The sequence below is a fragment of the Arenibacter latericius DSM 15913 genome, from assembly GCF_000424985.1.
In the GTDB taxonomy this organism is placed as follows: domain Bacteria; phylum Bacteroidota; class Bacteroidia; order Flavobacteriales; family Flavobacteriaceae; genus Arenibacter; species Arenibacter latericius.
On record NZ_AUKX01000004.1, the window covers coordinates 115,343 to 173,013 of the forward strand.

At 36.7% G+C, this 57,671-nt stretch carries 46 protein-coding genes and 1 riboswitch (1 of these 47 cut by a window edge); of the genes, 23 read left to right on the top strand and 23 right to left on the bottom strand.

The genetic code is table 11. The features are described from left to right. Positions 1 to 240: 240 nt before the first annotated feature. Positions 241 to 669, top strand: a complete 429-nt coding sequence (locus H344_RS0102910) for an FKBP-type peptidyl-prolyl cis-trans isomerase (protein WP_026808914.1) — start codon at positions 241 to 243, stop codon at positions 667 to 669. A 102-nt stretch (positions 670 to 771) separates the two neighbouring features. Here H344_RS0102910 and H344_RS0102915 read toward each other — a convergent pair whose 3' ends face one another. Further along, positions 772 to 3,675 (bottom strand): TonB-dependent receptor, encoded by a 2,904-nt coding sequence (locus H344_RS0102915; RefSeq protein WP_026808915.1) that lies wholly within the window; start codon positions 3,673 to 3,675, stop codon positions 772 to 774. A gap of 432 nt (positions 3,676 to 4,107) precedes the next feature. Between H344_RS0102915 and H344_RS0102920 the strand changes: the two genes are divergently transcribed. From H344_RS0102920 to H344_RS0102930, 3 genes are all read left to right on the top strand, one after another. Continuing rightward, positions 4,108 to 4,560 carry a cold-shock protein gene (locus H344_RS0102920; RefSeq protein WP_026808916.1) on the top strand — a complete coding sequence of 151 codons (453 nt, stop codon included), beginning with the start codon at positions 4,108 to 4,110 and terminating at the stop codon, positions 4,558 to 4,560. Positions 4,561 to 5,004: 444 nt separating this feature from the next. Further along, on the top strand, positions 5,005 to 6,285 hold the full coding sequence (locus H344_RS0102925; RefSeq protein WP_034256072.1) for a serine hydrolase domain-containing protein: 1,281 nt from the start codon (positions 5,005 to 5,007) through the stop codon (positions 6,283 to 6,285). Positions 6,286 to 6,500: 215 nt separating this feature from the next. Then, positions 6,501 to 6,929 carry an FKBP-type peptidyl-prolyl cis-trans isomerase gene (locus H344_RS0102930; RefSeq protein WP_026808918.1) on the top strand — a complete coding sequence of 143 codons (429 nt, stop codon included), beginning with the start codon at positions 6,501 to 6,503 and terminating at the stop codon, positions 6,927 to 6,929. A 101-nt stretch (positions 6,930 to 7,030) separates the two neighbouring features. On the opposite strand, the gene H344_RS0102935 is transcribed toward H344_RS0102930, so the two are convergent. Then, on the bottom strand, positions 7,031 to 9,331 hold the full coding sequence (locus H344_RS0102935) for a type IA DNA topoisomerase (protein WP_026808919.1): 2,301 nt from the start codon (positions 9,329 to 9,331) through the stop codon (positions 7,031 to 7,033). 301 nt (positions 9,332 to 9,632) lie between these two features. Between H344_RS0102935 and H344_RS0102940 the strand changes: the two genes are divergently transcribed. The 4 genes from H344_RS0102940 to H344_RS0102955 all read left to right on the top strand — a co-directional run bounded on the left by H344_RS0102940 (position 9,633) and on the right by H344_RS0102955 (position 12,494). Continuing rightward, positions 9,633 to 10,106 (top strand): DUF6428 family protein, encoded by a 474-nt coding sequence (locus H344_RS0102940; protein WP_026808920.1) that lies wholly within the window; start codon positions 9,633 to 9,635, stop codon positions 10,104 to 10,106. Positions 10,107 to 10,122: 16 nt separating this feature from the next. Further along, positions 10,123 to 10,740 carry a low molecular weight phosphatase family protein gene (locus H344_RS0102945; protein ID WP_026808921.1) on the top strand — a complete coding sequence of 206 codons (618 nt, stop codon included), beginning with the start codon at positions 10,123 to 10,125 and terminating at the stop codon, positions 10,738 to 10,740. 102 nt (positions 10,741 to 10,842) lie between these two features. Next, a complete protein-coding gene (locus H344_RS0102950) occupies positions 10,843 to 11,541 on the top strand; it encodes a 3-keto-disaccharide hydrolase (RefSeq protein WP_026808922.1) in 699 nt (232 codons plus the stop codon). A gap of 245 nt (positions 11,542 to 11,786) precedes the next feature. After that, positions 11,787 to 12,494 carry a protein-L-isoaspartate(D-aspartate) O-methyltransferase gene (locus H344_RS0102955; RefSeq protein ID WP_026808923.1) on the top strand — a complete coding sequence of 236 codons (708 nt, stop codon included), beginning with the start codon at positions 11,787 to 11,789 and terminating at the stop codon, positions 12,492 to 12,494. 54 nt (positions 12,495 to 12,548) lie between these two features. Here H344_RS0102955 and H344_RS0102960 read toward each other — a convergent pair whose 3' ends face one another. Then, the gene (locus H344_RS0102960) at positions 12,549 to 13,136 is read right to left on the bottom strand and encodes a pseudouridine synthase (RefSeq protein WP_026808924.1); all 588 of its coding nucleotides are present in this window, start codon (positions 13,134 to 13,136) and stop codon (positions 12,549 to 12,551) included. Positions 13,137 to 13,358: 222 nt separating this feature from the next. On the opposite strand from H344_RS0102960, the gene H344_RS0102970 reads away from it, so the two are divergent. The 3 genes from H344_RS0102970 (at position 13,359) to H344_RS0102980 (ending at position 17,040) form a co-directional block, all read left to right on the top strand. Next, entirely contained in the window at positions 13,359 to 13,772 is a 414-nt protein-coding gene (locus tag H344_RS0102970) for a Fur family transcriptional regulator (protein ID WP_026808925.1), read from the top strand. A 56-nt stretch (positions 13,773 to 13,828) separates the two neighbouring features. Next, a complete protein-coding gene (locus tag H344_RS0102975; RefSeq protein ID WP_026808926.1) occupies positions 13,829 to 15,820 on the top strand; it encodes a heavy metal translocating P-type ATPase in 1,992 nt (663 codons plus the stop codon). A 167-nt stretch (positions 15,821 to 15,987) separates the two neighbouring features. Then, complete coding sequence (locus tag H344_RS0102980) at positions 15,988 to 17,040, top strand: NAD(P)-dependent alcohol dehydrogenase (RefSeq protein WP_026808927.1); 1,053 nt, start codon at positions 15,988 to 15,990, stop codon at positions 17,038 to 17,040. Positions 17,041 to 17,214: 174 nt separating this feature from the next. Here the strand turns inward: H344_RS0102980 and H344_RS0102985 are convergent, their stop codons facing one another. Further along, on the bottom strand, positions 17,215 to 18,000 hold the full coding sequence (locus H344_RS0102985; protein WP_169514944.1) for a DUF481 domain-containing protein: 786 nt from the start codon (positions 17,998 to 18,000) through the stop codon (positions 17,215 to 17,217). Between the two features lie 345 nt (positions 18,001 to 18,345). Between H344_RS0102985 and H344_RS0102990 the strand changes: the two genes are divergently transcribed. The 5 genes from H344_RS0102990 (at position 18,346) to H344_RS0103010 (ending at position 25,014) form a co-directional block, all read left to right on the top strand. Further along, the gene (locus H344_RS0102990) at positions 18,346 to 20,460 is read left to right on the top strand and encodes a M3 family metallopeptidase (protein WP_026808929.1); all 2,115 of its coding nucleotides are present in this window, start codon (positions 18,346 to 18,348) and stop codon (positions 20,458 to 20,460) included. A 201-nt stretch (positions 20,461 to 20,661) separates the two neighbouring features. Next, positions 20,662 to 21,525, top strand: coding sequence for an aminotransferase class IV (locus H344_RS0102995; protein ID WP_026808930.1), 864 nt, complete (start codon positions 20,662 to 20,664; stop codon positions 21,523 to 21,525). Positions 21,526 to 21,685: 160 nt separating this feature from the next. After that, a complete protein-coding gene (locus H344_RS0103000) occupies positions 21,686 to 22,792 on the top strand; it encodes a nickel-binding protein (protein WP_026808931.1) in 1,107 nt (368 codons plus the stop codon). A 439-nt stretch (positions 22,793 to 23,231) separates the two neighbouring features. Then, positions 23,232 to 24,614, top strand: a complete 1,383-nt coding sequence (locus H344_RS0103005) for an FAD-binding oxidoreductase (RefSeq protein ID WP_026808932.1) — start codon at positions 23,232 to 23,234, stop codon at positions 24,612 to 24,614. A gap of 19 nt (positions 24,615 to 24,633) precedes the next feature. Continuing rightward, on the top strand, positions 24,634 to 25,014 hold the full coding sequence (locus H344_RS0103010) for a cupin domain-containing protein (protein WP_026808933.1): 381 nt from the start codon (positions 24,634 to 24,636) through the stop codon (positions 25,012 to 25,014). Between the two features lie 107 nt (positions 25,015 to 25,121). Here H344_RS0103010 and H344_RS0103015 read toward each other — a convergent pair whose 3' ends face one another. The 5 genes from H344_RS0103015 to H344_RS0103035 all read right to left on the bottom strand — a co-directional run bounded on the left by H344_RS0103015 (position 25,122) and on the right by H344_RS0103035 (position 29,902). Beyond that, complete coding sequence (locus tag H344_RS0103015; protein ID WP_026808934.1) at positions 25,122 to 25,457, bottom strand: cupin domain-containing protein; 336 nt, start codon at positions 25,455 to 25,457, stop codon at positions 25,122 to 25,124. A gap of 387 nt (positions 25,458 to 25,844) precedes the next feature. Then, a complete protein-coding gene (locus H344_RS0103020) occupies positions 25,845 to 26,522 on the bottom strand; it encodes a type 1 glutamine amidotransferase domain-containing protein (protein ID WP_026808935.1) in 678 nt (225 codons plus the stop codon). Positions 26,523 to 26,570: 48 nt separating this feature from the next. Further along, positions 26,571 to 27,569 carry an NADP-dependent oxidoreductase gene (locus H344_RS0103025; RefSeq protein WP_026808936.1) on the bottom strand — a complete coding sequence of 333 codons (999 nt, stop codon included), beginning with the start codon at positions 27,567 to 27,569 and terminating at the stop codon, positions 26,571 to 26,573. A gap of 77 nt (positions 27,570 to 27,646) precedes the next feature. Next, complete coding sequence (locus tag H344_RS0103030) at positions 27,647 to 28,228, bottom strand: TetR/AcrR family transcriptional regulator (protein ID WP_026808937.1); 582 nt, start codon at positions 28,226 to 28,228, stop codon at positions 27,647 to 27,649. A 354-nt stretch (positions 28,229 to 28,582) separates the two neighbouring features. After that, entirely contained in the window at positions 28,583 to 29,902 is a 1,320-nt protein-coding gene (locus H344_RS0103035) for a Na+/H+ antiporter NhaC family protein (protein WP_026808938.1), read from the bottom strand. Between the two features lie 56 nt (positions 29,903 to 29,958). Beyond that, positions 29,959 to 30,057, bottom strand: a riboswitch (SAM-I-IV-variant riboswitch). A 426-nt stretch (positions 30,058 to 30,483) separates the two neighbouring features. Between H344_RS0103035 and H344_RS0103040 the strand changes: the two genes are divergently transcribed. Then, positions 30,484 to 30,678, top strand: a complete 195-nt coding sequence (locus H344_RS0103040; protein ID WP_026808939.1) for a cold-shock protein — start codon at positions 30,484 to 30,486, stop codon at positions 30,676 to 30,678. 78 nt (positions 30,679 to 30,756) lie between these two features. Here the strand turns inward: H344_RS0103040 and recQ are convergent, their stop codons facing one another. Next, a complete protein-coding gene (gene recQ, locus H344_RS0103045; RefSeq protein ID WP_026808940.1) occupies positions 30,757 to 32,880 on the bottom strand; it encodes a DNA helicase RecQ in 2,124 nt (707 codons plus the stop codon). Positions 32,881 to 33,191: 311 nt separating this feature from the next. Here recQ and H344_RS0103050 point away from each other — a divergent pair, with 311 nt between their 5' ends. Further along, entirely contained in the window at positions 33,192 to 34,271 is a 1,080-nt protein-coding gene (locus H344_RS0103050) for a metallophosphoesterase (protein WP_026808941.1), read from the top strand. A gap of 212 nt (positions 34,272 to 34,483) precedes the next feature. After that, on the top strand, positions 34,484 to 35,269 hold the full coding sequence (locus H344_RS0103055; RefSeq protein WP_026808942.1) for a hypothetical protein: 786 nt from the start codon (positions 34,484 to 34,486) through the stop codon (positions 35,267 to 35,269). A gap of 82 nt (positions 35,270 to 35,351) precedes the next feature. On the opposite strand, the gene H344_RS0103060 is transcribed toward H344_RS0103055, so the two are convergent. Further along, positions 35,352 to 36,125, bottom strand: coding sequence for a glucose 1-dehydrogenase (locus H344_RS0103060; protein WP_026808943.1), 774 nt, complete (start codon positions 36,123 to 36,125; stop codon positions 35,352 to 35,354). A 342-nt stretch (positions 36,126 to 36,467) separates the two neighbouring features. Between H344_RS0103060 and H344_RS0103065 the strand changes: the two genes are divergently transcribed. Then, positions 36,468 to 36,806, top strand: coding sequence for a hypothetical protein (locus tag H344_RS0103065; protein WP_026808944.1), 339 nt, complete (start codon positions 36,468 to 36,470; stop codon positions 36,804 to 36,806). Between the two features lie 122 nt (positions 36,807 to 36,928). On the opposite strand, the gene H344_RS19635 is transcribed toward H344_RS0103065, so the two are convergent. The 8 genes from H344_RS19635 to H344_RS0103105 all read right to left on the bottom strand — a co-directional run bounded on the left by H344_RS19635 (position 36,929) and on the right by H344_RS0103105 (position 47,805). After that, positions 36,929 to 37,663 carry a hypothetical protein gene (locus H344_RS19635; RefSeq protein WP_051254059.1) on the bottom strand — a complete coding sequence of 245 codons (735 nt, stop codon included), beginning with the start codon at positions 37,661 to 37,663 and terminating at the stop codon, positions 36,929 to 36,931. A 323-nt stretch (positions 37,664 to 37,986) separates the two neighbouring features. Next, positions 37,987 to 39,555 (bottom strand): galactosyltransferase-related protein, encoded by a 1,569-nt coding sequence (locus H344_RS19640; protein WP_051254061.1) that lies wholly within the window; start codon positions 39,553 to 39,555, stop codon positions 37,987 to 37,989. A gap of 1 nt (position 39,556) precedes the next feature. Further along, a complete protein-coding gene (locus H344_RS0103080; protein WP_026808945.1) occupies positions 39,557 to 40,600 on the bottom strand; it encodes a hypothetical protein in 1,044 nt (347 codons plus the stop codon). A 12-nt stretch (positions 40,601 to 40,612) separates the two neighbouring features. Beyond that, positions 40,613 to 41,914: an HlyD family secretion protein gene (locus tag H344_RS0103085; protein ID WP_026808946.1), complete on the bottom strand. Its 1,302-nt coding sequence runs from the start codon at positions 41,912 to 41,914 to the stop codon at positions 40,613 to 40,615. Between the two features lies 1 nt (position 41,915). Continuing rightward, entirely contained in the window at positions 41,916 to 44,117 is a 2,202-nt protein-coding gene (locus H344_RS0103090; protein ID WP_026808947.1) for a peptidase domain-containing ABC transporter, read from the bottom strand. A gap of 9 nt (positions 44,118 to 44,126) precedes the next feature. Further along, entirely contained in the window at positions 44,127 to 45,686 is a 1,560-nt protein-coding gene (locus H344_RS0103095) for a TlpA family protein disulfide reductase (RefSeq protein WP_026808948.1), read from the bottom strand. Positions 45,687 to 45,876: 190 nt separating this feature from the next. Next, positions 45,877 to 46,107 carry a hypothetical protein gene (locus tag H344_RS0103100; protein WP_026808949.1) on the bottom strand — a complete coding sequence of 77 codons (231 nt, stop codon included), beginning with the start codon at positions 46,105 to 46,107 and terminating at the stop codon, positions 45,877 to 45,879. A 114-nt stretch (positions 46,108 to 46,221) separates the two neighbouring features. Further along, entirely contained in the window at positions 46,222 to 47,805 is a 1,584-nt protein-coding gene (locus H344_RS0103105) for a vitamin K epoxide reductase family protein (protein ID WP_026808950.1), read from the bottom strand. Between the two features lie 644 nt (positions 47,806 to 48,449). Between H344_RS0103105 and H344_RS0103110 the strand changes: the two genes are divergently transcribed. Together H344_RS0103110 and H344_RS0103115 are read left to right on the top strand one after the other, a co-directional pair. Further along, positions 48,450 to 49,016: a tyrosine-type recombinase/integrase gene (locus H344_RS0103110; protein ID WP_084148727.1), complete on the top strand. Its 567-nt coding sequence runs from the start codon at positions 48,450 to 48,452 to the stop codon at positions 49,014 to 49,016. A gap of 3 nt (positions 49,017 to 49,019) precedes the next feature. Continuing rightward, entirely contained in the window at positions 49,020 to 51,959 is a 2,940-nt protein-coding gene (locus H344_RS0103115; RefSeq protein WP_026808952.1) for a Tn3 family transposase, read from the top strand. Here H344_RS0103115 and H344_RS19645 read toward each other — a convergent pair. From H344_RS19645 to H344_RS0103140, 4 genes are all read right to left on the bottom strand, one after another. Next, a complete protein-coding gene (locus H344_RS19645; protein ID WP_169514945.1) occupies positions 51,954 to 52,499 on the bottom strand; it encodes a CHRD domain-containing protein in 546 nt (181 codons plus the stop codon). The genes H344_RS0103115 and H344_RS19645 overlap by 6 nt on opposite strands. Positions 52,500 to 52,638: 139 nt before the next feature. Next, entirely contained in the window at positions 52,639 to 53,952 is a 1,314-nt protein-coding gene (locus tag H344_RS0103125) for a phenylacetate--CoA ligase family protein (protein ID WP_026808953.1), read from the bottom strand. 697 nt (positions 53,953 to 54,649) lie between these two features. Continuing rightward, positions 54,650 to 55,249, bottom strand: coding sequence for a DUF6642 family protein (locus H344_RS0103135; protein ID WP_026808955.1), 600 nt, complete (start codon positions 55,247 to 55,249; stop codon positions 54,650 to 54,652). A gap of 373 nt (positions 55,250 to 55,622) precedes the next feature. Next, positions 55,623 to 56,501 carry a hypothetical protein gene (locus H344_RS0103140; protein WP_026808956.1) on the bottom strand — a complete coding sequence of 293 codons (879 nt, stop codon included), beginning with the start codon at positions 56,499 to 56,501 and terminating at the stop codon, positions 55,623 to 55,625. 328 nt (positions 56,502 to 56,829) lie between these two features. On the opposite strand from H344_RS0103140, the gene H344_RS0103145 reads away from it, so the two are divergent. Beyond that, positions 56,830 to 57,671, top strand: partial view of an NADPH-dependent 2,4-dienoyl-CoA reductase gene (locus H344_RS0103145; RefSeq protein ID WP_026808957.1) — the 5' end (the start) only. 1,186 nt of this gene lie beyond the right edge of the window; the window shows 842 of its 2,028 coding nt (coding positions 1–842); its start codon is at positions 56,830 to 56,832; its stop codon lies beyond the right edge, outside the window.

Below are 57,671 nucleotides of genomic sequence, written 5' to 3' on the forward strand. Positions count from 1 at the left end.
ATTATTCCTTTAATTTTAAAAAAAAATTCAAAAAACCACAATATTTACAAAATTCCCCAAAAAAAGAGGTGTGAATTATGTGTCAATTTTGATGATATTTCAACTATCCCTTAATTATTCCCTTAAATTATTATAGTTTTCTAAAATCTTGGAACTTTTACCCTTAAGTTTTGCCCAAGGCATTTTAGAACCTATAAGTTTGCACTATAATTAATTGAATTATAATTACAATTTTTATTTATGAGTAAAGTAAAAGAGAATGATACGGTAAACGTTCATTACACAGGTAAGTTGAGCGACGGGACAGTTTTTGATAGTTCATTAGAGCGCGAACCTATACGTGTTACCTTGGGTCAGGGAAGTCTTATTCCAGGTTTTGAGAAAGGCCTAATCGATATGGAAGCCAATGAGAAGAAAACCGTTGTCATTCCTAAAGAAGAGGCTTATGGTGAGGTAAGAAAAGATATGTTCCATCCTGTTAAAAAGGAGGAATTACCAGGAGATATGAAGCCAGAGGTTGGTATGGGCTTAGTTGCCACTAGCCCAGATGGTGTAGAAAATCAATTAAGAGTAGCTGAAGTTCATGATGATCATATTATCCTAGATGCTAATCACCCATTAGCAGGTCATGATCTTACTTTTGAACTAGAAGTTGTTAGTATAGGTTAAACTATAAAACGTTTAATTGCGTTTTATCTTTTGGATAAAGTATATTCAAGGAAGAAGGCCACTAAATTAGTGGCCTTCTTATTTGTTATAGATGAATCTAAATTAATTTAAGGTAAAGCTTAATCTAGCAAAAAGGAATCTCCCTCCAATACCAAACTGTTGTGCTCTTCTAGACCAATCAAATCGGCCATCACTTCTATTCCCATACTGTTCTTCAGCTCTATCAGGATAAATATCGAACAGGTTATTGGCACCTAAGGTAATGGTAAGCGATTCTGTAGCCTTATATCCAAGAGAAAGGTCGGTTACTAGTTTACTGCCAAAAACTTGTTGATTAGCAACTGTAGTGGTAGCTTCTGTGACCTCTCCGAAATATACATTTCTAAGGAAAACAACGAATTTATCAGAGGTTAGGCTATTAGATAAATTAATTTTAGTTCTAGGAACTGCTTCTTCCAAGTATACCCTACTATCTTCTGGGAAATAAGTACCTACTAATCCGGCATCGCTCAATATTTTAGAAGCATTAATTTCACCTACCTGTTTGGTTTTGGAAAAAGTACCTGCAAGATCAGATTTTAGCTTCCAATTGGCGCCTAAGTCTGCATCGTGGGTCACGACAACGTCTAAGCCCTTAGATTCGGTATCAATGGCGTTGGCAAAGAAAGATGCTGCCGTAGCATTGGCTTGTCTTAAGAGATTAAATAGCTCTAATTGTGCACCCGAATAGGAGGCGGGAACCCCTCCGGTACCTGTTCCAGCATCAGCAGTAGGTGCAAACTGACCAGTGTAGACCACTCGGTCATCTATAGATACAAAATAACCATCTACGGTTACTGTAATTCTAGCGTCTGGGAATTTGGCAGTAAGACCTAAACTAATACTTTGGGAGGTCTCTTCCTTTAATTGTGGTATCCCTAAAAGTTTAGCTGCTCTACTATCGTTGGCAAAGGTTCCTACTTCCTGTGGATTACCTTCATTATCAAATATAGTAGAAGTGGAATTAAAGTTAATCTGATGCAGGGAAGGGGCCCTAAATCCGGTATTTAAAGCACCACGAATGTTTAAATTATCAGTAGCTTTAAACCTACTAGCCAATTTAAAATTGATAGTGGAGCCAAAATCGCTATAGTTTTCATAACGGGATGCAAAGCTTGCTAAAAAAGCTTCTGAAAAATCGGCTTCTATATCAAAATATCCAGCGACACTGCTTCGCCCTCTAGACAATTCGTTTTGTGGTGCAAATCCTGGAAATACTTGTGATCCTCCGGGTCTAGAGCTACCAAAGAAATCTTTAGAAGGTTGTTGGGAAGCTAGTGTAATCCTTTGTCCTTCTGTCGTATATTGCGTATAAGAAGCTTCTTCCCCAGCCATTATATCATAATTTTCAACTCTATATTCAGCTCCAAAAGCAATGTTTAGGCCAGACATCACATCATCAAAAAACTGAGATATATCTAGATTAGAGGTGTTTTGGGAAAAAGAAAATCCACCTGCATCGAACAAGGTAGGGGAAGCATTTTGCATAGAGGCATTAAAGGTGTTTCCTATGGTGTATAAAAAAGCATTCTTACCATAGGTGTTGCTTAAATCTACATTCCAATCTCCTATCATTCCTTTAATTCCCAATGAGAAAGATTGGTCTTTGATGTGCGAATTTATTTCTGGCAAAAACCCGTTAAGGTAGGCAGGGGTAAAGGTCCTGCTCTGATTAGGTAGTCTATAAAATCCTGCTGAATTACCGGTTCTAGCACTTATACCTGCAAATGAATACAGTTCTGTTCCCAAATCATCTAAAGGCAAAGAGAAATTAGCAAATAAACGACCTCCTCTAAGGGAAGACTGACCTACTCTCATATTAAAATCGCTTCTTTGTAATCCTCTAGCCGAAAGTTCTGCGGCGGTAGCGTCTGCACTTAGAATTGTTCTTAATTCTTCTTTAGTTGTTGCGCCATTACGATTAATTCCAGCCTGGTCTGCATATTGTATTACATCGGCTACATCATCATCCAATAATTTAAATATATCATATCCATCAGCATTTGCCACTCGTTCTACAGTATTGTACAAATTAAAGATTTCACCTTCCCATTCTTTCATTCTGCTGTACTCTTTTCGCACGTCAAAATCACCTGATAGGTTTATAAATCCACCATTATCGCCTAAGGGGATACCATAACTTGCTGCTACGTTAGTTGTTTCTCCATCTACACCTCCTGTTTGATCGTTGGCTTCTTTAGTGAAATGTGCACCAGTGGTAACGGTAGTAGTTAGTTCATTAACATTTTTGTTAAGAATTATATTAATTACCCCTGCAATAGCATCGGAGCCATATTGGGCTGCAGCACCATCTCTTAATACTTCTATACGTTGAATTGCCGAAGCAGGAATTGCATTTAGGTCCGTCCCTACACTTCCACGACCAAAGGTACCGTTTACGTTAATGAGCGAAGAGGTATGTCTCCTTTTACCATTAATAAGGACCAAAACTTGATCTGGGCCTAACCCTCTAAGAGAAGCTGGATCTATATGATCTGTACCATCAGAAATGGTTTGGGTATTGGAGGTAAAGGAAGGGGCCACATAATTCAGTATCTGATTTAAGTTGACCTGCGGAGCTACATTGTTTAACTCCTTCATATCTATTACGTCTACTGGAACTGTACTTTCGGTAGCCGTTCTATTAGGATTTCTAGACCCTACAATGATTACCTCTGATAGTGCTAAACCAGAATTTAGCGTAATATTCATCACTGTCTGATCTACTCTAAGCTGAAGGGTTTCAAATCCAATATAAGAAACCTTTATCATGTCTCCAATATTAGCCTCCAAGGTAAAATTACCATCAAAATCTGAGGTGGTACCAATAGTAGTTCCAACAACAACTATTGATGCCCCAGGTAATGGCGCCCCCTCTTCGTCAGCAACTGTTCCAGTAATCTGGGCATTGGTAAGTGCAATTGCTCCTAATAATAAAACAATTAATGTTAAATAATTCTTTTTCATAATTGGGTTGTTTATTGGTTATTGTTTTAAAAGTTAAGAATTTTTAACCTATCATTTATTAAATAAGAGGAAAAACTATAATCACTTATAAACATAAACCTATTTATTATGAAATAGTTAGCGGTATTTATTGCCCACTTATCACTTAAATAATGCTAGTACTTCTGTGATTGTTTTGCTTTAGTAAGTTACTTGTTTACCGAAATAAGAAAGGAAAGAAGTAATACTATTTGATTTATTTTTTGGAGAAAATAAAAATACTTTTATAGCGCTTCATAAATTGAATTACATAGCGTATCTTTGTTAAAGTACCATGGGTAGTAGAAGCTCTTAAATCTACGTTTTTTGAAAGACTATTCTTGTAAAAATACAATGTTTGGTTTTAGAACATCTCCCCCTCATGGAATATTTTAATAATAACTAAATTTAGGAATGGCAAAATCGCAACAGACGTATAATAAAAGCGAAAAAGAAAAAAAGCGTTTAAAGAAGAGAGAAGAAAAGCAAAAGAAGAAATTAGCCCGAAAAGCTGAGGCAAAAGAAAACCCAGGAATTCAGTTTGCCTACGTTGACCACGATGGTAATTTAACCGACACTCCACCAGATCCATCCGAGAAGGTAGAAATAGATGCTTCTACGATAGAAATAGGTATCCCTAAGAAAGAAGAGGGTGATGTAGAGGAATTTGATCCGGTAAGAAATGGAAAAGTTTCCTTTTTTGATCATTCTAAAGGATTTGGATTTATCATCGATTCTGAAAATAACGAAAAATATTTTACTCACGTTAGCGGCTTAATTGACGAAATAACGGAAAATGATAAGGTCTCTTTTGAACTTGAAAAAGGAATGAAAGGGATGAACGCAGTAAGAGTAAAGAAAATTTAATCTTCAAGTTTTTACTTCATAAAAGAATATTCGGAATAGCATAGGAACTATATTTTTATATAAATAATATGTTATTCCGAAAATCCTTCTTGGATTACCCAAAATATCTAGTAACTATCCTAAGCCAAATATTAACGAAAGGGCTAAGAGTCCACGTAGTTACACAAAGCCCTTTTCATAAAGTTATAGGGGCTTAATTTTTTTTCTACCTAGAAATCACATCTATTTTTGGTTTAATAGCTATTTTGTTGTTTTAACAAACCTTAATACCCTACATTTTCTTCTAGTAATATCTCAATAATTAGTTTAAACCACCAAAACTTATTGGTAATGGTTTAAGAACTCTAGTTTTTTAGTTCTCTATAGTCAATTCTCTCCAAAATAAATTTTATCTTTTATCCCGTTTATTAAAGAGGTCATTTTCATATTAAAAAATTGAACATTATGAGTAAGGTTTTAAGATTAAAGCTAGTACTGCTTTTGCTGTTTTTAATAACAGTTGGGCATGCACAAAAATTAGAATCAACTGCCCCAGAGGAGGTAGGTATGTCTACCCAGAGATTAGATCGACTTTCTAAGGTGATGGAGCAATATGTGAAAGACGGTAAAATGGCCGGAAACGTAACCTTAATTGCGAGAAAAGGCAAGATTGTTTATCACCAAGCTTTTGGAAAAAGCGATATGGAATTAAACAAGGAAATGACTACAGATGCTATTTTTAGAATTGCCTCTCAGACCAAGGCTATTGTTAGTGTGGCTATAATGATACTTCAGGAAGAGGGTAAACTATTAATTGCCGATCCTATTGGTAATTATTTACCAGAATGGAACGAGACTACGGTAGCACAAAAGAAAGAGGATGGAGGATATGAAGTAGTACCAGCCCAAAGAAAAATCACTATCAGAGATTTATTGACACATACCGCAGGAATTGGGTATGGCCATGGCCCAGCAAAAGATGAATGGAAAGCCGCAGGCATTCAGAATTGGTATTTTGCTGATAGGAATGAACCTATTGCAGAAACTATTGCTAGAATGGCTAAACTACCCATGGATGCACAACCTGGAGAGCGATTTGTTTATGGGTATAATACCGATATCTTAGGCGTAATCGTAGAAAAAGTTTCTGGACAGTCTTTAGATCAATTTATAAAAGAACGGATTTTAGAACCTTTGGAAATGAAGGATACCTATTTCTATTTGCCCAAAAATAAATCGGACAGATTAGCTACTTCTTATATGGCTTATAGTGGAAAAGATTTGGAAAGGGCTCCAAACCCTGGATTGGGAGTGGGGCAGGGGCATTACGTTAAAGGGCCACGGAAAAGTTTTTCTGGAGGAGCCGGATTACTCTCTACCTCTTTAGATTATGCTACCTTTTTACAGATGATGCTAAATGGTGGAGCATATAATGGGAATCAAATTTTATCACCAAAAACAGTAGAGTTGATGATTTCAGATCACGTAGTGTCTAGGGATATTACCTACTCTGGAAGGAGTGGTTCCGGATTTGGTCTTGGTTTTTCTGTCACCAAAGACGTAGGTCAACGTGGGGTGCCAGGTTCTGTAGGAACGTATGAATGGGGAGGTGCTTATGGCTCTACTTATTGGGTAGATCCTGTAGAGGAATTAGTTGTTGTGTATTTTAAACAACTTATACCTACTAACGGAGTAGATGATCATGCTAAATTGCGAAATCTTGTGTACCAAGCAATTATAGAGTAGTAAGGTAAAAGCTTTTTTTTATGGCTTTTTAATCTTGAAATTGTAGTTATTAGTCATGAAAATAAACCTCTTAATATATTGACAAAAAGTAGAATACTAATTGTTAAGATTATGTAAATTACAATGGATTTCCCACATAATATTCTTTTAGGGAAACAATATCTCATAGTTTTGCAAAATAAATCAACTGTTTAAAATTAAGAGATTTAAGTTTTATGACTAGAGTAAAAGCAGATGACACGGTGAAAGTTCACTATACCGGAAAATTAAAAAATGGTCAAGTTTTCGATAGCTCTTTGGAAAGAGGCCCATTAGAAATTACATTGGGCAAAGGGATGTTGATTCCAGGGTTCGAAAAAGGGTTGTTGAATATGGAAGTAAAGGAAAAGAAAACTATTAGTGTCCCGAAAGAAGAAGCTTATGGTGATATAATAAACGAATTATTTCACGAAGTAGAATTGAACCAACTTCCTCCAGATATTAAACCGGAAATAGGGATGGGATTAACTGCTAAAAATGAAGATGGCACAGAGCATCATCTACGAATTACAGATGTTAAGGAACATAGCGTGGTATTAGATGCTAATCATATTCTAGCGGGTCAAGATTTGACGTTCGATTTAGAAGTAGTTGAGATATTATAAGTTAGATTTTAAAAGTAATAAAGAAAGACCTTTAGTTTATATTGAAGGTCTTTCTTTTTATAGCCTAATACTATATGAAGACTAGATTACAGAAGATTAATTTATTGCGTTCCTTTTAAAATTTCTAAGACTAACGCTTTGGTAAGAGGTTTACCATTTGCTTTAACCTTAATGTCATCAAAAGAAAATCTAAAATCACATCCATTACGGAAGTCGCTACAGCCGTAGGCAGACTTTCCCTTTACGATTTCTCCTTTATTACATTTAGGGCATATAGGAGTGTCATTAACCGGTGTGGTCTCCTTTTTAATTTTAGGTTCTAATATTAATTTAAACTGTTCGTCAAACCTTACCAAGCCCTCTACCTCATCGCCATCATTGGGTTTAAAACCTTTTAGGTTTACAGTGCACCCTTTCTTAAGCAACCTAATAAATTGGTTTTCGGAAATAGTTTTCCCATGGAAATTGAACGGCAACAAAAAATCACAACCCTTTTTATAGTCGCTGCACCCAAAAGCCGACTTCCCTTTTAAAAGCTTGCCCTCCTTACATTTGGGACAGCTTGAATTTTCAACACTTTTTTTCTTCTTGACCGTCTTTTTATTTTCTAACTTTTGTACGGTAGTTGTATGGGAAATGTTAGCGCGTTTGGTTTCGCTTCTAACTTCGTATACTAATTGGTCTACCATTCGCTTCATATTTTTTATGAAAGTTCCTGCAGTAAACTCGCCTTTCTCTATATCTTTAAGTTGCTTTTCCCACATACCTGTAAGTTCGGCCGACTTTAAAAGTTCGTTTTGAATGGTATCAATTAATTGAATTCCCGTGGGAGTGGGGAGTACTTGCTTTTTGTTTCTTTTTATATATTTACGCCTAAAGAGGGTTTCTATAATATTAGCACGTGTAGACGGTCTACCTATACCATTCTCTTTCATTAACTCCCGCATTTCGTCATCATCTACTTGTTTTCCGGCAGTTTCCATAGCCCTCAATAAGGTAGCCTCTGTAAACTGTTTGGGAGGTTTGGTTTGTTTCTCCAAAAAGGAGGGTTCGTGCGGACCTTTTTCACCTTTAACAAAGGTTGGTAATATTCCGGTTTCCTTTTTTCCCTTAGAATCTGATGTCTCGAAAACAACTCGCCATCCTTTTTTTAGGATTTCTTTTCCTGTGGTTTTAAAGTTAATGGTGGTTACTTTCCCAATAACAGTAGTATTAGAAACTTCGCAATCTTCATAGAAAACTGCTATAAACCGTCTCACAATACTATCATAAACCTGCTTCTGAGCAGGATTCATATTGATTTCTACTCCAGTAGGAATAATAGCATGGTGATCCGTAACCTTTTTATCATTAAATACCTTGGTAGACTTTTTTATTTTCTTGTCTAGTAGGGGAGTGCATAAATCTGAATACTGGCTTAAGTTTCTAAGGATTCCCCCAATTTTTGGATACATATCTGTGGGTAAAAAGGTGGTGTCTACCCTAGGATAGGTAACTGCTTTTTGCTCGTATAATTTCTGAACTATTTTTAATGTTTCATCTGCCGATAATCCAAACTTATTATTGCAGTGTACTTGTAATCCCGTTAGGTCGAATAATTTAGGTGCATATTCCTTTCCCTTCTTTTTGGTGATGGAAACAATCTCAAACTCATGCTCTTTTACCATGGCTGCCACTGCCTCACCTTCTTCCATCTTTAAGAAGCGTCCTTCTTCATAACTGAATACCGTTTCGCGATATAAAGTTTGCAATTCCCAATACGGCTGGGGCTTAAAATTCTCAATTTCTTTAAATCGGTTTACTACCATGGCAAGGGTAGGTGTCTGCACTCTACCAATAGACAGCATTTGCTTATATCCCCCGTGCTTTACAGTGTAAAGTCGTGTAGCATTAATACCTAATAACCAATCTCCAATAGCACGTGAAAAACCGGCGTAGTAAAGATGGTCATAATCTTCGGAGGGTTTTAATTTTGTAAACCCTTCCTTTATTGCTTCTGTAGTTAGAGAGGATATCCATAGTCGCTTTACTTCTCCCTTATAGTTAGCCTGGTTTAGAACCCATCGTTGAATCAGTTCTCCTTCCTGACCAGCATCCCCGCAATTGATAACCAATTCGGCTTTATCAAACAGCCCTTTTACAATTTTGAACTGTTTTTGAATACCCTCGTTCTCTACTACCTTAGTTTTAAACTTTTCTGGCAGCATAGGTAAGTTGTTGAGATCCCAACTCTTCCAATGTGGCTTATAATCATTGGGTTCATATAAGGTACAAAGATGCCCGAATGTATAGGTAACGGCATAGCCATTTCCTTCAAAATAACCATCATGTTTGGTATTGGCACCTAAAACTTGGGCAATTTCTCTAGCAACACTTGGCTTTTCTGCAATACAGACCTTCACTTTTAATTGATTTTTTTAAGTCGTGCAAAGTACTCAATTTTAACCTAACCTCTAGTACTTCATCTTGTAACAACTAGAATTGACCCACATATTTTAGATAAAAATAAATCAACCACTAACATTCCATAGGCTAATAAATCAAAAAGGTTTAGCATGCTTTAAATTCTATATGGGCTATAAGCAGAGTTTTTATTTGAAAAATTTAACAGAAGAAATAACTTATGGCTTTTCCTTTAATCGTAATATTGCAATAGAGTTATATCTATCAAGGGAAAGTTATAAAACTGAAAAATATATAAAGATGAAATTAGAAGAAATAAAAGCACATTTAAAAACCTTGGAAACTATCGCTTTCCAACTACCTAACGGACAATTTGTACCAAGTCATTTTCATGTTACTGAAGTGGGTAAGGTTCATAAACATTTTATAGATTGTGGTGGAAAAGTTAGAATAGAAGAGGTTATTAATTTTCAACTTTGGGAAGCCGATGATTACGATCACCGAATTCATCCAGAAAAATTGATTCATATTATTGAACTTTCTGAAAAAACTTTAAACCTAAAAAATCAAGAAATAGAAGTAGAATACCAAGGGAAAACCATAGGGAAATATGGGTTGGAATTTAATGGTACTCATTTCTTGCTAACTAATAAGCAGACAGATTGTTTAGCAAAGGATAATTGCGGTGTCCCAGAGAGCAAACCTAAGGTGCAGTTAAAAGAGTTAGCAACAAATCAGCAATCTTCTTGTGCTCCAGGTTCAGGCTGCTGTTAATTAAATATAATTCAACATGTTATTCCACAAGATAACGGGATTTGTAGAAAGCTTAAACCCAGACTCCATCTTAGAGGAAAGGAAGTTATTGCTCCAACCTTTAATTAATCATTTGCAATCCTGTATTAGTAATGGGGAAATGATTAATCTAAATTTTATATGTACTCATAATTCTAGGAGAAGTCATCTAGCACAAATTTGGGGGCAAGCAATGGCATATCACTACAACATTAATAATCTATATTGTTATTCTGGGGGTACCGTTGCTACTTCAATTTACCCAATGGTTGTTAAAACCCTTGAAGATGCGGGTTTTGAGTTTACGAAACTAGGGGGTGATGAGAACCCAATATATGCTATAAAATTTGCACCTAATCAGCCACCAGTAATAGGATTCTCTAAAGCCTATAATCATAATTTTAATCCGAATTCTAAATTTACAGCGATAATGACTTGTTCCGAAGCCAATGAAGCGTGTCCTATTATTTCTGGAGCGGAAAATCGGATTCCGCTAACTTATGATGATCCTAAACTATTTGATGACACACCATTACAGGAAACAAAGTATCATGAGCGTAGTACTCAAATTACTACAGAATTATGCTATGTGTTTTCACAACTTAAAAGAGCGTAGTAAATATTGTTTCTGTTAAAACCAAGTAATTTCTATTTGCTTTGATTCGAATAAATCAAATGCTATATTTATAACGTATATCATTTTATTTAGACCTTATTTATGAAAAGTTTACTGCTTGGTTTTACTTTTGTTATTGCAGCATCGGTATGCAGCGCTCAAGAATCTATCTCTCTTTTTAATGGAAAGGATCTTACGGGTTGGCATGTAGATGTGCCACAAATGGACAATAATCCAAATGCAAGAAATCCTTTTATTGTTCGCAATAATCAATTGGTAAGCTTAGGTGAGCCTCAAGGACATTTAATAACGGATGACAACTATTCTAACTTTAGGTTAAAAGTGGAATACCGTTTTCCTGGGAAGCCAGGTAACTGTGGAGTATTAGTGTTTGCTTCAACCCCAAGATCACTTTATGATATGTTTCCAAAATCTATAGAAGTACAAATGATGCATGAGAATGCGGGAGATTTTTGGTGCATTGTTGAAGATATCACTGTAGATAATATGGAAGAGAAAAGAGGACCTAAAGCAGATTGGGGCATTACCGAGGGAAAACTACGTAGAATAAAAAAACTAACCGATGGATCTGAAAATCCTTTAGGGGAGTGGAATTATATGACTATTGAATGTTTAGATAATGAAATTAAAGTTTGGCTAAATGGCGATTTGGTAAACCATGGCTATAATGCTACGGCCAATAGTGGACAAATTGCAATACAAGCCGAAGGAGCAGAGGTGGAATTTAGAAAAGTGATGCTTACCCCCATAAAGGAATTAAGTGATAGTGAACCTCAATAGATGAAAATGAAATTTAAAGTTTAAAAAGGATCGATTAACCTATTAATCGATCCTTTTTAAGTTTTAGATAAATTATCCAATTAATGCCTTGTGGGCCTGCCCGTACCATAAATTTCAGTCGGACTTGCCCCGAGGTAGTTTATTCTATGCGGTATAATCATTTGGAAAATCCCCTTTTTTTAAATTGATAACAATGTTGTATCTTAAAAGGGTAAGTAGCAGCCTCTTTTCTAAATTTAAATGAAATGCGTATCCCTTATCTTTTAATATTAGGTTTTGGTATTTTTATTAATTCTGTTATAGTGGCACAAGAAAGCGAGGAGATAGAACGAATAAACATGGTTAATAGACAACTTATTGCGAGGGGAATAAAAGACCCTTCTACTTTGGAAGCTATGAGAGTGGTTCCTAGACATAAGTTTGTTCCTAATAAAATAGTTAAGCAGGCTTATAACGATCATGCTTTGCCTATCGGCAATGATCAAACCATTTCTCAACCATACATCGTTGCTTTTATGACAGAAAGCTTAAAATTAAGTCCAACAGACAAAGTCTTAGAAATAGGTACAGGATCTGGATATCAAGCAGCGGTTTTGGCAAAAATGGTATCCTCGGTATATACTATTGAAATAATTAAAAATTTGGCATATTCGGCTATAGGCCGTTTGGACTCATTGGGGTATAACAACGTTATGGTGAAATGGGGAGATGGTTATCACGGTTGGCCAGAAGAGGCCCCATTTGATGCTATTATGGTTACCGCTGGAGCCGAAGAAGTTCCAAAACCTCTAATCTCCCAATTAAAAAATGGTGGAAGAATGGTTATCCCTGTTGATGATAAAGATGGGGGGACCTATCTTATAAGATTAACAAAACACGACGAAAAGCTTAAGAAAGAGATTTTAGCTCCAGTAAGATTTGTTCCCTTTACCAGAGACAAAAGGAATCATTAGATTTCCACAATTTTGCAGTCAATAAGCTTTTCGGAGAAAGGACATAACCCTCAGTTATATTTCTATTTCATTTAAGGGCATCACTTCACCAGGAGTCAATTTGTCCAAACTTATATTTCCAATCCTAACCCGTATTAATCGCACAGTAGGGAATCCTACTGCTGCGGTCATCTTCCGTACCTGTCTATATTTACCTTCGGTGATAGTGATACTTATCCAAGAAGTGGGTCTATGTCTACCAATTCTAAGTTTAGAGTCTGGCTCAAATAAGATAGGAGATTCTTCTAAATATTGAAGCTTAGAGGGCTTTGTTGTATATTTTTTTCCATGAATTCCTATTTCAACCCCCTTTTCCAATAAAGCTATGGCTTCCTTAGTAATCTCTCCATCCAATTGTACATAATATTCCTTTTCTACTCCCATTCGATTAATGGTGTCACTGAGTTTACCATCTGTAGTAAGTAGTAAAAGTCCCTCCGATTTTTCATCTAGTCTTCCCACTGGCATAATATCCTGAGGAAAGGGATATAGCTCTCCCAAAAATCGTTTTTTTCTAGCTTCCTTAGTGTCGTTAGAAATGAATTGACTCAGTATTCCAAATGGTTTATAAATTTTATAGTGGGTGTAAGGTTTTAGAGTCATGGAAATAAGTAATAGCGAATTTAAAAAGGGAATATCTTTCCAAATTAGTAGCAAAGGTATAATGGAAAAGAGAAATATACTTCCAAATCTTATAGATAGTTAGTAATAATTTTATAATTTATTAGGCTGTATTTCATTTAGGATTTACTTTGAAAATTATAGTAGATTGGTTATTATTTCACCAAAGTTTGGACCACCTCAGAGATATTTGAATGTAGTAGTATGAAAAATTCAGAAAGACGGTTAAAAGAGTCAGGTATTCGCCCAACAGCCATGCGAATCTTAGTCCACCAATTTATGCAGAATCAAAGTTCCGCTGTGAGTTTAACAGCTGTGGAGGATAATTTTGTAAGATCGGATAGGACTACCTTATACAGAACTCTTAAAACTTTTGAAGAGAAATGTATTGTTCACCAAATAGATGATGGTACGGGAATTCCCAAATACGCACTTTGTAATCACGATGCGGATGAAGGGAAACACTCAGACCTGCACCTACATTTTCACTGTACCCAATGTAATCAAACAACCTGCCTCACCGAACATCGGATTCCAACAATTAACCTTCCAGATGGTTTTGTACCAGAAGACATTAATATGCTTGTAAAAGGCATATGCGATAATTGTAATTTGTAATTGCACTACCATTGCACGCACTTAAATGGTATTTTTGATTGAAACTAATAAAACTAATGGAAACTGTACAATCCCAATCAAAAAACAGTAGTACCGATCATCATGATCATGGAGGAATTTTCGGTGAGAAAACCGAATTATATTTTGCCATTATAAGTGGTTTCTTCTTCTTTTTGGGACTTATACTATCAAAATTAACACCCTTACCAGAATGGACCTCCCATAGCTGTTACATTGCAGCCTACTTTTTTGGTGGTTATTACACCTTATTGGAAGCAATCGTTAAAACTAGAAAAGGGGAGTTTGAGATTGATTTTCTAATGATTGCCGCCGCCATTGGAGCGGCTTATATAGATAGTTGGGCAGAGGGAGCATTATTGTTGTTTCTATTTAGTTTGGGACATGCTCTAGAACACCATGCTTTAAACAAGGCTACAAAATCTATTGAAGCATTGGGAGAGCTTTCTCCTAAGACTGCTTTGGTGAGAAAGGGGTCTACTACTGAAGTTGTTGCTGTAGAGGATTTAAAAATTGACGATATAATAATTGTAAAACCCAACAGTCAAATTTCAGCAGATGGAGTTGTTATTAAAGGGAGTAGTAGTGTAGATCAATCTTCCATTACCGGAGAGAGTATACCTATAGATAAAACGGCGATTGCTCCAAATACCAAACTCCCAAAGTTTGAAGAGATAGATTCCTCAAATGTTGTTTATACAGGTACCCTTAACGGGGATAATATAATAGAGGTTAAGGTATTAAAGTTAAGTAAGGATACCACTATTTCACGATTAGTAAAAATGGTAAGTGAGGTAGAGACCAAGAAATCACCTACTCAACTACAGACCAAAAAGTTTGAAAAATGGTTTGTACCTGCAGTTATCATAATGGTAGTTGCACTGTCTTTTGCGCACTTAGTAATAGAGGAAACAGTTAGGGAGAGTCTGTATAGGGCTATTAGCGTTCTAGTTGCTTCTAGTCCATGTGCCCTAGCAATTTCCACTCCTAGCGCCGTATTGAGTGCTATTGCAAGAGCCGCGAAAAAAGGGGTGCTAATTAAAGGAGGTCGTGCTTTAGAAGATTTGGGAAGCCTTCGGGTAATTGCCTTCGATAAGACTGGCACACTCACCGAGGGAAAGCCTAGGCTAACCAATATCATACCTATAAATGGGTTTGATAAAAATGAGTTTCTAGAAATGGTATTGGATGTAGAAAGTCTAAGTAATCACCCTTTGGCTAGAGCTATCTCAAAAGATATAAATTCGGAATACGGTATAGAAAACAAACATAGATCCTCTGATATTCAGGCTATTCAAGGGAAAGGGATCCGGGCACGCTATAACGGAGGAAATGTTTTCATTGGGAATGTAGAAATGATGAAAGATGCCAAAATTACAGTAGGTTCAGAAATACACCAGCAAATGGACGAATTGCTGCAATATGGAAATACGGTGATGTTGGTAGGCTACAATGAGACCTTAATTGGCTTAATAAGTGTTATGGACGTTCCTCGTAAATTGGCGTCTCAAACCTTAGCACGATTAAAGAAGATAGGAATTAAACAAATGATAATGCTTACTGGAGATCACCAAAGGGTGGGAGATTCTATTGCTAAGCAAATTGGCCTTACCGACGCCAAAGGGAACTTACTTCCCGAAGATAAGGTGAAGGCTATAGAAGAATTACAAAAAAACAATACCAAGGTCGCAATGGTAGGGGATGGAGTTAATGATGCACCAGCTATGGCCATTAGTACCGTAGGAATTGCTATGGGTGCAGCGGGAAGCGATGTAGCACTAGAAACCGCAGATGTGGCTTTAATGTCAGATAAAATACAAAGCCTTCCTTTTGTTATTGGACTGAGCCGTGAATCTAGACGTATTATTAAGCAAAATTTATGGATAAGTATGGGGGTTGTAGCCTTACTTGTACCTGCTACTATATTTGGATTTGCTAATATTGGCGTTGCTGTGGCAATCCATGAAGGCTCTACTCTTGTGGTTGTGTTAAATGCACTTAGGTTACTTCGTTACGATTTAAAGGAGTAGCAAATTCAACAGAGAAATCTAAATGCTTTGCTAAGATTAGATGGTATAAACTTCAAATTATCTTTCTACTATTCTTAGTGGAATTAGTTGTACCTTAAAAGCAACAAATAAGCTACCATTGGATTTACCCCTTTTTTATATTCAATGTTTTTTATAAAAATAAGAAGATGAGAACAATTAAAGCATTTGGCACAACAGCGGCTTCAGAACCACTAAAACCTATGGATATAGTACGGAGAGAGGTAGGTTTAAAGGATATTAAAATAGCAATTACTCATTGTGGTGTTTGCCATAGTGATATCCATACCGCTAGAAACGAATGGAATAACTCCAAATATCCGGTAGTTCCTGGTCATGAAATAATTGGTAAGGTAATAGGAGTAGGAGCTGATGTAACTCAATTTAAAGAGGGCGACTTAGTAGGAGTGGGATGTTTGGTAGATTCCTGTCACCACTGTCCGCCTTGCAATAGGCATTTGGAGCAGTTTTGTGAAAAGGGAGCTACCTTCACCTATAATAGCCATGATAAACATATTAAAGGTCAACAAACCTATGGTGGGTACGCTACAGAAGTGGTAGTAGATGAGCAATTTGTTTTGCGTATTCCGAAAAATATAGACCCTGCAGCAGCGGCTCCTTTATTATGTGCAGGGATAACCACCTGGTCACCTTTACGACATTGGAAGGTGAAAAAAGGCGATAAAGTAGGGGTTGTTGGCTTGGGAGGGCTAGGACATATGGGAGTGAAATTTGCCAATGCACTTGGTGCAAAAGTGGTCATGATTACCACCTCTCCAGAAAAGGCTAAAGATGCTAAATCCTTAGGGGCACATGAGGTTCTTATATCAAAAAATAAAGAGGAAATGGCAGCACATAATAATAGTTTCGATTTTATCCTTAACACCATTCCTGTTGGTCATGAAATGGACCCGTATATTGGCCTTCTTAAAATTGATGCCACAATGGTATTGGTTGGAGCAGTAGAAAACCTAAAGCCCTTTCATGGTGGCGGTATTATTGGAGGAAGAAAACGTATTGCAGGATCTTTAATAGGGGGAATTAAAGAAACTCAAGAGATGCTAGATTTTTGTGGAGAACACAATATTGTTTCTGATATTGAGCTTATTAATATGCAAGATATTAATAATGCCTATGATCGCGTTATTAAATCAGATGTAAAGTATAGGTTTGTAATTGACATGGAATCACTTAAGGATTAGCTTGTTAAGAATTACAAAGTCTCATAGACTATTTGGTTAAATAGTAAACCACCTAGGGCAAGCCCACCAGGCATTAAAAGAAAAAAAACGTATTGATTTCGAGGCCCGCCTGGAAGATTCGGGCAAGACAGCCTCGGAGCAACTTGCCTGACGGCAGTCAGGTTTAAATCTCGATTATCGAGTAAAAGTAAACCCTAGGCTAAGATTAGAGGACCGGTCAATATCGTTAACAGCAGGAAAGCTATTATAAGAGAAATTATAGAGTGCAGATAGGCTTATAACTTCGGTAAGCGGTAATTCTGCTTTCATCTGCAATAGAATCCTGTGATTTCCAATATTATTGTACAAGGGCTGAAAATATATCGTTTCCGTAAGGTGTAAGGAAGTTTTCTTAAAGGAATGCGTGGCAGATAAGTAACTACTATTTCGGTGGTTATAAAAATGTGCTCCCGAGTCTGCGAGCTTTTCTATTTCATACATATAGGCATTTCCTAAGTATACCCTAGTTAATTCGGAAGAGACCAATTTTAATCGGATACCTACGCCAATCAGATTTCTGGAAACTATGGTGAGTTTCGTATTATTTTGATTCTGGATAAACGCCTCAACCCGGAATAATGAGGATAGTTTTTGATTGTATCGGATGTGAAAGAACCAATTATTTTGAAAGTCCTTATCCTTACTTCTAATGAGTTTATAATTACCTATAAAGAAAAAGATTTTTTTGAGGTCCCTAGATTTTAGTTGTGTGGTTACATTAGATCCCAATTGAAATAAATAATCTCCATTGTTATCAGTGTAATCAAACAACAAATCGCTTTTCAATGCAAAACGTATGGAATCACTTTGCATACGTTTAGATTCTATATTTACCAACTGTGCATTTACGTTATTTCCTAGTAAACACACTATCGTAATAAATAACACTTTAAAAAGGTTGGGTTTATATGTTTTGGTCATTTTCATTCTTTATAGATTTCTACGGCTTCCAACTATCATTAGTTAAAGGTAACCTATAGGTATTGTAAGCGACTCAATAGATGTATCCCTGCAAAGCGAATATTAGTCAACTCCGGAGTAAATATAAATAATCTTATATCATAATAAATCTTCATTATTTTATTCTTTCTCAAGTACAATCCTAGAGGTATTTCCTTAGCCAAATTATTCTACTTTTCCCTATTATATAACAAGCTTCAAGAATCCCAAAGCGATTAGTCTAATTGCTAGTGGTGTTGGGAATCTCTATGGTTCATCATTCCATTTTGACTATCTTTGGTCATTATGATTTTAAACGATATATAAATGAAAAAAGTTTCTACATTATTAATGTTAACGGTCTTGTTTACAGCGTGTAACGACTCTAAGAGCAAGGGCGAAGGGGCAACGACAGACAAAGGAGAAAATCCGTTGTTGGTAGAATCCACCTTACCTTATTTTGCTCCTGACTTTACCAAGATTAAAAATAGTCATTTTAAGCCTGCATTAATACAAGGTATTGCAGAACAAAAAGAGGCATTAGCGGAAATTGCAAACAATACTGAAGCAGCTACTTTTGAGAACACCATATTGGCATTAGAAAAAAGTGATGTAACCTTAAATAGAGTTAGAAATATATTCTATGCCTTGACAGGCGCTCATACCAATGATACTTTGCAAGCTATTCAAGAAGAAATGGCTCCAAAATTCTCGGAATTAAGGGATGCTATTTATTTAAACGATAAGTTGTTTCAAAGGGTGAAATCATTGTATGAGTCCAAGGAAAGTTTAGATTTAGATGCAGAGTCTCTAAAATTATTAGAGATGTATTTTGAAGATTTTGAAATAGCGGGAGCAAATCTTCCAGCTGATAAAAAGGAAACTTTAAAAGCTTATAACTCAAGATTAGCCACGTTAACAACTACTTTTAATAAGACTTTGTTAGAGGCTAATAATGGAGGAGCCGTTGTATTTACTGAGAAATCTGACTTAGCCGGACTTTCTGATGCACAGCTAAAGTCGTTAGAAAATAAAGATGGTGAAGGATGGAAAGTTACACTTCAAAATACCACCCAGCAACCCCTTTTGCAAACTATGGAAAACAGGGAGAGCAGGGAAAAATTATTTACTTCTGCTTGGAAAAGGGCAGACGGTTCTGCACACGATACCAAAGATATTATTGTTGAAATAGCTGAACTACGCGCTAAAAAAGGAGCGTTATTAGGATTTGCCAACTATGCCGAATGGAGCTTACAGAATACGATGGCAAGAAAACCTGAGAAAGTTTTTGAATTGTTCAATGGCCTTGTACCTGCAGCTACCGCTAAAGCTAAAGAAGAAGCGGCAGAAATCCAGGAGATGATTAAAGAAAAGGGAGACGACTTCACTTTGGAGGCTTGGGACTGGAACCACTATGCAGAAATGGTAAGAATTGCAAAATATGATTTGGATGAAAATCAGATCAAACCATATTTTGAATTGAAGACCGTTTTAGAAAAAGGAGTTTTTTACGCAGCGGAAAAGCTTTATGGGCTTACTTTTAAAGCTAGAACAGATATACCTACCTACCATGAAGATGTTATGGTATACGAGCTTTTTGAAGAAAATGGAGAAACTTTAGGGCTTTTCTATGGTGATTTCTATTCTCGTCCTAGTAAACGAGGTGGCGCATGGATGAGTAATTTTGTTACCCAATCTAAGTTATACAACAAAAAACCGGTTATCTATAATGTTTGCAATTACCCAAAACCAGCGGAGGGAGAACCTGCACTATTAACTTATGACGAAGTAAGTACGTTGTTTCATGAGTTTGGACACGCCCTTCACGGATTCTTTGCAGATCAGCAATATCCTTCTCTATCAGGTACTTCGGTATCTAGAGATTTTGTGGAATTCCCATCTCAGTTTAATGAGAATTGGGCGCTATACCCAGAGATTTTAAAGAATTATGCACTTCATTACCAAACAGGAGAGCAAATTCCTCAAGCACTTATAGATAAGATTAAAAAATCAGGCACTTTTAACCAAGGTTATAGCTTAACAGAAAACCTAGCGGCATCTAATTTGGATATGCAATGGCATACTATTAGTGCAGATACAGCTATTGAAGATGCTAATGAATTTGAAAGAGAGGCTTTAAATAAGACCAAATTAGATGTGGTAAAGGCGGTTCCACCACGCTATAGATCTACCTATTTTTCCCATATTTTTGGTAGTGGTTATGCTGCAGGTTACTATTCTTACCTATGGACAGAGATGTTGCATCATGACGCCTACAATTGGTTTGAAAATAACGGCGGACTTACCCGTGAAAATGGACAGCGCTTTAGAGAGATGGTACTTTCTAGAGGAAATACCTTACCATTAGAGAAAATGTACAGTGATTGGAGAGGTAGTGATCCAAAAATTGAACCTATGCTAAAAGCAAGAGGAGTAAAATAAACCTAGATTAAAACTTTGTTTTAAGGGGCCCTTTTTAGGGCCTTTTTTTGTATAATCTAAAGCTGAATCGAATTTAGTAAATGACAGTTAGCCTCAAAATTTTAAGCATTCTAAGTGAGAATCTAGAGATGAATTATCCTATATTTATCGGATTAAGTTAAGGTTCCGATAAATTAGATCTGAGAATATAATACGTACCCTATGAAGAATTTGTATCCTAAGAAAATTTACCTAAACGGAAATATTATAGACTCTCAATCTGCTAAAATTTCTGTGTTTGATAGAGGATTTTTATTTGGGGATGGTATCTATGAGGTTATGGTACAAATCAATGGTCGGTTTTTTTACGAGGATGCCCACCTTAGACGATTAGAAGAAAACCTTGAAAAGGTTAAAATTAATTTTGATACCACTAACTTAAAATTCGAAATTGCCAAAATTCTAAAAGCATCGGATTTAGTTGATAAGGACTGTTTATTATATATGCATATAACTAGGGGAGTGGCACCAAGACAACATGCTTTTCCTACTAATATTACTCCGACTTTTATGATGTATGCAATTCCAAAAGTCCTGCCCTATATAAATACAATAAAGGCATCTGTAATAACTTCTGAGGATTATAGGTGGACTAGATGTGATATAAAAATGATTTCCCTACTAGGCAATGTTATGACTAATGAGGATGCAATGCAAGAGGGTTGTTTTGAGAATTTATTAATTAGAAATGGCGTGGTTACTGAAGCCTCCCATTGCAATGTATTCTTTGTAAAAGATAACATCGTATATACGCATCCAGCAGATAGGTTTATTTTAAATGGCATTACCAGACAATTAGTATTGGAACTGTGCTTACACCTTGGTATAGAGGTAAGAGAAGAGGGAGTTTCCGAAAAAGAAATGATAGAGATGGACGAGGCATTCTTAACAGGTACCACTACCCAAATTGCATCTATAAAAAAACTAGATAATCATTTTTATTATCAAGGGGATGCTGTTGGTGAAATCACTAAAAAACTTCAAGACGCGTTTTTAAATTTAAAAAACGAACATTGTGACATATAGTTAGCTCAATTAAAAGTTAATTTAATGATACCAGAACAAATCCCTTCTTAAAAAGGGATTTTTTTGTACAAGAGATTAACAGAGGGGTTAATAGATGAAAAAACAGAATGATTACTATTTAAACCCGTTGAAAATCACTAACTTGTATAAAAACATACCTATGCCAATCTACATGGATCGTCACGATATTCCAGAGTCTATTACCGCGGAACACGTGGCAGAAATGCATAGGGAAGATTTAAAAATTGAACATCTTTTTGGCTGTAAAGGGATGACCTATTGGTGTGATGAAAAAAGACGTACCGCTTTTTGTTTGGTTAAAGCCCCTAATAAACAGGCAATTCAAGATATGCACAATCATGCTCATGGGGATGTTCCACATAGAATAATTGAAGTAGATAGTACCATTGTGGAGTCCTTTTTAGGACGAATAGAAGATCCAAAAAAATCTAATAACATTGAATTAAACATCATAAATGATCCTGCCTATAGAACTATAATGATTGTTAAGTTGAAACAAATTTCCTTTTCCGCAGCTAGTCCAATTCGTTCCCAGTTGGAACTTCTAAATTATAATACTTCTATAATAGTTCATATAGAACGGCGTCTCGGTAGAATTGTAAAGAAAAACTTAGATTATCTATTATTATCCTTTAATTCAGTGTCAAATGCTGTACTGTGCGCCCAAGATATTTATGCACAATTTTATGATACACCTTTTAGTATATCAACAGGTATGCAATTGAGCATAGGTTTACATGCTGGGATTCCTATTACGGAGAAAGAAGGAATTTTTGAAGATACCATTAAATTAGCTGAACGTTTTTGTGATATGATTCGGGGTAAAATAGTTATTTCACATGATGTATGGGAAATATTTGAAAGTGAAAACTTAAATTATAAATTGAATCAGGAATGTATAAAGGCGCTTAATATAGGTGAAGAAAAATTTGTGAATCTTATAATGGATTATACAGAAAGAGAATGGGCAAATGCCGCCTTTAACTCTGATAATTTCAGTAAAAATTTGGGATATAGTAAATCTCAAGTATATAGGAAGATGATGGCACTAAGCGGGAAATCCTCCAATAGTTTTATTAAAGAGTACAGATTAGATAAAGCCCTTCAATTACTAAAAAAGAACAATAGAAATATATCCGAAACGGCTTTTATGACCGGATTTAATAGTCCAGCCTATTTTTCCAAATGCTTTATGGATAACTATGGAATCCTTCCTTCAAAATACGTTCAAACTTACACGCTTTAAACATTTTACTAGTGTCACTCATGCTTACATTTTGTAATTATTTGATCAAAAAGTAGCTGTCCTTCAGCCATGCTTTAATTAATTTTACTTCATAGAAATAGCTATTCTTTACTATTAGTATAGGTTTTAACCTTGTTGAAAAATGAATAATTGAAGATAATTATTCTTTACTACTATCATTTATTTACCACCCCCATTTTTAAGTACCTAGCAATTCACTACGACCAATATTTGTAATGGTTTATAGTACATTTTGGGATTGAGGTCTTTCACTAAAACAAAATAAGACACCTTCTAAAAGGTACTTCGTAGATTAAATTACCCTTATACAAGCTTAGCTTGATTGAGTATAAATGATTTGATATACAGTAGTATACATCTTATTTAAGGGAGGCAAGTTTTATCAAAAAGCGAACAGTTAATCATAAAATCAACAAAAATGGAAACAATGACAAGTTTAGACACCACACTGATAGAAACGTTAAAAAATCAAATTAGAGGTGAAATTATTATGCCTGATAATACCAATTATGACAACAATAGGAAGGTGTTTAATGGTATGATTGACAAACATCCAGGAATGATCGTAAAATGTGTTGATGCCGCAGATGTAATGGCGTGCGTTAACTTTGGTCGCGAAAATGATTTGTTGATTGCTGTTAGGGGAGGAGGACATAATGGAGGTGGATTAGGAGTTTGCGACCATGGCCTAGTAATAGACTTGTCTGCAATAAAGTATATTCGTGTAGATACTTCTAATAATACAGTACGTGTTGGGGGAGGTACTCTTTGGGGAGAAGTAGACCATGCCACCCATGCTTATGGATTGGCAATTCCTTCTGGGATAATATCCTCTACTGGTGTAGGAGGCTTAACCTTAGGTGGAGGTGTGGGGCATCTTTCCAGGAAATTTGGACTTACCATTGATAATTTATTGGAAGCCGATATGATCTTAGCAGATGGAAGTTTTGTAACCGTAAATGAAAATCAACATTCAGATCTATTCTGGGCCATACGTGGAGGTGGGGGTAATTTTGGGATTGTTACTTCCTTTAAATTCCAGGCTCATCCACTAAAAACGGTTATAGGCGGACCTACTTTGTGGCCAATAGAGGAAATAGAGGAAATTATGGCTTGGTACGATGAATTTATTAAGGCGGCTCCCGATGATTTAAATGGGTTTATTGCGACTATGGTTATCCCTGGGCCACCCTTCCCAGAATCACTACACAACAAGCAATTTTGTGGGATTGTATGGTGCTATACTGGAGATCCTAAGAAATTTGAGGACCTCTTTAAAACCGTGCTAGCGAAAAACCCAGTGTTTCAACACGTTGGAGAAATGCCGTATCCTTCTATCCAGACTATGTTTGATGGATTTTTTCCACCTGGATTACAATGGTATTGGAGAGCCGATTTCTTTAATAATTTAGGACCAGAAGTTAGTGCTGGACACTTGGAGTATGGATCTAAAATTCCGACACCACTGTCGCAGATGCATTTGTATCCCATAAGTGGAGCTGCAAGTAGGGTAAAAGCCGACGCTACCGCTTGGGCTTATAGGGATGCTAGTTATGCTGGTGTAATTGTAGGGGTAGATGCAGATCCTAAAAATAAGAACAAGATTACAGATTGGTGTAAGAACTATTGGGAAGCCCTTCATCCATACTCCGCGGGAGGGGCGTATTCTAATTTTATGATGGATGAGGGTCAGGAACGGGTAAAAGCCAGTTATAAACATAACTATAACAGGTTGGTCACCATCAAGCAAAAATATGATCCAAACAACCTGTTTAGTGTCAATCAGAATATAAGACCATAACAGTATAATAATCTAAACCATGAAAATTAAAAAAGAAGATTTGCCTATAACTATGCAGGCACCAAATACAACTATGAGGTCTTTACCAGATTGTGGTGGATTAACAATTGGGTATAATGAACTTCCTGAAGGTACAGATTTCACCCCTTTATTACAGGGATTGAGGAACAATAGTTGTCATTCTCCTCACTGGGGTTATATCTTAGAAGGCAAAATATTAATTATTTACGATAATGGGAAAGAAGAGTTGGTTAGTGCAGGGGAATTGTACTATTGGCCAGCAGGACATACCGCAATAGTAAAGGAAAATCTTAAAATAATTGAGTTTAGCCCTACCAAAGAACTATCCGAGGTACTAGCCCATGTAGGGAAAAAAATGGCAGAATTGGGTGGAGATTAAAAAATCAATAGTAGAGTGCATTTGGTCTAATGCCAATTTTTGATAGGATACTTATAAAAACACTTCACTCCCTATATTTATAGGGAATGAGGTGTTTGGTATAAAATTTAAGCAACACTTTCTACACGTTTAACAGTATCGAGCTTAGATAATGAAAGCCTAATAATACAATCTTCTGTACATAGTAGATCATGTGGTACATTCTCTTTTAAAGCTATAAGGTCTCCTTTTTTAAGTTGTTGTATTTCCCCGTTAACTCCAAAGTCAACACTTCCTTTAAAAAGTGACACTACAATAGGAAAAGGAGCCGTATGTTCCTTCATTAGCTGCCCTTTTCTCATTAAAATTCTTATTTCTTTAGTTGTGCTGGTTTCCATTAGCTTGGTTACAGCTGGTTTATTTTCATTGTAAACTAAATTTTCTGTAATAGAAGCTGTCGTCATAATTTAATGCATTTGTGTTTGTTTCAAACTATATAAAGAATGATTTAAAAGTTTAAATCATCTTAATTGATTTGATCTGCTAATTTATACAAATTAAATAATAAAAGATAAAAAAGTCCTTTATTATTTTGAGATGTAGTTAAGGTGTGAAAATTGAAATATTTAAATTTATTGTAGTCTATAAAATGTCTGTTTTGTTTGCATAAATGATGATTGTTCTGATTTTTGAAGAAAACTAAAAAACGCTTACTCTTATAGAAATAGGAGTAAGCGTTCATCTCACTGTTTACGTTGAAAATTATACCTTCTTTAAGTCAAGTATCTTATACTAATTAAATTATACTCCGCTAGGGATTGAGGATAACAGTGGTCAAGGCAAAATAATTATTATCTTAGGGTTTCCAACAACTTATCTGCAACTAGTTTGGAGGAAGCCGGATTCTGACCTGTAATTAAGTTTCCATCCTGAAGGGCATAGGCTTCCCAATCTGCAATTTTAGAATAAATTCCCCCTTTTTCTTTCAACATATCTTCTACCAAAAAGGGAACTATATCGGTGAGTTGTACAGCAGCTTCTTCTGTATTAGTAAAGCCAGTAACCTTTTTACCTTTTACCAAAGGAGCACCATCACTATTGGTAACTTCTTTTAATGCGGCAGGAGCGTGACAAACAAAGGCTATGGGTTTATCTTGTTTATTAAAGGCCTCTATTAATTTAATAGACGTGTTATCCGTGGCTAAATCCCAAAGAGGCCCATGACCACCAGGATAAAAAACAGCATCGAAGTCCTTAGCATCTAATTCATTCAATTTCTTGGTGTTTTTTATTTTCTCCTGTGCTGTGGTGTCCTTTTTAAAACGCTCTGTATCTTCAGTACTGGCGTCTGGGGTGTCACTACTAGGATCAATAGGAGCAGGGCCACCTTTTGGTGTTGCTATAGTAATAGTAGCCCCTTTATCTAATAAGGTGTAATAGGGGCTAGCAAATTCTTCAATCCAAAAGCCAGTTTTCTTTCCTGTATTTCCTAATTTATCGTGAGATGTTAATACAAATAGTACATTCATTTTATTAAATTTTAAGATTAATTATCAAACAATTGTTCTATATAAAGATTATACTTTAACAATCATTTTTCCTTTGTTTTTACCTTCAAACAGATCTAAAAATGCTTGTGGTGTACTTTCAAACCCTTCAACTATGGTTTCGGTATAGGAAAGTTTTTCTTCTGCTAACCAAGTAGCTAATTGTTGGATTGCTTCGGGGAATTTATCAGAATAGTTAGAAACGATAAACCCTTGCATCAAGGCACTATTTTTAATTAGAAAGGGCTGTACACTTATACTATGTGGAATTTTTGTACTATTATAAACAGAAATGGCACCACAAATGATCATACGTGCAAATCTGTTGATATTAAATAGTACTGCATCTGAAATAGGGCCTCCTACATTATCGAAATAAATATCAATACCATTAGGACAGGCTTTTTTAAGGGCAGCACCCATATCTTCCGTACTGTTATAGTTTATAGCATGATCAAAGTTGAAGTCGGACTTTAGCATTTCAACCTTCTCATCGGAACCTGCTATTCCTACCACATTAAGGCCTAGAATCTTGCCAATCTGACCCACAACACTTCCTACAGCGCCTGCTGCACCAGAGACCACTAAGGTTTCGCCAGTTTTGGGTTTTCCTATTTCAGTAAGCCCCAAATATGCTGTAAGTCCAGTCATCCCTAATATTCCTAAATAGGCACTAAGAGGAGCTTTATTTGAGTCTATTTTTAACAGGCCTTCCCCGTTTGAAAGTTGTTTGGTTTTCCAATCTAACATACCTGTAACAAAATCACCTTCTTTAAATTGATCGTTTTCAGAAGCAATTACCTTAGCAACAATTCCAGATGATATTGGTTCCCCTACTTCAAAAGGGGGAACATAAGATTTAGCATCACTCATTCTTCCTCGTAGATAAGGATCTACTGATATGTAATTTGTTTCTAGAACCAATTCTCCTTTACTTGGATTTAAATCTATGTCTGAGTTAATTAATTCAAAATCTGATAAGGTGGGAGTTCCCACAGGTCTTTGTTTTAATAAAATTTTCTTCATTATCTTTTTATTTTATCTATTAGAAATTAAGCACTGTTTATCGTTAAAAGAAACAGTCTTTTAAACTGTAATTCAGGCTTTTATTTTATTGCAATACTATCCCAGGCCGCTTGAAAGGCTTCTTCTAAATGTTCTTCAGTCAACTTTAAAGCGCCTCTGTTTTGCATAACCATTAAAAATGATAGGGGGTTTATGCTATAAGCGTAGAGTAGGTAAGGAGACATGGGCTTAATAATACCTTCAGCTTGTCCGCGTTCCCATAAATTTAATAAGGGTTGTAAATGTATTAGTCCTTCTTGTCTACTGTTCTCATCAACAATGGGGGTATTATCACATTGTGCTAAGAATAACGCTTCCTCCATTTCCTTCAGCTTAAAATCTGCTATTCTATTCCAAATTAGTTTAAAGCCGTCTGCTACTGGTACATTCGGACTATAATTAGTAAAGACATAATCAGTGAAAGCTTGTTTAACTTCTAAATATACCTTGTTAACTAAATCTTGTTTGTTATCAAAATAAAGATAAATAGTAGCTGGTGAAACATTGGCCATTTTAGCGATTTTAGACATCGGCGTGGCATGGAAACCATTGTTATTTACAAGATTTATAGTGGCTCGAATTAAAGCATCACGCTTTTCTATACTTTTTTGCTGTTTTGCCATAAGTGGAGGACTATGTTAATTAATTATCGCCATTTGGGCGCTTATCGTTTTATCAGTTGCAAATATAAGGATTAAAGAATGAATGTTCATTCAGTTAATAGACTTTAACAAGACTTTAGCTTGGGTAGGCGCTAAAAATTATGGATTACTGTGGTGTATATTAGGGAATTAGCAATAGTTATTTCAGTGAATAGACTTAAAAAATTAGAAGTATAGTTAGTCTTATCTAAGGTATAGCACAGCACAAAGCACAATAATTAAATCATAGAAGTAATAATAAATACAAGAGATTTAATAGGGTAGGAGCTAGCGGGAAAATAGGGATTTAACCGACCTAGATATGGGTGTTCTAAATTAATTTAAATAGGTGGACTTCCTAAAAAAGACAGGTTTTAAACCGATATAAAGTAGTGTCCACGCTAACAAAATATAAAGATACCATGTATTAGAAATGAGGTCTAGATAATCTAACCTGCCTTTAGAAAGACTTAAAATCATAAGCACCTGAGCCCCATATGGTAATAAGCCTTGTGAAATACAAGCGAAAATATCTAAAATAGAGGCAGTTTCTTTATTATCTAGGTGGTAATCGTCATTAATAGTTTTAGCTATAGATCCCACAATAATAATAGAGACAGTATTATTTGCTATAGCTGCATTTACGCTTGCTACCAAAGCTCCAATTCCATATTGTGCTGAAGCTTTACCCTTAATAAAGCCTTTTATCTTATTTAAAATATAATCTATTCCGCCATTTTTTGCCACCAAGGCAGCCAAGCCCCCAGAAAGCAAGGACAATAGGAAGATCTCTGTCATATTGGTAAATCCACTGTAAGCAATTTTAGTAGAGTCTAAAAGGCTGAAATCTCCATATCCAATGCCAACCATTCCGCCAGCTAGGACTCCTAAAAGAAGTACTACAAAGACATTAACTCCTACAACCGATAATCCTATTACCAATAGATACGGTATAATCTTTATGAGGGAATAGTCTTGAGTAATCACTTCTGATGTTTGGGTTTTAACTCCAACACCTTGAAAGATTAGTATAATAATGGTTAATAGTGCTGCCGGCAAAGCAATTTTGATATTCTGTTTAAATTTATCGCTCATTTTACAACCTAGAGATTGGGTTGCAGCAATGGTGGTGTCTGAAATTAAAGATAGGTTATCTCCAAACATAGCGCCTCCTAAAAGGGCCCCAGATAATATAGAAAGAGACATATTTCCTTTATCGGCTACTCCTACCACTATGGGAGCCAAAGCTACAATAGCGCCTACAGAAGTTCCTGTAGACACGGATAAAAAAGAGGCTATCATAAATATTCCGACATAGATATATTGAATTGGAATAAAATCTAGCCCAAAATTCACAATAGCATCCACACTTCCGGTAGCCTCAGTGATGGCGGCAAACGCACCTGCCAATAAATATATAAGGCACATAGTTAGGATTTTCTCATCGCCACACCCTTTTAGAAGGGTTGTAATTTTTGAGTCAATTGATTGTTTAAAAATTATAAAAGCAACCATTATACCAGCTATCACCGCTATAGGAGAGGGTAATGCGTAAAAATCGTTAAGATGTATTCCGACACCTAAGAAGGTAAAAACAAATACGAATAAGGGGATTAAAGCCTTAAATCCTGGAGTTGGTTGTTTTGGGTATGCCATTCCTATAGTTTAATTGAATCTCCAAAAGAAAGATAAAGGTGTAGTCGTAAGGAATATGGGGCAACATTGGTTCCAAATCCATTTGGCTTATCCCTTTAGCACCTTGCTTGTTAATGCAGGTTGCTATCTCTTTAAAGAGATTCTTGATAATTAAGTTGGCAAAAATAAGGCAATACTACCTCTTAAGTTCCTAAATCTATTATATTTTTCCGTTACGGTATTATAAATTGCTTATATCTGCGATCATATGGGTAAAGTTCTACTATAATTATATGGGCTAGGATAGAGGGAATTTAGTTTCACGTATCAATTTAACGAACTAAGTAATATTCTAAACTCGCTCTTTACTAGTTTAAAAGAGTTAATACTGAGGTTTATAACTACAAGTTGGTAATAAACAATAAGTAGCAATGCTATTATTAATGTAAAACAGTGAAGTTTGCAGAGAATATCTTTTAATATTTTAAGAATTCTTGCGAAATATTGAATAATTAAAAAAATAATGAAATATATAGCTGTATTTCAAAATAATGGCCCCACATTTGCAAACATAAAGTATTTAAATTTTAATTATCATTACAATGAACAAAGGAACAGTAAAATTCTTCAATGACACAAAAGGTTTTGGATTCATCACTGAAGAAGGCGTAGAAAAAGATCATTTCGTACACATCTCAGGATTGATCGACGAAATTCGCGAAGGCGATGAAGTTGAATTCGATCTACAAGAAGGTAAGAAAGGATTAAACGCAGTAAACGTAAAAGTAATCGACTAGATATATCTTAATGTTTATAAAAGCCTGTCATTCCTGACAGGCTTTTTTTTGTCTTGGAATTAAAGAACTATTAATTAATTATGCCAAATTCTCTTTTTCTATCACACTTAAAGCTAATCTAATAGTAGCGTACTCCATTTTTTCCTCAAAATATTCAAAATAAGGTTTTAGGGCATCCGGACTTTCAAGCTCCTTTTTAGCCTTTGCTACTTTTTCCACATCAGACTTCTCTACAAATTCAAAAATATCTACCTCTTTCCCATCGACATACAATTTTGCTAAATGAGAAAATATAGTTGTTAGTTTTAACTTTCTGATTTTGGCAATTTCTTCTATACTTTTCCCAGCCTTGTATAATTCAAAGGTGTCATTATATGTATGGGATTTTCGCTTCTTCTTTTTATTTTTCTCTGCCTGGAAGTCTCTAATTTCTTGAAGGAATAGATCTCCATAAACTTCCATTTTACGTTGTCCCACACCATTAATTTGCATAAATTCTTCCTCAGAGCTAGGGCGTTCTGCTTCCATTTCTTTTAAAGTAGCGTCATTAAATACTAAGTAGGCAGGAATATTCTCATCCAAGGAAATTTGGAATCGCAGTTTGCGCAACCTTTCAAACAAGGAGTTTTTACCAATTGGTTTAGATTTTTGAGCTTTTGTAACAGCTATTCTTTCTTCTTTTTCTACAGGTTTACTGAGTTGAACTTTAGTCTTTTCGAATAAAATCGATTTTGAGTAGGGGGTGAGTTTAAGGATATTATTTTGGTGAAAGGCAATTTCAGCAAGACCTTGATTTATAAGTTGAATAATATAATGCTGCCAATCGTTCCAAGCAATATCTTTTCCGATTCCAAAAGTAGAAAGTTGATGATAATTTTTATCTAGTATGGCTGCATTTTGTGCACCACGTAAAACATCTATAATGGTTCCTGTAGGTTCAGATTCTTTTAAACGTGCAATGGTAGATAATATTTTTTGTGCGATAATTGTTCCATCAAAAAATTGAGGTGGATTTTTACATACATCGCAGTTGCCACAATCTTTATATAAAAATTCTCCAAAATAGCTAAGCAATATTTTTCTTCTGCAGGTAGGTGCTTCCGAAAATTGTTTCATTCTTTCTAGCTTAGCTATTTGCACCTCTTCATTGGTGGCACCTTCTGTAAATTTTCGAAGTTGTATTACGTCAGCATAACTATGGAACAATAGGGCATGAGCAGGCAGTCCGTCTCTTCCAGACCTTCCAATTTCTTGATAATAGCCTTCAATATTCTTTGGCATATTATAATGAATCACCCAACGAACATTGGATTTGTCTATTCCCATCCCAAAAGCAACGGTCGCGCAAACGATTTGAGTTTTATCAAAAATAAAATCTTCTTGCACCTTATTTCTACTTTCAAAATCTAATCCAGCGTGATAGGCGCTAGCCTTAATTCCGCTATTCTGAAGTTTTTCAACCAAATTTTCGGTAGACTTTCTGCTCAGGCAATAAATTATTCCCGATTCATTGGGACGCTGCCGAATAAAGCGTAATATCTGTGAGACCCTATCGTGTGCGGCTCGTACCTCTAATGCAATATTCTTTCGGTCGAATGAGGAAAGGAATTGTTGCGCTTCCGGAATATTAAGCTGTTCAACAATATCTTGCCGGGTAGCTTTATCTGCGGTAGCGGTTAAAGCAATAATTGGAGTCTCGGGAAGGGTCTTCTTTAAAAATCCTAACTGTTGGTAGGAAGGTCTAAAATCGTGTCCCCAAGAAGATATGCAATGCGCCTCATCTACGGCAATGGCACTAACGTGGGTTTGGTTTAAAATAGGGGAAAGGCCAGACAAACTTTCAGGAGCTACATAAAGTAATTTTAACTCCTTCTTAGCTACTTTATCTAAAATGTTTTGTTGTTCTTCTGTAGATTGACTACTATTAAAGTATGCCGCAGGGATACCATTGGCTCGCAAACCATCTACCTGATCTTTCATTAGGGCTATTAATGGGGAAATTACCATAGTAACACCTTCAAATAATAAGGAAGGTAATTGAAAACAAATTGATTTACCCCCACCAGTAGGCATAATAACTAAACAATCTCGTTTCTCAAGAACAGTGGAAATAATAGCTTCTTGCTGACTTCTAAAATCGTCAAAGCCAAAGTATTTTTTTAAATGGTTATGTAAAATGTCTTTAGACTGGGTCAGCGGCATCATTCTTAATTTTGAAATAGACAAGAGAACAAAAATATAAATTATAATATCGTAATTCCCTATTTGCAAGAGGTTATTAAAAATTAACTCAATTCGTACGATTCAAAAGTCATGAGGCAATTATACGAGTATCTACGATAGTTTCTTGTCCATGTAGAATAAATTAGGATTACGCTAATTATCTAATAGGAAATCGTCATGGTTAAACGATTAGTTGAAATTATATTTAATCATATAGTAACCAGAAATTATAAGTGACTGATGACTAAAAATTGTAAGTTTATGTTTTAAACAATATAATTAGTCCAAAAATGAAACAGTCACCAGGTTTTTTCTTGCTCTTTATCTTTTGTTCTTTAATTTTCCAATTTAGTAATGCCCAAGAAAACTATTCCCCTCCCCAATTAACCCATCCAGATTCTTGGTCTATCATTCTTCTCCCAGATACTCAGACCTATGTGAAATTTGAAAGAAACCATGGAATACTGGAGACTATGACCTCTTGGATAAGCGAAAATATAGACCCTTTAAATATCAAAATGGTATTGTGTACTGGCGATCTTGTGGAGCAGAACGAATTATTGGTGCCTGATAATAAAAATGGGAATCTTCCCAGTAGGGATCAATGGAGGGCTATTTCACATGCCTTTGAAAAACTAGATGGGAAAGTGCCCTATATTTTAGCGGCTGGAAACCATGACTTTGGATATAAAAGTGTTGAAAATAGAAAAACAAATTACAGCACCTATTTTCCACCACATCGAAACTGGTTAAATGCTAAAGCGCTACGAGCAGCGGGGAAAAATATAGACCATATGCCATCAGTAGAAAATGCTGCTTATGAATTGGTATCCCCACAAAATAAAAAGTTTTTATTTTTAAATTTAGAATTTGCTCCACGAGACACCATTATACAGTGGGCACAGGGAGTACTATCAGAAGAACGATTTAAAGATCATACCGCTGTAGTATTAACACACTCTTATTTAAATGCGAAAAATGAACATATAGAAAAAGAAAACTACCCTATTAAAGATAGTAATTATGGAAAGGCTATCTGGGAAAAATTGGTTGCCCCTTCCAATAATGTGCAATTGGTCTTTTCTGGACATATAGGTGGTTCTAACGATTTTAGAGCACATACTGCGCATAAAATAGACAGGAATGCTGCGGGTAAAAAAATAAATCAGATTACTTTTAATGCCCAAGCAATGGGAGGGGGATGGCACGGTAATGGAGGAGATGGATGGTTGCGAATTATGGAGTTCCTTCCAGATGGGAAAACCGTACTTATAACAACTTTCTCTCCACATTTTGCGCTCTCACCAAGTACTCAAAAAATGTCATACCATAAAGAAGATTTTAATAATTTTAAAATTCAATTGGACTAAAAAAGGGCGTGTGTTAAGCCTGATGTAAAGGCTTTAAACCGGTGATATAAAAGGAGGAATACTTTGCTAAATTCCTCCTTTTATATTTAGAACAACAAGCACTTATATACTTGAATCTTAATTCCGTAGCTCAGTTATTTTTATTTTTTATTTAGTAACTACATAATTCATTCTACTTTTGTGCGTTAAAGAAGTGATAAAAACAATCAACAATGAAGAAATTTGCTATTTTATTTTTAGGTTTTGGAATTCTTTTATTGGGAAGTTGTAGCGAGGATGCTATGAATTCTCAAAATGAAAATAGTCTTTCCTCTCAACAGGTAAAAGCGCAAATGGAAGCCAATGCTGCCACTGAAGGACTAGATATAATGTTGTCTGAATTATTACTTAACGATAAATCGGCCTCAACAAAAAAGATTGGTTCTGAATGCGCTACTTTGATATTTACCGAGCAACGTATTTCAGTAAACTATAATAACTGTACCGTAAATGGTAACAACGTAAATGGTCCTTTAATACTATCAGCAAGTAACGATGGGAACACGGAAGATAGTGAGGGGAGCTTTAATATTAGCTTTAAGACGTTTTCTTATAACAACCATGTTTTAGAAGGGAGTAAAAAAATCTCCTATGACTTCTCTAATGCTAGTACACCATTATTTACCATTGATACAGATATGTCTGTAATAAATAATAATGGAGCAATTACCAGTCATAAAGGTAGCAAGGAATTCAGCTATAATTTAGCGAATATGAATACAGAGAATGAGTTTGTTAGGTGTATTGGGGCTTGGGATATTATACATCATGGAATAACATATCAATATAAGGTTACCACTCCTTTAGCAGGAAAATTAAACTGTGCGTATATTACAAGTGGTGTAGTAGCGCTGGAGGTTAACGGACTAACTGCGTCATTAGATTTTGGTGAGGGTGATTGCGATAAAAATGGAACAGTTGTCTATCCAAATGGTGATAGGGAGGAAATCAGCTGGTAAGCTTTTACTTTTTTCAAAACAAATAGTAAACCCCCGATGTTTTCATCGGGGGTTATTATTTAGAAACAACAGCTTTTAAATTTTAATCTAAAGTTTGCTCTCCGCCACCATTAATAAATAGAACTTGACCACTTGTCCATTTAGAGATGGGAGCAGCAAAATAAAGTACTGCTCCTGCAATATCTTCTGGTTCTCCCAATCTTTTTATTGGTGTCTTTGCTAACATGCGTTTTTCAATTTCTGGAGTTAATACTTTTCTAAGTGCCTGTGTCCGTACTGCACCGGGGCCAATAGCGTTGATCCGAATTTCATCGGGACCATAATCAAAGGCTAGGTTTCGTGTCATGTGATTTATAGCCGCTTTAGAAGAGGCATAGGCACTAATAGCCGGACTTTTATTTATAGAAGCCATGGAAGACATATTGATTATGCTTCCGTAGCCCCCTTTTTTCATATGCGGAGCCGCTAACTGACATAAACGCCACATACTGAAAACATTCATTTCAAATACTTTTTTAAACTGTTCTACTTCAATATCATAAGGGCTTTCTCTCCCAGCGCCGCCGCCGCCCACATTATTAACCAAAATATGGACGCCTCCGAATTGTTCTACTGTTTTATTAACTAGCTTAACTAATTCTTCATCTTTAGTTACATCACAATGAACGGCGATTGAACTACCACCTTTGTCATTAATTGACTTTGAGGTGTTTGTAGCTGCTTCTAAATCGTAGTCGGATACTACGACTTTAGCACCAAAAGCAGCTAGAATTTCACAGCTAGCTTTTCCAATTCCGTTTGCACCACCAGTAACTATAGCGGTTTTTTCTTTTAAATTAAATAATTCTTGTATCATAATATCGCTCTATTTTACAATGTAATCTGCAGTTAAGGTAATAAATTGGCATTATAATGATAAGGGTTCTAAACACTTAATATGGGCAATTAGGAAACACATCAGTAGATTCTATTCTTATTGATTGAGGTAAAATCACATACTTATTAATGTTTAAATATAGAGTAGGGGAGTCCGCTTGGGAGAATTTAACATTGAGTTGTTAATTTTGGATTAAAGGAGTGTTAATGAGGTTTATAAGTTTAATTGTGTAATGATTTTGTTGTATATTATATGTACACTAAAATTATAGCGATATAAGAGTAAGGATAAACAATATAATAACCCTCAAAATCCTGCCCTATGAGAACTGTTAATACATTACCTGGGAATTTGGCCGATAGGCCTACTAATAGAGGATGCATTGAAACACTGAAACGCAATAATAGGAATTTAAAGCAGTTGGAAAGGAAGTTTACATCTTACATCTATGAACCTACGACATATTCATTATTCTCAAAATCTCAAAAAATAAGAGAAGCTTTATCAAATTTAAAGAATAGCAATGCCGAATTAATAACACTTTTAAATCAAGAAGGTGATATTAAATTTGAACTTTTTGAAAAGACCATGTTACAAATACGATCTTTTATGGAAATTCAAAAATTGATTGATGACTATAGTAAATTAGTGCGGCATTAGGTATTTAGAGTAAATTGAGCTTACTGGTTCTATAGAAATGTTATCCATAACTGGTTTTAATAAAGAAGCCTTGAATTTATTAGATTCAAGGCTTCTTTAAATTAGTAGGAGGAAAGGGGTACCTATTCTACATTTGCACCTACATTCCCTTGAGCAATTAAAGTCCCAAGTTGATCTGCACCTAAATGTACATTTATATATCCATCTATAGCCAACAGCGCTTCATAATCCAAAGTTTCACCGGCATCTAGTTTAGCAACATTAGTATGGCTAATTCCTGTAGCACCTATCACATTGGATAAAGAAACTAGAATATCTCCAGGAGCATCGGCAACTGAACCCATATGTATATGAGCTGGATGAATTCCACCAACTGTAGTACCCGCTAGCTCTATAGTCACCAAGGTTTGCTTATTTACTCTTTCGGAAAAAGTGGCTGTTCCAGAAATTTCTGCATTGGCAACGCTTACTAAGTCATAGGATTTTTTATTCCCGGTAAGTTCATTTTGACCAATGTCCCCCTGAGCTACAATAACACTTAGTTCTGACGAAGATAAATGTACATTAATGTACCCATTATATTCCAATAGGTCCTCATAGGTAATGGTGTTACCTTCATTGTCTGCTTCAATATGTGTCCAGCTTTTTCCATTTTCACCATTAACTGAGGAAAGGGAAATTACAACAGCACCGGTTTCTGCAGCCGTATTAGCGTGTATATGTGCTGGGTGTTCGCCATCTTCGGGAGTGCCTTCTAATTCTATCTCTAAAAGAGAAGCTCCACTAACTCGTTTGTGAATTGTAGCAGTACCTTTAATAGTAGGCCCAGTGGAAGGGTAGCTGTCACCAGGGGCCATTTAGGACATCTATTGCTCCTTGGCAAATAGGTCTCCATAGGTACCAAAGAACATGTTTTCGGAGGAATAATTTTCCTTGAAAATTTCAAATGCATTTTGAGTTATACCTGTTTGATAATAACGAATCTAACACCAAGTATTTGATATTTTTAACTAAGCTACGTAAAATCGCACATAAATCGAATATTAAATTTAGTGCAATTTATCGTCTTATTCAATGATTTTTGACTCGATATGTCCTTAACCACCCTTGTAGAATGATAGAAGACGCCCTTAAAAATGATACTTTCATTATCTTATTATTAAACAAAATATATGCAGGGTTATCTAAGGTTCTTCGAATTGATTTGATCCATTTTCAAATCGATGTCCTTAACTTTTTTAAGTACTACTTTTTTATCCTTTAAAAACGCATATGAATGTGCCTGCTTCCGTTCATCCGGATCTTGGGAAGTATATATTTTATACTTATCCTTCCTAATCTCCTGGTCAAAGTTGCCATAGTGCAACAACAATAAGTCTGCGATTCGGACATTTTGGGCATACGGCACAGCAGAAAAATGGATTTCCCTGTTGGAATGGATCTGAAGACTACCCTTGTTTCGGAACATTCGTGCCCGGGTCGCTATGCCGTTATGACGGTTGTCCGGCATATCAACTCTATAGGTGTCAAGATTGTCCCATATATCCACTAATTGGAAACGATAAACATCCACTTCCTTTTGAACGGAATGTACCCTAATATCCCCGAACCTGGAATCGAACCGTTCGTCGGCATCAATATAAAAGAACCATTCGGCCTTAAAGAAATTAGCCAGCCTTAACAGGATATTCCTGTTTTCCAAATCGTCAAAATGCCCACTATATATTTTTTTGGCCTTCACTAAGATTTTATCACTTTCTGCAATTTCATAGGAAAAATCAGTACTACCATCATCTAAAAGAATAATTCCATCACAATAATCGTTCAGATGACGCAGGATTTCTGGAAGATTTCTAGATTCATTCCTGACCTGTATCAAAGCAATAATTTGGTATGCCTGGTTGTAGTTACTCTTGTCGCTGACATGAACCTTTTCAAATTGTAATAGGTAAAGCTCTAGTTGCCTCCTACTTTTATGGGTTTTCCAGTCCCATACGACTTTTTTAAAGTCATATCCCCAATCATCACTATTAAAAATGGTCCTTTTGGGATATAATATATGTTTAAGATGCCTTATAGGCATGGATGAAATTCTTTCTGAACGCTCTTGATGACCGTCACTTTTGTTTTCCCTATGCACTGTCTTGGCATCGGATAACTCTATTTTTCTCAGTCCATGTAGCTCCAATCGTCTACGGATCTGATCGTCCTCCCCTCCCCATTTCTCAAAACTTTCATCATAGCCCCCTATGGCCAACAAATCTTCTTTTTTTGCCATAATGCTGCCATAAGGCATCCAATTGGGATTTTTAAGTTGATGGATATCGTCCTGATAATCGATAAAGGCCACAACGCCAGTAGCATATGAGCCAAGATAGTTATCGATTGCATATCTTAATTGGTACACAACATCGCTGACCAGTTCTACTTCGGGATCCAATACCAATATATGTTCAAACGAGGCTTGACGTATCCCCACGTTCAATACCTTGCAATGGTTACGCCAATCATGTTCTTTCTGGTTCACAACGATTCTAAAATTGATAAAAGGATAGGTCTCCGTAAAGGCTAATAGATCCCTTTTTTCCGTAGGCTCGTCCAAGAGGAGAATGATTTCTATGCCGTTCCTTTCAAAATATGGAGCGTTCTTAGGTAGTACCCGTTTGAAATCCTCCAGTTTCTTATAGAAAGACATCAGGATACTCACCCCAAAAAAGTCAACGATTTCCTTTTTCTTACGATATTTCATATTAGAAAATGATTGCTTTGCGTTGCCAAAGTGTTAGCATGATATCCCAAAATTCATTGGTCTCCATCTCATATTTATCTTGTATTTGCTTACAAGTTGTTTCCCCATTAAGGTCTTCCAAAAATTCCAGTTCGCTCTTGTCCAACGAAAAAAGAAGGTCATTGATTATGGCGCGCTGTATCAGTACAATGTCCCCGTTCTCCACGGTTCTAATGTTAGAGGCTAGTCTGGGTTTTAAAGCCCATCTTATTGAGGTGTTTTTGATTTGACCATATTTATCTTTAAAATTTGATATTGCTTTTTCCAAGGTTCTTTCAGGTTTTTTATTTAAACCATTTACCAAAAACATGACATTCTCTTCCAATAGTCCTTTCAGATCTAAATTTTCCTTTATCTCTAAAAATTCATCCACCAAAACGGCCAATGGTACTGGTTCATACAAATGGCCGCCTGGTCTTCCCTTAAAATTATCCCTTATCAAATATTCTATGTTGTCCGGGGTGACCCAACCCCCCAATCCATAGGGACCTATAACAATAGTAGGAATTCCCTGACGAATAAAACTACGGGTGCAATATCCATAAGTGATGACTTTGCCAGTCGTTATACTAATTCCCTTGGGATTATTATAAAATTTAAAGTCAATATGTTCATTGGCGAAATCCATTACCCAATCACTGATATGGGAGTGGATAAATATGGTCAATTTTATAGAGGAAAGATCATTGAATAGCATTACGATATTTATTACATCTTTTTCTGAACCATAGCCAGGTGGTAGAAAATAGGCGACTTCATCTTCATCTTCATATTTTACGTGTGGCATATCAATCGACATATCGATTGGAGTTATCAGTTCATTAGGGATACCAGAGGTATGCAGTGAAGAATCCTCGATATCACAGATTACCCCATAAAGTTTGTCAAAGGGCAATACAAGGGAAGGTGATATATCTTTTTTCAGATAGATGAAATCACCATATATCGTTTCGATAGTATCGGCGACCATTAAATTCTGTGATAGATTTGTTGGGGCATTATTCATATTTACAAAGATTTATTTATATTTAAAAATATCCCTGAACTTATAAAATATCCTTTCTGCCACACTAAGATCTTCGGTAATGATCTCGGCATTTCCAATGAGTTCCTGGTCAAAGGGCAGATCATTTTTATAGGATGTTTTTGTGCCTTCCGGCAGATGGATATATACAAAGTAGTTGCCCTCCTTGTCTGGGGAGACCGAGATGTTCTTTACCTTGCCGACCAACATTCCATATTGTTGATAGGGAAAATTATCCAGTTTTACCAGTACCTTTTGGCCGATGGTAACCTTGCCCGCATTCTGGGAAGGCAGCACCAATTTCCCTACTAGTGTTTCCCTGTCCACTGGCAATACGGTAAAGACTACTTCCCCCGTATTTACGAACTGGTTTTCCCCCCAAAATTCCTGAAAGCTTACCCGGCCCGTTATGGAAGAGGATAGTACATAAGTATATTCCCAATCGCGCAACTCCTTCTTCAGAACGTTATACGATTGGAAAAGATTGGCCAATAACCGGGCATCCTCCTCTTGTTGGTTGATGCGGGTCCCCCTCAGGGTCTGGTCCGCCGATGAGACGGCCTCCCGCATCTGGGAGATGGTAATGGCCATAGTGCTAGTATTCTTTTCCATGCGCAACAGCTCGGCCTGTTTCGCTTCGTATTCCTGTTGCGAGATGACCCCTTTTTCAAACAGTATCCTGTGGCGCTCAAAATCAATCTGGGCTAATTTTAGCTCCTTTTCTAGCAATCGCTTTTGAACTATCTGATCCTTGATCCTGGTCTTTATCTCTTCCAAGGAGGTGCGGTCGCCTTCCAATCGGTTGGTGTAGGGATCCAGGTCTTTTAGTAGATGAAAGTCCAGATAACTTTTCTCAAAATTGATATATGCCGTCCCAATATCCCCCAGCATCGATTGGGAAACGGCCTCAATGGGAAAGAAAAAGCCATTGGGATCGTAGTGTACCGTATCCAAGATATGCTTTAACCGGTATACGTCATCGATGATGGCCGTGTTCCGGATGACCGCCAAGCGCTGGTCCGGTCCTACAGTATCACCATTTTCTACATAGAGCTTTTCCAATGCCCCGGATTGTCGTGCCACGATCCGTTCCGTGGGCCGCTCCGTGGTCACTAGGACCTTGGCAGTCACAAAATCGGGATATCGTATTATAAAGGTGAGCATCAGGATTAAACAGGTGAACGCAAAGATCAGCGTAATGCCCCATCTAACGATCCAGACGGGAGGGTTGGAAAGAATTTCTTGGACTTCTTCGGAACGAAGTTCCAATTTATCGAATGATCGGTTTTCAGGCATCTTATAATTCCGTTATTTGTTCCAAGGCCAATTGATTCTTGACCAGATTAAAGTAGATGCCTTTTTCGGCAAGAAGTGTACTGTGATTTCCCCGTTCCTTTACCTGGCCTTCATCGATCACCAAAATTTGATCGGCGTTCTTTACGGTACTTAACCGATGGGCGATGACCACTACCGTTCTATTCTTAAAAAAAGTGTTCAGGTTGTCCATGATAATCCGCTCGTTTTTTGAATCCAAGGCCGATGTAGCCTCATCAAAGAACAACAGATCAGGGTTCTTATAAACGGCCCTGGCAATAAAAATCCGCTGCTTTTGCCCTGCACTTATACCAATGCCCTCATTACCGATCTTAGTGTTAAAGCCCAAGGGAAGCGATTGGATAAACTCGTATATATTAGCTATTTTCACCGCTTTTAGCAGTCGCTGCTGATCGATCGTATCCTCCCCTATGGCAATGTTGTATGCTATAGTGTCGTTAAATACGTATCCTTCCTGCATCACTACTCCACATTTGGCGCGCCAGGCTTTATGGCTAAGGGCATCCAGGTTATCATCACCGTACAGGATTTTGCCCGAAATAGGGTCGTAAAACTTCAATAATAGTTTCATTAAGGTGGTCTTACCACTGCCACTGGCACCTACGATGGCCGTTATCCTGTTGGCGGGGATCTGGATATCGATACCTTTAAGAACGAATTCATCGGATCCACGGTACCGGAATTTTAGGTCCCTTACCAAAATATCCTTGTCCATCTTGATACTGGACATCAACAGCTTCACCTTGGTTTCCTCGTTTTCCCGGTCATGGATCTCGCCCAGACGTTCAAGACTGATCTTGGCATCTTGTACCGAACGTATAAAATTGACCAATTGGGTAATGGGCCCATTTAACTGGCCGATAATGTATTGTATGGCCAACATCATCCCTAGGGTCAGCGAACCATCGATAACCAACAGGGCAGAGGTAATGGTGATAAAAATGTTCTTGCCCTCGTTGATTGCCGACGATCCCACACTCTGCATTTGTTCGAGTCGGAGACTTTCTACGGAGACCCTAAAAAGGCGCGCCTGAACAAATTCCCACTTCCACCGTTTTTGTTTCTCGGCGTTGTGCATCTTTATTTCCTGCATCCCGTTGATCAGTTCGATTACCGTACTCTGCTCTTGGCTCAATTGGGAGAACCTTTTATAATCGAGTTCCTTTCTTCTTTTTAGGAAAAAGACGATCCAGGCCACATAGAGTAAACTGCCCACAGCGAATATCCAGAAAATGTTCAGATTATAATACACCAGCACCAAACTGAAAACGATCAGGTTCGCCAGGGAAAACAAAGTACTCAGGGTAGAGCCCGTCAACAGGCTCTCAATACGGCTATGGTCGTTGATGCGCTGCATAATATCGCCCGTCATCCGCGTATCAAAATAGGCAATGGGCAGGTCCATGAGCTTAATAAAAAAGTCGGAAACCAAAGAAATATTGATCCGGGTGCTCAGGTGCAGCAGGATCCAACTTCTAAAAATCTCCACGCTTGTCCGACCCATAAAAAGCATCAATTGGGCCCATAAAATAACATAGATAAAGTTAATGTCCTGGTTTTGTATGCCTACGTCGACGATGCTTTGGGTCAAAAAGGGGACGATCAATTGCAACAGGCTTCCAACTAATAATCCTATGGCCAACTGTACCAAAAGGCTTTTATACTTAAAAAGGTATTGATAAAGAAACTTGAAAGATTTTTTATCGGTATCCTCCCATTTTAATTTTCTGAATCTTGGGGTGGTCTCCAATAGGAGCGCGATACCTTCTTTGGTATCTTCCGTGGCGTTGTTACCGATCCAGCACGGTAGGAATTCTTCTTTGGAATACGAAATTAGCCCGTAGGAGGGGTCGGAGATATGGACCATGTCGCCCTTTATTTTATACACCACCACAAAATGGCTCTTGTTCCAATGGACTATTAAGGGCATGGGAGCTTCTTTCAACTTATTAAGATCGACCTTTAACCCCAACGACTTAAAGCCGATGGCTTCGGCGGCATCGCTTAATTTCATAAGATTACTTCCCGCCCTGGTGGTCTCCGAAAGATCCCTGATCTCGCTCAATGAAATAAGCTTGCCATGGTGTTTGGCTATAATCCTTAGGCAGGTAGGGCCACAGTCCTTGGCATCTGGCTGTTTGTAAAAAGGAAATGTTTTCTTCAAAAGAAACGCTTAGTACGTGAGATTAATATCATTAATAATTTTTTCAAAAGCTAAACTATCCGACGGTTTTGGCGCATTATCCAAAATAATTTCCTCATTTTTATCCAATATGATGTACCTGGGGATCGAAGTTATCCCTAAGTAGTCTACGACCTTGGAATTATCAACATTTAAGAGTCGGTATTGGTCCTTTGAAGAAAAGTCATTTTGAAGTTTATTGGACATATTAATCCATTTCTCATAAGTAGCATCCGTCGATATATATATCCAAGAAACATTACCGGTATTGGATAACCTGTCTTTAAATGAACCTGCTGTTTTTATTTCTTTGATACATGGAATACACCAACTTGCCCAAAAATCTATTACTTTGATCTTATTGTGATTCTTATCTAAAATCTGTTTTAATCGAAGAGTATCCCCTTTTATATTAACGAGTTGTTCGTCCCATACCTCCACAGGTAATTGAAAACTAAGATTATTTAAACTTTTGTAAATTCTTTCCATTTCCTTAAAATAGGAAGGTCGGATAAATTTAGTATTGTATTCGCTAATCAGATTTTTCAACAAACCGATATTTCCTGTATTGCTTCCAAATCCATTCTTATAATAATCGGAGATAAGGCGTGCTATGGCATAATTTTCAAGTTCCCCTCTTAATTCATTTTGGATGAACTTTTTTTCATCCAAAAAGTTCTTTCTCGAATACTCCAGATGGTCTGTATGGACAAAATAATATCGCATAAAAAATATTAGGCTTTGCTTAAAATATTGATTATTGATCAGTTCGGGTTTATTAAAATCTTCTATTTTAATATTATCAAAATATAACTTAGGGTCAAAAAAAGATTTCTCCCGTGTACTAAATTCATTGGTAATAGTGGCGTATACGCCTTTCATGTTGTTGTAAGTAATCCCTTCAACTCCGGATTCCACGTCTCGAGGGGCAATGAGATTATATAGGTACTCAAATTGAAGTTCAGCCTGGACCTCAGAGATGAAATTCTCTGAAACATCTTTATGCGTTCCTTGGTATTGCTTTAGAAGATCCATTTTATTTTTAAGGACAAGTTGGCACTGTGATTTATATTTTTCAATATTGCCTTTATAATCAGGCCAATTAAGCGAGGTCATCTCACTTTGATTAAAAAAATTATAATGTGCGGCATTCTTGCCACTAAATTCCCAATCGCCATCCCTTAAATTAAAAGAAATACTATCTCCGGGGCTTACATAAATTTTGAACTTATAATAAGAGGAGTCCCCTTGGGCCGATATTTCCATCAATTGTGGCTCTTTAAAAGAATTGAGTGTCATATGGATAGAGTCATACGAAACCTTCCTTTTGAGTTCAATATAATCACGTCCGGAAAAATAAGAGTACCCTAGAAGATTGAAATCTACAAAAACTCTAGAGTCATCGGAATAACCAGTAATAATCGCATTTTGGATTAAGTCTTCCCCTGGATTCAAAATGTTTTTATCTGTCTCTTTTTTTAAATTATGTTTACAGCCTAACACGATAATTGTTATCACAAATACGAGCCAAACTTGGTTTTTTGAGATCATAAAATAAAATTTATATTTAGGTAATCTTTAATTACAACAATCTTTGTCCGTCCATTAACCAAAAAAAATATTTTTTTTGGTATACCAAATAGAACTTTCCGCCGTAAAAAAAATCTTAACTTATTTTAATCTAAATTGTCTAAAAAAGAAGATGCCTAAAAGTTAAGCATCTTCTTCTCATTTACTACTTTTAAACGTCACAAGTTGTTGCATCACCACTACATCTATCAGGCCCACCATAATCTTTACAAGACTCACGAGCATCGCCGCCTTTGCATGAAGTGACAGAAAGTTCGGTGCCATCTACACAATGAAGTGTACATGATCCACCTCCATACCCACCGAAAACAGATCTCAACTGTTCCCTTTGAAGTAGATCATTGGAATTAAGTTTCAGGTTCTTTAAGCTCAATTTTTTCATTTATAAATATTTAAAATTAACTTTGTCTTGGACGTTTAAGGACACCCAAGGTTTGTGTCCATTCTTCTCGAGAGAATATCGTCTATGGCCCAAAGCAAGCTTTGGGCCTTTTTATCATATAAGTACCTCTTTTAGGTCTTCCACGCTGTATTCTTTGGGCAATTCATGCCCGTTAATAAATATCGTGGGGGTATGGGTAATATTTTCAATATCGCACCATTGCCGCATGGCTGCAATCTTAGTATTCTGCTCTTCCAGTTCTCCGTTCAAGGGGTATTTGTTGGCAAAAATGTTATAGTCCATTTTCCCTGCATTGTACCAATCGTCCAGTGCCTCATGTACCCTGCCCTTATCGCCATGGGCATCCAAGGCCAAAAAGTGGCTAACCGGTTTTCGCTTTAGGTCTTTTTCATCGGTATGTGCCGTAAACAAAACCTGCAAATTGATCTTTCCCTTGCTTACCAGTTCCTCCAATACAGGATGTGCCTTGGCACAAGGGCCACAATAGGGGTTGCAAACTTTGACGACGTTGTATTTGGCATACTTATTATTCAATGAAATACCTAATCCTTCTGTACCTGCTGTAATTTTTCGGGTCTTGGCCAATAATCCCTGTAACACATCGGGATTGTTCTTTATTTTTTTAAGCCCCCTTTTGTACAGGACGGTTTCTTTTTTGGTCTCCAATAAAGGTTTTAGCACATTCCATGCAATGATGGGTATCAGTAATAGGGCGAAAAGGAGCGGCTGCGTTTCCCATGTCATTCCTGTTTCATAAAACCCTCCAAAAAAAGCTGTCATCATTTCAAGAACCAATACGCCCTGGACAACAAAGCAGAATTTGCACCATTGTTTGATCACCACCCCTTGGTAATAGGCGGAAAACATTACCAGAGGTAAAGCGGCAGAACTTAATAGAGCCAATGTCAACAATGAATTGGAAGTAAAACTGGTAATCGTCAAATACGACAACGTCCCGAAGAAATAAGAAAATACCACCAAATTCAGACTAAGGTTACCATTGAATACTTTGGCATATTTAGAACCTAGTACGGCATCACAATCGATTTTTTTGCCCCCTGAACAAAAACTTTGCAAAGTCGGGTTGTATTTGTCCACCTCGTACCACAATAACATGGTCCCCATTGCGAGGCCGACCAGTTTCAATAGCACGTAGGCACCCAAAAAGAAGCCATTGTAACCTATCATCACGGGAGACTTCGCCATCATTATTACGATTGTAATGAGTATCAATACTGCTGCACTCGATGTCAAAATGGACATTGTGCGTTTATCTCGTAATCTTTTTTCGATACCGGGCTCCCCGGAACTTTCATTAGTCTCGGCCACTAGACATACCCCGGACCACCGGTCCAAGAACTCTTCTTTGGGCAATTTTATAGGTTTGCCACGGTCGCCTACATAGATAGCCTTGTCTCCAGAAAAACCGGTAAGGACGCGAAAAAGTCCCCCATGGTCGGATAGCTGTACAATACATGGTAGCGGCAGTTGGGCAAGTTTGGTCTCATCCACCTTTAACGCAAGGTTCTCCACACCATATCTATCAAGGGTATTCGAGATACAGAGCAGACTGGGATGGTCCGGATGGGACTGGATGCAGTCCTCGATAAAATCTTCTGTGAATTTAATCTGCAGAAGGCCCAAAAGTGCCTTTGCGGAAATCGTACAATTGTCCATTGTATTTTACAAGGATTTTATAATTATTTGTTAAACCTAAATATTTTTGCAGGAAAAAAACAACACAATATGAAAAATTTTGTTGGCGAGTAAAAATCACCCTTATAGTAGAGGGATTTTAAGATTACCCAGAAGAGACAATGGCAAGTGCCAGATTCGATCAAACAAATGATTAGAATAAATAAAATTCCAATAACATCGCAGATTCTTTCAAAGCCAGGAGAACATGACCATTCAGATGAATGGTGGTTTTTTAAATAGAATTAAATAATTTCGAATACAGGTCAATATTTCAAACGTTCTATGAATTTTTGAGTCTGTACTACAGTAGAGTGCGTGGCCTAAATTTCATAATCATAATCTATGAAAAATATATAATCGTATTTTTTCATTGGCCCAACTACTCGTGGTGGAGTATCCAATAAGGAATTAAGATTACCTCGATATGGCCTAATGGAGATAAGCAACCGTTTCTTGCTGAAGAAAGGATATAACACATTTTTGTTAGAATGTTCATAACTACTTGTTACACTATTACTTATAGTGTAACATTTTTTTCCGAAATTTGGCAATACCCCAATCATTTTATAATAAAGCCTACCATATTTTGATACATTTTCTATTAGATTTGTAACATGGGTGAAATGAGTCTATATTCTGCCACTGGTGAGCGCCTCTATCTCAACGCGGCCGAAAGAAGCAGGTTCGAGAAGGCTTCCCGTAGGCAGACAAGGGAAACGATGACCTTTGCGCTAGTAATGCTATATACCGGTTGCAGGATTTCTGAGGCCCTGAATCTCAAGTTCATAAATATCGATTTGGAGAACCAGTCCATAGGCATCGAATCCCTTAAAAAAAGAAGGAAAGGTGTTTTCCGGAGTATACCGATCCCCGAAAGGCTATCAGAGGCCTTGGACCTGGTGCACGCCATCAAGGACTCCAAAGACGGGAACAGGAAACTTTGGGACTTTTCCCGAATGACCGGATGGCGAAAAATCAAGGAAATAATGGTGGTGGCAGATATCGAAGGCCCGCATGCCTCCCCCAAGGGGCTGAGGCACGGTTTTGGTGTTTATGCAATCGCCGATTGCGAAATCCCTTTGAACATGGTGCAGAAATGGTTGGGCCATTCCGATCTGAAAACAACGGCCATATATGCCAATGCGGTGGGCAAGGAAGAAAGGGACATTGCGAACAAAATGTGGGACTAGCGTATGAAAAGGAACTGGACCGCGGACGAAATACTTGAATATTTTACCATACTCGAAAAGGAAATGGTCTTGGTCTCTGGTTTTAAGAACACAGGAAAGCTCGGGTTTCTTGTGATACTCAAATTTTTTCAGATAGAAGCAAAATTCCCGGTAAGCAAAGAGGAGATCCCCTACGCCCTGATTCAATTTATCGCAAAGCAACTTCATTCTCCACTTCAAGATTTTGATGACTATCCTTTGGATGGCCGAACTTTTAAGCGGCATAAAAATCTAATACGAGAGCATTTCGGTTTCAGGATTTCTACCATAGAAACATACAAGGAGGTTGCACTATCATTAAAAATGCTCGATAAATGGCACGATAAGAAAAAAATTAGGGCCGAAGCAATCGGATTGTACCGAAAACTCAAGGTTGAGCTGCCATCATCCAACAGGTTGGACAAATTGGTCGATTCTGTTGTGAATGCAGGAGAACAACAATTCTTTGCGGAAATTGGAAAGAGACTATCATTGGGGACAAAGGAACGAATGGATGTATTTGTTGAATCCATTACCGATACCGGAGACGACAGTCCAACAATGAGCCTAAATTCAATTAGAAGCGATCCTGGCAGAATCGGTCTCGAAAGTATTTTTGGGGAGATGGACAAGTTAATTGCCATTAGATACCTAAAAATCCCCGATAATCTGTTCGCCTCTACACCTTTTGGAATTATTGAGAAATACAGACTAAGGGTCGCTTCGGAACTCTTGGGGGAAATCAGGGCGCATCCGGACGATATCAGGCATACCCTTTTGTCGATTTTCTTTTGGACCAGAAGTCGGGAAATTACCGATAATTTGGTGGAGTTATTGATACAGGTCGTACATAAGATATCCAATAATGCAGAGCAAAAGGTTGTCAAAGAATTCGTAAAGGACTTCAAAAAGGTATCTGGCAAATACAACATCCTTTTAAAAATGGCCGAGAATTCATTACGAAATCCCGACGGAACCGTTCGCGATGTAATATATCCCGTTGCCAAGGAAGAAACATTGCGGGATTTGGTAAAGGAGCTAAAAAGGAACCGCAATGCCTTCAAGGGTAGCGTTTTTACCAAGATATTGGCATCCTATTCCCGACACTACCGTAAAATGCTGCCGGATATGTTGGAGATATTGGACTTCAAATCAAACAACGCAGTACACAGGCCGGTAATCGAAGCTTTGGAAATACTTCGCGAGCACATGGGTACAAAGGTAAAATATCTGGAAATTGACGGTTCAGTCCCCATAAACGGTATTATTAAACCAGGACAGAGAAAGGCCATGATACAAAAGGACGGGAACGGCAATCGCATCATTAAAAAAATGGAATATGAGATATGTGTTCTCCAAACCCTCAGGGAAAAGCTAAGGTGCAAGGAAGTATGGGTGGACGGGGCAGACCGCTATAGGAATCCCGAAGAAGATCTACCGCAGGACTTCGAGGAGAAACGCTCAGAATATTATACATCCTTGAACCGTCCTGAAGATCCGAGACCATTTGTCGACGGTCTGAAATCGGAAATGAAAAAATGGCTCTTTAAGCTCAATACATCCGTTTCCCAGGACCCGGATGTCAGAATTTCATCAACCAAAGGCGGACGTATATCGCTTACGCCGTTCGAAAGGCAATCCGAATCAAAAAACATCGAGAGACTTAAGGAAGAACTGTTTCATAATTGGCCAATGATAAGCCTATTGGATATTCTGAAGGAGACAGATCTAAGAATCCATTTTACGGACGTACTGCAGTCCTCGGCCGAAAGGGAAATAATTGAAAAATATACAAGAAGAAAAAGGCTCTTAATGGTACTCTTTGCCATGGGAACGAACACGGGTCTTAAAAGGATTTCCGGTTCCATTGGTAATCAAGTAACGTATGATAATCTTCGCTACATCAAGCGAAAGTATATCAATAAGGATAACCTCAGGAACGCCAATATTGAGGTGGTAAATGCGATACATAGTGCTCGTTTGGGGAATATCTGGGGCGAGGGTACTACAAGCTGCGCTTCCGATTCCAAGAAATTTGGGGCATGGGACCAGAACCTGATGACCGAATGGCATATCCGATACAGAGGGAGGGGCGTAATGATCTACTGGCACGTGGAGAAAAAGTCAAGTTGTATATACTCCCAGTTGAAATCATGTTCCTCGTCCGAGGTAGCTGCCATGATAGAGGGCGTATTAAAACATTGTACCAGTATGGATATTGATAGAAATTACGTTGACACACACGGTCAAAGCGAGGTGGCTTTTGCATTCTCCCATTTATTGGATTTTTCGCTAATGCCTAGGTTCAAGAGTCTTTCCTCCAAAAAATTGTACTTGCCGAACAAAAGCATTAAGAAAGACCTTCCGAATCTTTTACCGGTTCTTACAAGAGGTATAGACTGGAGTTTGATTGGCGAACAATATGACCAGATGATAAAGTATACGACGGCGTTAAAACTCGGAACGGCAAAGGCGGAGGCCATATTGAAAAGGTTTACCCGTAACAATCTGCAACATCCTACCTACAAGGCTTTACAGGAACTGGGAAAGGTCGTTAAGACCATATTTCTTTGCGAATACCTTACCTCAAAACCGTTAAGGATGGAAATAAACCAAGGCCTGAACGTTGTAGAGAATTGGAATTCCGCGAATAGTTTTATCTTTTATGGAAAGTCCGGTGAAATGTCTACCAATAATTTAGAAGATCAAGAACTTTCCGTGCTTTGCTTACATTTATTACAAAACTCTTTGGTATACGTAAATACTTTGATGATACAGGAGATACTGACCAAACAAAAATGGAATAAACTACTGGAGCCTGAGGATCTCAGGGCATTAACACCACTTATATATAAGCACATTAATCCGTACGGCAGATTTGAACTGGATATGGAAAAAAGAATACCGCTAAATTATTCATCATAAATGGCCCCTGATGTCAGCTACCCTTCCATTGGGCCTAGTAGGTACAACTACACTATTTAGGATATATTCCTTAGATTCTCCAACAAGCTCGTTAACTCCAATATCGCCTTGGGCAATAAGTGTTCCTAGATCACTTGAACTTTGATGCACGTTTATATAACCATCTAATTCAAGAATTTGGTCGAAGCTAATCTTTGTACCGTCTTTTCTAGTAGAAATAATGGTGGTACTTTCTCCTGTAACACCATCTACAGGAGTAAGGTCTACAATGATATCTCCACTCTCGGCAGCTGAATTAGCATGTATGTGAGCAGGGTGACTGCCTGTAGACGTTCCTTCTAGTTTAAGATTTAAAGTAGCGGTTCCATCAGCGTTTTCAACTACTGTAGCAGTACCCTTAATATCACCATTAGAACGAGATTCTAATTGATAAACTTTTGTTTCCCCATTAAATTCCCCAGGTATATTGTCATCATCATCGCTACAACTCGTGACTACAATCGCACTTGCAATCGTAAATAAATAAAGTAACTTTTTCATAAACATATTTTAGGTTAAGATTCAATGTAAAATTACCTTTATGAAATGTATTTAATTAATAGAGACCGTAAAAGTATTAACCCATATCAACTATAATTGAAATGCACATATTTAACAGTACGACGGTTCCTTCATGTATTTAGGTTGCCTGCATTGTATTCATTACTTTTTTTCTCTTTCCTGAAGCCAACAAAGGAATTTCATCTACATAGGTTACCGCTATGACGGCATCGTTTCCTAAAACATTCTTGAAATCCTGAAGCATATCATTTTCTCTTTTAAAACTTTCTTCTGAATTGAGTTTAATTTCATAGTATTTTGTTCCTTTTTGAATAAATTGATACTGTTTCAATTCAGTATATTCCCACATTATTCCAGAAATAACGTATGAGGACAAAATTTCACCTCGAGTGTTGTAAATCATGTCCATTTTTCTGCCTTCAATTTTTTTGAAAATATAATGGGTCCGACCCTCATTTTCTTCTTTTCCTAGCACTCCTAAATCTCCAGTATCGTACCTAATCAATGGCATAGCTTTGTTGAAAAAATCTGTAATTACTATTCTTCCTGTTTCGCCATTCTTAACGGGAACATCATCTTGTAAGTCCAGCACTTCAATATGGAAACTTCCCAAATTAAGCATGAAATTGTTTTGAAATTCGCTTGTCTGTTGTGCAATAATTCCATTCTCAATATTAGCATATCGAGACACAACCGGACATCCAAATATTTTCTTCAATGCAGATTTTGTGTAATCCTCTAGAGTTTCGGACATAGCGATGACAGAGATTATCCCTGTATTTAGCAGATTTGTAGGGTTCCGATCTAGGTATTTCACAATGGTATCTAGAGCAGAGGCATAGGCCAAAATACTTTTTGGAGATTTAGTGGCTTTTAAATTCTCTATAAGCTCTGCTATTTTATGATCATTTAATTCAAACACATCTATTGGAATGATGTTTTGTGCTTTTTGGGTGAGTTTTCCTTTTTTATTATGGTCATTCCATATTTTGATATAAATAAATCTAGTCCCAAGGGTATGTCCCACCAATTCTCCAAAGAAATGTACTTCTGCTGTTCTACGATGTTTTTTGTCAGTATTGTAAGCTATAGTGAAAGGAACACCTGTGGAACCACTAGTAGAAGCATAATGTATCTTTTCGTTTTGGTAGGCCAATGAACGAAAGGCATCTTTATTATTCTTAATTAAATTTTTATTTGTGATAGGAAATTGGTCTAACCGAATATCCTTAAGTCCTAGATCTTTATAAAAGGGAACGGTATTAACACTGTGCTGAAGGATATCTGATAAATATCGTTTTCTTTCTGCAATAGAAAAAGATGATCCGTGATCCTCATTTATTTTTTTTAGTGAATTATAATGCCATCGAACCATGGAACCCTTAAAGAAATCTAACAACCAAAAAATAATGTATCTCGCCGAGGGAATCATATAGAAAAGTAAAATCTAGTTTAATACAATTCACAAAATACAATTTTAAATCATTTGTCTTTTTTCTAAAGAGTAATTCTAGATAAGGAGCGTTTTAAACCATATCAACGGTAGCATTTATAAGATTTAATATGGGATAAATAAGGTAGAGGAAGATGTAATCTACTTATAAATGATGTAAGAAATATATAATGCGAAAATAAGAATAATATACTATAGATGTAAGTTTTAATACCTCTATTTTACATAATGTAAATTATAGAACAAATGTATTGTGTGCAGTTTCCGTATAGCTGTGCTATTTTACATAATTGTAGATATGATTGCCTTTAGGCTCATATCGTCAACAATTATGTAAAAGGAAACCAACACGCCAGCATCATATATGATCCCAGCCGCATCAACTCGCCGAAAAATAAAATCACCCACGGGGTAATTCCATTTTCTCGCGTATGTAAAAGGAAACCCACACGCTACACTTAAATAATTGTTCTTTATTTGTTGCCTATAATGGTTTATATAAAATATACCTGAGAATTTTATTCCGGTATCTATATAACATTGCTCTAAGTACAGTCTTAACTTCAGAAAAATCAATACGCCCATATTTCTCATATTCCGTACCATAGCACATAATTTTTGAAATACGCGATTCTCAGGAAGCAGTAATTGATATAAATTTCCGTCCCTATACGGTTTAATAATACAATCTAAAATCAAGTAATTTGCAGACACTGTAATGTCTTTGATGCAATTCTTCTACAACTTCAAACATATCATCATCTTCCTTAAATAAGTTAAAGAATGCTAAATCAAGTTTTGAGCTACTTATTCCATTAAATTCATTTCCATAACCAGAAACAGCTTTTGCGCCTGTGATATCTAAAAAATATTGTGCTTCCTCTTCGTCTAGATCTAAGATTTTCGCATTTGAAAAATGCAAAATTTTTCCTTTTAATCTTCCTTCAAAAATCTCTGCAATTTCCTGTAAACTATAGTAATAATTATTTAAACAGATACTATTTGCTTCACCTGCCATAACCAAGTAGATTATTTCATAGTCTTTAAAATTATGATCATCCAAGATCAGTGTATTTATGCTATCTTCTAGTCCTTCAATGGTGTCGCATGTTTTATATATACTTGCTATTCCATATTTCATGGCCAATTGTTCCAAGTTTTCTTGGGCTTCGGTAACCTTGTCCGTTTCTATTTCATGAACGCCTTCTAGACAATAAATGAAATAATCTGTATCTAAATATTGTTCTTGGGGTAATTGATGTCTTTTCTCTAACAAGCTTCTGATTTTATGTAAAATATATGAAAAACAAAATTAATGTAACACTGCTATACTTTTAAGCGTTTTCATATAAAATAACATAACATAACATAACATACATAATGCCTTAGCTCCTTTTATTTACTTTCATTATTACATAGTGGCTCTTTTTCTCCTAATTTTTTAGACTTCAATTGGCATCTAGTTTCTATTTTACATAATACAGAACAATTTTAATATATATCACAGAACATTATATTACATTTTACGTTAATGGTCAGCCCGTCTTTAAAGCGATTTTTAAAAAAAGCTATCAGGTTATTAAAGTCATCTAATGTTTATACCTAGTAGCTATAATTTATCTTTAGTTCTATATGATATCGTAGTACATTTAAAGCTTTGCTTTAAATGTCGATGGAGCACTGTTGTGCGGTATATTGGAAATTAATGTTACTTCACGATCTAATCTGAGTCGAACACGACATGATTCACCCCAATAATCAGAAAGTGAAAACTGAGTCTCATGTAGTCCTGATTCAGCCGGTAGAATATGGTTATTTATGCTAACCGTTCCATGGTCGTTTAACCAAAAATCTTCTTCGGTAAAGTCATATCGAATAAGTAAACTACCATCATATGGAGTACCATATGAAAGTTCTTGTGCTAATTGACTACCTTCTAGTAAATGCCAAATAACTGATCCAGCTGGATTATTTTTTATTTTTATATCTGGGTATTCATGGATCGGCACCCCACCTATTGATATAACAACCTTGAACTTTTGCATTTCTTGACCAACGTCACACCCTTCAGGTAATTGAAAACGAGTCTGATAGTGTACAATACGGTAACGAGGAATCAAAGATATTTCTCTCAAACGAATATCGTTGCCTCCATTTTTATTTTCGACATTTACTAAAACTATATGATCAAAAGATCTTTTATCCTCAGGTTCGTCATACGCATGATAAATTTCATAAGTTCCTTCGGGTAACGGATCTACAGGTTCACTTCCAACTCCAACAGAAAATCGATCAATATCGAAAGGTCGTCCTGGCACTAGGTTTATAGTATCATTTTGTCCATCGCCCCAATCAATATTGATTCGTCGGGTTTCTGTATCCGTCACAATTGTTGCCTTTGCAACAACACTATCAGTTGTAATCTCAAAGGTTCTTATACTATGGGCAGTTTCTTTTGGAGGCACTGGTTTAATTGTTTCATAGACTTCTGTTACCGCTTGACTCCTTTGTTTTTTAATCTTTGCCATTATTCCTATTTATTTTATACCAATGATTTTAGCACTATAGCTGTATATAAATTACTTAAAAATAATGGGCTTGAAGTACTTTAATGTATGGCTCGTATAGTTTTACGTGTAGTATACATTTGAATTTACCACTTTGTGCAGGTATTAAGAACATTATATAACTATTGTATATGTATAATTAGCTTAGTTAGACATATAGGTAGGAGTTAATACCACCACTACCCTATTCCTCTCGCGTTAAAAAGCGCCCTTTTATCCATCTTAATCATTCTAAAAAAAACGTATCTTACCACTTATTATGCATGCATAGCAAAAAACGTAACTTAGAATGAGCAATTACCCACATATTTTTAAACCATTAGATCTAGGATTTACAACCCTTAAAAACCGTATAGTAATGGGTTCTATGCATACTGGGTTGGAAGAAGAAAAAAATGGTTTTGAAAGGATTGCTGCATATTACGCAGAACGTGCTAAAGGAGGGGTTAGTTTAATTGTTTCTGGCGGAATCTCTCCGAATGTGCAAGGCTGGACAGGTCCTTTTGCTGCACGAATGAGCACAAAAAAACACGCAAGAAAGCATAAAGTTATAACCGATGCGGTTCATAAAGAAGGTGGGAAAATATGTATGCAAATTTTACACGCTGGTCGTTATGGGTATCATCCTTTCGCGGTTGCCCCTTCTGCTATAAAATCGCCCATTAGTCCGTTTAAACCTTTTAAACTAAAACAATCTGGTATAAAACGTACTATTCACGACTTTGTAAACTCGGCCAAACTATCAAAATTAGCAGGCTATGATGGTGTTGAAATTATGGGTTCTGAAGGGTATTTAATTAACCAATTTATTGTAGAAAGAACAAACAAGCGTACCGATACTTATGGGGGAAGCTATGAAAACAGAATGCGTTTACCCATAGAATTAGTAAAGCAAACCCGTGAAGCTGTAGGAAAGGAGTTTATCATCATCTACCGTTTATCTATGTTAGATTTGGTGGAAAAAGGAAGTACCTGGCAAGAAGTAGTAGCTTTGGGTAAGGAAATTGAAAATGCAGGTGCTACAATTATAAATACTGGTATTGGATGGCACGAAGCTCGTATTCCCACTATTGCAACCTCGGTACCTAGGGCGGCCTTTACGTGGGTAACTAAAAAAATGAAGGAGGAACT

Excerpts from the sequence above, each read along its gene's own strand:
- H344_RS0102910 (WP_026808914.1), top strand. The coding sequence starts at position 241 with ATGAGTAAAGTAAAAGAGAATGATACGGTAAACGTTCATTACACAGGT.
- H344_RS0102915 (WP_026808915.1), bottom strand. The coding sequence starts at position 3,675 with ATGAAAAAGAATTATTTAACATTAATTGTTTTATTATTAGGAGCAATT.
- H344_RS0102920 (WP_026808916.1), top strand. The coding sequence starts at position 4,108 with ATGGCAAAATCGCAACAGACGTATAATAAAAGCGAAAAAGAAAAAAAG.
- H344_RS0102925 (WP_034256072.1), top strand. The coding sequence starts at position 5,005 with ATGAGTAAGGTTTTAAGATTAAAGCTAGTACTGCTTTTGCTGTTTTTA.
- H344_RS0102930 (WP_026808918.1), top strand. The coding sequence starts at position 6,501 with ATGACTAGAGTAAAAGCAGATGACACGGTGAAAGTTCACTATACCGGA.
- H344_RS0102940 (WP_026808920.1), top strand. The coding sequence starts at position 9,633 with ATGAAATTAGAAGAAATAAAAGCACATTTAAAAACCTTGGAAACTATC.
- H344_RS0102945 (WP_026808921.1), top strand. The coding sequence starts at position 10,123 with ATGTTATTCCACAAGATAACGGGATTTGTAGAAAGCTTAAACCCAGAC.
- H344_RS0102950 (WP_026808922.1), top strand. The coding sequence starts at position 10,843 with ATGAAAAGTTTACTGCTTGGTTTTACTTTTGTTATTGCAGCATCGGTA.
- H344_RS0102955 (WP_026808923.1), top strand. The coding sequence starts at position 11,787 with ATGCGTATCCCTTATCTTTTAATATTAGGTTTTGGTATTTTTATTAAT.
- H344_RS0102960 (WP_026808924.1), bottom strand. The coding sequence starts at position 13,136 with ATGACTCTAAAACCTTACACCCACTATAAAATTTATAAACCATTTGGA.
- H344_RS0102970 (WP_026808925.1), top strand. The coding sequence starts at position 13,359 with ATGAAAAATTCAGAAAGACGGTTAAAAGAGTCAGGTATTCGCCCAACA.
- H344_RS0102975 (WP_026808926.1), top strand. The coding sequence starts at position 13,829 with ATGGAAACTGTACAATCCCAATCAAAAAACAGTAGTACCGATCATCAT.
- H344_RS0102980 (WP_026808927.1), top strand. The coding sequence starts at position 15,988 with ATGAGAACAATTAAAGCATTTGGCACAACAGCGGCTTCAGAACCACTA.
- H344_RS0102985 (WP_169514944.1), bottom strand. The coding sequence starts at position 18,000 with ATGACCAAAACATATAAACCCAACCTTTTTAAAGTGTTATTTATTACG.
- H344_RS0102990 (WP_026808929.1), top strand. The coding sequence starts at position 18,346 with ATGAAAAAAGTTTCTACATTATTAATGTTAACGGTCTTGTTTACAGCG.
- H344_RS0102995 (WP_026808930.1), top strand. The coding sequence starts at position 20,662 with ATGAAGAATTTGTATCCTAAGAAAATTTACCTAAACGGAAATATTATA.
- H344_RS0103000 (WP_026808931.1), top strand. The coding sequence starts at position 21,686 with ATGCCAATCTACATGGATCGTCACGATATTCCAGAGTCTATTACCGCG.
- H344_RS0103005 (WP_026808932.1), top strand. The coding sequence starts at position 23,232 with ATGGAAACAATGACAAGTTTAGACACCACACTGATAGAAACGTTAAAA.
- H344_RS0103010 (WP_026808933.1), top strand. The coding sequence starts at position 24,634 with ATGAAAATTAAAAAAGAAGATTTGCCTATAACTATGCAGGCACCAAAT.
- H344_RS0103015 (WP_026808934.1), bottom strand. The coding sequence starts at position 25,457 with ATGACGACAGCTTCTATTACAGAAAATTTAGTTTACAATGAAAATAAA.
- H344_RS0103020 (WP_026808935.1), bottom strand. The coding sequence starts at position 26,522 with ATGAATGTACTATTTGTATTAACATCTCACGATAAATTAGGAAATACA.
- H344_RS0103030 (WP_026808937.1), bottom strand. The coding sequence starts at position 28,228 with ATGGCAAAACAGCAAAAAAGTATAGAAAAGCGTGATGCTTTAATTCGA.
- H344_RS0103035 (WP_026808938.1), bottom strand. The coding sequence starts at position 29,902 with ATGGCATACCCAAAACAACCAACTCCAGGATTTAAGGCTTTAATCCCC.
- H344_RS0103040 (WP_026808939.1), top strand. The coding sequence starts at position 30,484 with ATGAACAAAGGAACAGTAAAATTCTTCAATGACACAAAAGGTTTTGGA.
- recQ (WP_026808940.1), bottom strand. The coding sequence starts at position 32,880 with ATGCCGCTGACCCAGTCTAAAGACATTTTACATAACCATTTAAAAAAA.
- H344_RS0103050 (WP_026808941.1), top strand. The coding sequence starts at position 33,192 with ATGAAACAGTCACCAGGTTTTTTCTTGCTCTTTATCTTTTGTTCTTTA.
- H344_RS0103055 (WP_026808942.1), top strand. The coding sequence starts at position 34,484 with ATGAAGAAATTTGCTATTTTATTTTTAGGTTTTGGAATTCTTTTATTG.
- H344_RS0103060 (WP_026808943.1), bottom strand. The coding sequence starts at position 36,125 with ATGATACAAGAATTATTTAATTTAAAAGAAAAAACCGCTATAGTTACT.
- H344_RS0103065 (WP_026808944.1), top strand. The coding sequence starts at position 36,468 with ATGAGAACTGTTAATACATTACCTGGGAATTTGGCCGATAGGCCTACT.
- H344_RS19635 (WP_051254059.1), bottom strand. The coding sequence starts at position 37,663 with ATGGCCCCTGGTGACAGCTACCCTTCCACTGGGCCTACTATTAAAGGT.
- H344_RS19640 (WP_051254061.1), bottom strand. The coding sequence starts at position 39,555 with ATGAAATATCGTAAGAAAAAGGAAATCGTTGACTTTTTTGGGGTGAGT.
- H344_RS0103080 (WP_026808945.1), bottom strand. The coding sequence starts at position 40,600 with ATGAATAATGCCCCAACAAATCTATCACAGAATTTAATGGTCGCCGAT.
- H344_RS0103085 (WP_026808946.1), bottom strand. The coding sequence starts at position 41,914 with ATGCCTGAAAACCGATCATTCGATAAATTGGAACTTCGTTCCGAAGAA.
- H344_RS0103095 (WP_026808948.1), bottom strand. The coding sequence starts at position 45,686 with ATGATCTCAAAAAACCAAGTTTGGCTCGTATTTGTGATAACAATTATC.
- H344_RS0103100 (WP_026808949.1), bottom strand. The coding sequence starts at position 46,107 with ATGAAAAAATTGAGCTTAAAGAACCTGAAACTTAATTCCAATGATCTA.
- H344_RS0103105 (WP_026808950.1), bottom strand. The coding sequence starts at position 47,805 with ATGGACAATTGTACGATTTCCGCAAAGGCACTTTTGGGCCTTCTGCAG.
- H344_RS0103110 (WP_084148727.1), top strand. The coding sequence starts at position 48,450 with ATGAGTCTATATTCTGCCACTGGTGAGCGCCTCTATCTCAACGCGGCC.
- H344_RS0103115 (WP_026808952.1), top strand. The coding sequence starts at position 49,020 with ATGAAAAGGAACTGGACCGCGGACGAAATACTTGAATATTTTACCATA.
- H344_RS19645 (WP_169514945.1), bottom strand. The coding sequence starts at position 52,499 with ATGAAAAAGTTACTTTATTTATTTACGATTGCAAGTGCGATTGTAGTC.
- H344_RS0103125 (WP_026808953.1), bottom strand. The coding sequence starts at position 53,952 with ATGATTCCCTCGGCGAGATACATTATTTTTTGGTTGTTAGATTTCTTT.
- H344_RS0103140 (WP_026808956.1), bottom strand. The coding sequence starts at position 56,501 with ATGGCAAAGATTAAAAAACAAAGGAGTCAAGCGGTAACAGAAGTCTAT.